This is a genomic window from Paenibacillus sp. Leaf72, from assembly GCF_001422685.1.
Lineage (GTDB): Bacteria > Bacillota > Bacilli > Paenibacillales > Paenibacillaceae > Pristimantibacillus.
This window is the reverse complement of the sequence record NZ_LMLV01000006.1, coordinates 1-57,671: the sequence shown is the minus strand read 5'-3', so window position 1 is coordinate 57,671 and position 57,671 is coordinate 1. Positions and strand designations below refer to the sequence as shown.

Here is a 57,671-nt window from a genome sequence, read left to right as displayed (position 1 = left end):
AGGGGTGGGACAATGAGACGGTCGTGGAAGGTTTGGCTCTTAGGGTTGCTTGTCGTGTCGGTGTTTGTTGTGTCGGGTTGCAGCAGTTCAGAAGGCAAAGCGGAGGAAGGAGGGGGAGGGGAGCCGATTACGATTGCCCTAAGCCCGTGGCCGGGCTGGTATATGTGGTATGTAGCAGAGGAAAAAGGTTTTTTTGAAAAGCATGGCGTTAACGTCAAGCTGGAGTTTTTCCCGGTATACAGCGACTCGCTGCAAGCTTTGGCAACGGGGAGAGTCGATGCGAACAGCCAGACGCTGAGCGATACGCTTGCTCCTTTTTCAAAAGGAATTCCGCTTAAAGCGGTTCTGGTAAATGACAATTCTTTTGGCGGCGATGCTATTGTCAGCAAACCGGAAATTCAGTCGATTCAGGATTTGAAGGGAAAAACGGTTGCGACGGAGCTTGGAACTGTCGATCATTTGCTGCTGCTGACTGCCTTGGCGCAAAATGGCATGAAGGAAGAAGATGTGAACTACGTCAATATGACGGTAAATGATGCGGGACCCGCTTTTATTTCGGGAAAGTCAGATGCTTCTGTGCTGTGGGAGCCGTTTCAGACGATTGCGGTGAAGGAGGGCAAGGGGAAGGTGTTGTTCTCTTCTAAAGATACGCCGGGGCTTATTCCGGATCTGCTTGTGTTCCGTGAAGAGGTCGTGCAGAAGCGTTCCGCTGAAGTGCAGAAGGTGGTGGATGCTTGGTTCGATGCGCTTGCGTATTATGAAGCCAATCAGGAAGAAGTGCTGAAGCTGCTCGCTGCTAAGGCGGAAACGACCCCGGAGGATCTCAAGCTGGGATTTGACGGCATCAAGCTGTTCTCTCAAGCGGATAATGTCCATGCCTTTGAGAAGCGTGATGAATATACCTCGCTTGAGTATACGGCGGGGCAGACGGCGAATTTCTTGCGCGGACTTGATATGGTCGGTGACATAGATGACGTGAGCGGACTATTCGACTCGCAATTCGTCAAAAATACAACAGCAGGGAAGTGATGGCGATGAAAGCAGTTCGGCGGCGGAAGCCGCATCGGATACAGATTTTTAAAGATATCGGCCCCCGGGCGTTTGCGCTTACAGCTAGCTGCTCTTTTCTGCTCCTTCTGCTGCTCTGGTCGCTGCTGAGCTATACGGAGGCAGTGAACCCTGTATTTTTGCCGAAGCCGCATGTCGTTCTGACTACCTTTATAGAGCTGCTCGGCAGCTCTGATTATTGGAATCATATTGGCGTTAGCTTATTTCGCGTAATGTCGGGCTTCCTGTTGGCATGTGTATTGGGCATTCCCATCGGGATATTGGCTGGAACGTTCAAGTTCGGCGAAGCGCTGGTGGAGCCGCCGATGGAATTTATTCGCTATATGCCGGCGGTCGCTTTCATTCCGCTTATTATGGTATGGGCAGGGATTGGGGAGTGGGCCAAGGTGCTGCTTATTTTCATCGGCTGCTTCTTCCAGCTGGTGCTGATGGTAGCTGACAATACGCGCAGGGTGTCGCAAGATTTGCTGCAAGCCTCCTTTACGCTTGGAGCAGGTCGTTGGAAGGCGATTGAGACGGTGCTGATACCGGCGATCCAACCGCAGCTCATGCACACGATGCGGCTTATTCTCGGCTGGGCATGGACGTATCTGGTTGTGGCGGAGTTGGTTGCGGTTAACAGCGGGCTGGGATATGCGATTATGAAGGCGCAGCGATTTTTGAATACGGAGGAAATTTTTGTTGGTATTTTCGTCATTGGATTGCTGGGCTTGATTAGCGACCGCATTTTTGCCTTTTTGAACCGCAGATTATTTCCTTGGGTATAGCGTTCGAGGACTGAGGTTCCGCTATTTTGGCTTTTGATCTGATTTTGGGCCGTAAGCGGACAGGGAATCCGTTATCACCTATATAATCCTGTCAAAATGGTGATGGGGAGTGCGTTAGCTGCTCCTGAGTCCGCTGTCTGGCCGTAACCCTTGATTTTGTTAAAATAGCGGCTGTTGTGTCCGCCAAGTCTACCTTGGTGAAGGGTGTGAACTCCTGAAATGAAGAACGCGAAGCATTCGATCGGGATCGGGATGTTAAAAAAGAATATCAGTACCTGCTATGCGAGGCTTGCAGTCCAATAGGGAGATTTCCCTGAGGATTGTGGGCCTTTTTTAAATTATAGGATAGTATATGATTTTTCCAGCCTTTCTCTATATTTCTGCGCGAAACGACAGCTTTGCCGCCAGAGGACGGCTTCAGCTGTTTGCGCTTGCTTGCATATAAATGTAAAAAGTGATATCATAAATATATCAAATTAATACTAAGGGGTGTTCTGACAGATGAAGGAGTACAAAGCTTGGCATGTGAATGGATTTTTAGCATTGCTCATTGGCATATTGTCACTTGTTGGGGGAGTTATTCTTATTGTGTTTGGCGCATCGGACTCACAGCCGGACTTTCTTTTGATTATTGCAGGTGCTTTGCTGATTCTTGTTTTTATTATCGCCGCTTCCTCGCTGACGATTGTGCAGCCTAATGAAGCGAAGGTCATCACCTTTTTCGGAAAATATATCGGTACGGTAAGGAATGCGGGGCTGTGGATGACGCTTCCGCTGACGAACAAGCAGAAGGTGTCGCTTAAAGTGCGCAACTTTAACAGCCATACGCTGAAAGTCAATGATGCTGACGGCAATCCGATTGAAATTGGAGCGGTTGTTGTATTTAAAGTGACGGATACATCCCGTGCCAGCTTCGATGTCGACAATTATGAGCGTTTCGTGGAAATCCAAAGCGAGACGGCTGTTCGCCACACGGCGGCGCAGCACCCATATGATACGCATACGGATGAGAATGCGATGTCGCTCAGAGGCAATTCGGAGGAAGTGGCTGAAGAGCTGCTCAAGGAGCTGCAAAGCAGGCTTGCTGTTGCGGGAGTTGAAGTGATTGAGACGCGGCTGACGCATCTGGCCTATGCGCCGGAAATTGCTAGCGCGATGCTGCAAAGGCAGCAGGCGACAGCGATTGTGGCGGCTCGCCAGAAAATCGTTGAAGGCGCAGTTGGTATGGTAGATGCGGCGTTGAAGCAATTGGAGGATAGTGGAATTGAGCTGGACGTGGAGCGGCGTGCGGCGATGGTCAACAATCTGATGGTGGCGATCGTATCGGATCGTTCTGCTACTCCGGTCATTAATACCGGGTCTTTGTACACGTAAGGAGCTGTCGATAATGGGAAAAGAAAAGAAAGCTTTTCCGCTCCGACTGAATCCTGACATTCACCGCGCTCTGGAGCAATGGGCTAATGAGGAATTTCGCAGCGTTAATGGACATATTGAGTTTCTGCTGCGCGAGGCGCTTAGCCGCTCTGGCAGGCTGCCAAAGCCAAAACCAGCCGAGCCTCCGGAAATTGCTGGTGAGCCTAAGGAATAGAGAGAAGCAGATAGAGAGCCTGATTATGGGCAAGAGCAAAGCCAAACAGCAGCTGCCGTCTAAGGACGATAAGCTGCTGTTTGGCTTTGTTTGAGGTGGGGGATTCACTGGGTCAGCGGTCATTAAACGAGCGCGGCTGCCTTGTAACTTTTTTATGGAAGGAAGCGTCGTTTACTTTAAAGCTATTAGTATGTATGTTGCAGGCATGAGGGTTAATGGTATAGCAGATGGGGGGATGAAAATGAACAAAAAGCGGCAGAGTTCATCTCTGGTGCTTGTTATTGTGATGGCATTTGTATTTGTCTCGGGAGCAGCGGCTGTTTATTTCTTGAAGGGCAATCATAAGGAGGTTCCTGCCGGTACAGATGCGGCTGATTCGGTTCGCTTGGAAACGGAGAAGGTTGGACCTGAGGTGCTCGTGGTCGAAGGGGCTAACGGCGAGAAGGTGGAATTGGCTATTGGCGATATCCCGCTCTATAAGGAATATTTAGGCTTGCAAGCTCATGCTGCTGATATTGAAAAAGAAGTCAAACGGACTCAATTGGAAATGCTCGATATCGCTGATCAAGAACGTTTTATTTTGCTGAAGTACAATTGTGGCAATAAGCAATGCTCGACTATTTTGGTGAAGGAAAGTAATTCCGGGCTTGTGAGCGTTGGCTTGGCGGACGGCATTTTTCAAGATTATAAGCTTTCTCCAGAGAAAAATAGGCTGTTATTGAGATTTGGCTACAATGAGGGCGGGCAGATTGTCCGGAATGTGTTGTTTGCTGTTGATTTGGTGCAGATGAAGGTTGTTCCATATGAGAGGGCGGAACTGGGCGAGGTGTATATGTACACGCCAACTTGGCCGATTCCTGACTACGAATGGGTAGATAATAATCAATTTTGGATGGCTTCGGCTGATCTGCAATCATCTAAAACGGGGTTTGAAGAAGTTCGAAATTGGCTCGCTTCAAGTGAACGAAAAATCAAGAAGATTACTATTTCGCTAAACCGAGAGGAGCAATTAGACGCATACTCAATGCCGTAGAAGGGTGAGTTGTTTATATAGCGTTATATTTAATGTTACATTATCTAACATAATCGTTGACAAATGATATTCAACGGTCATATAATCTATTTAGTGTTAGGTTATATGACAATTGAATATGGGTTTCCGTTGCAAAATAAACTGGAAACAAACCGCTGTCTAGGGTTCCGTTAGCTGCATATGGGGATTGCCTCCTCTGATGAATGCTAAGCCTGGTCCGAGAGACGGCATACAGTCGAATATAAGTGCTGCTGGCGCGAATCGCTGTATAACACGGAAGGATAAAAGCCTGGGAGATCAATTTCCCAGGCTTTTTTTATTTATATTCACGGGGAGGCGGAGTGGAAATGAGTAAAGGGTGGAGCAAGACAATTGAAGCTGGAGGCAAGTGGTCAGGTGTTATTGGACGGGGGAGGCTCATCCGTTTGACTGCCCTTGAAGGTGGGGCTAATGTGTCTGCCATGCTGTTCAGTGCCGCAGATCTGAATGAACGCTACAATATGCCGGATACCCTTAAGGCGCAGCATACCTCACATCTGACCAAAGGGAATGTGTTGATGAGCGACAACGGACGCGCAATGGTCAGCATTGTAGAAGATGAGCTTGGCTGGCATGATCCGCTTGGCGGCTACACAAGCCGCGAGCTGACGGATGAGCGCTATGGTGCGACGACTTATCAGGAGCTTCGAAACGGCTGGCTGCGAAGCGGGCAGGAAAATTTGGCGGTGGAGCTCGTGCGAAGCGGCATGGGTGTCAGAGATTTAATGCCGGTCGTCAATTGGTTTTCCAAAATCAGCTGCGACGAGCAGGGTGATATGCATTATGCGGAGCATCATTGCCAGGCGGGCAGCGCTGTAACGCTTAGGACGGAAATGGATGTGCTGCTAGTGTTATCGAATACGCCTAATCCGCTCGATGCAAGAAGGGGTTATCCATCGGTTCCTGTGCTGATTGAAGTATTGGCTGCGGAAGCGGTAGACCGGGAGCATGATTACTGTGTGAATTATCGTGCGGAAAATCGCCGTGCGTTTGAAAATACGTGGGAATACGATGCTTTACGAGGAGGCGAATAATAATGGCCGCATTTAATCTGATAGAAAGCCCGCGCAAGGTAGCGGAGGCTGTATACAGTAAAACGATTTTGGCGGGTGATGGCTGGATGCATGATCTGCTGCCTGGCCAAGTGCTCAGAATTGTCGATCTGGAAGGCAATCAGGCGGCGGACACGCTTTTTTACGACGCTGATCAGCCGGAAGATCACTATAGTGCCATCGCGACGATTGCGGGGCAAGCGAACGTATATTTAACGGCGGGGTCGGTGCTGCGGGCGGAATCGGGCAAGCCGCTCGTGACGATCATTGCCGATACATGCGGACGCCACGATACGATTGGCGGCTCCTGCTCTGCCCAGAGCAACACGGTGAGATATGCCCATGAAAAGCTGCATATGCACAACTGCCGCGATACGTTCATGCTCCAGCTGTCGAAGCGGGAGGCGGGTTATACAAAGCGCGATTTGGCGCCGAACGTAAATTTTTTCATGAATGTGCCGGTGACCGCTGAAGGAGGCTTGCAGTTTGCGGACGGCGTATCCGCGCCTGGCTATTACGTAGAGATGCAATCGCACGGCAGGACAACGGTGCTCATCAGCAACTGTCCGCAGCTTAACAATCCTTGCAATGCCTATAACCCAACACCTGTACAGGTGCTGATCTGGAACGAATAAATAAATGCGGGGAGAGGTCGCTATGTTTACAAAGGTACTGATTGCTAATCGTGGCGCAATTGCCGTGAGAATCGAGCGCACGCTGCGCAAGCTGGGCATTCAATCTGTTGCTGTCTACACGCAGGCAGATCAAGACAGCAGGCATGTCGATAACGCCGACGAAGCGGTATGGATTGGGGATGGTCCCGCCAAAGAGAGCTACTTGAATGCGGAGCTCATTCTTCAGACGGCGATCGCAACAGGTGCGGAGGCGATTCATCCGGGCTATGGATTTTTGAGTGAAAATGCAGACTTTGCCCGTGCTTGCGCCGAGCGCGGCATCGTATTCATCGGCCCGACTCCGGAGCAAATGGAGCAGTTTGGGCTGAAGCATTCCGCTCGTGAGCTGGCGTCAAGGGCGGGTGTTCCGATGCTGCCGGGAACCGAGCTGATTGACAGTGTGGAAGAAGCGGTGCTGCGTGCGGAGCAAATCGGATACCCGGTTATTTTGAAAAGCACGGCAGGCGGCGGCGGTATCGGTATGCGGGTGTGTGACGATGAGCAGGCGCTGCTTGCTGCTTATGAGGGGGTTCGTCATCTGGCGGAGACGAATTTCAAGAACGGCGGCATGTTTTTGGAAAAATACATCGCCAAAGCGCGCCATGTCGAGGTGCAGATTTTCGGCAACAGCTATGGCGAGGTTGTTGCGCTCGGTGAGAGGGATTGCTCCGTGCAGCGGCGCAATCAGAAGGTGCTGGAGGAAAGCCCGGCGCCCCATTTGCCGGATAGTGTCCGCGCGGCCATGATGGAGTCGGCAACGAGGCTCGCTGCCGAAGTGGGCTACCGCAGTGCGGGGACGGTGGAGTATTTATATGACCCGGAAACGGCCGCTTTTTATTTTCTGGAAGTGAACACGCGGCTGCAGGTAGAGCATGGTGTTACGGAAGAAGTGCTTGGCCTCGATCTCGTGGAATGGATGGTGCGGGAAGCGGCGGGCGAGCTGCGCGATTTGCATACGCTCGTGAAGAAGCCGCAGGGACATAGCATTCAGGCGCGGATTTACGCCGAGGATTGCCTGCAGGGCTTTCGCCCGAGTGCGGGGCAACTGGATCAAGCGAGATTTTCGGAGCAGGCGCGCAATGAAACATGGGTGAGAGATGGCATGACCATTACGACGCTGTATGACCCGATGCTGGCGAAAATTATCGTGCACGGCACGGATCGCGACGATGCTTTGCGCAAATTGGGCGAGGCGCTGGCCCAGACGCGGATGTACGGACTGACGACGAATTTGCAATATGTGCAGGCGCTGCTTGAGGATGCAGCTTGCAAGGAGGGGCTAGTTTATACGCGGATGCTGGAAGGCTTTGCGCCAGTGGAACAAGCCATTGAGGTGCTGGATGGCGGCGTGCAGACGACGGTGCAGGATTGGCCCGGAAGAGTCGGGCATTGGGATGTCGGTGTGCCGCCATGCGGACCAATGGACCCTTACTCCTTCCGTCTCGGCAACAAGCTGCTCGGCAATTCGGATCAGGTAGCGGGCCTGGAGCTGACATTGCGCGGAGGTTCTTATCGATTCCGCGCTGCTATGCGGTTTTGCCTGACGGGTGCTGATATGCAGGCGAAGCTGGACGGTGAGCTTGTTCCGCTGTATGCGCCTATTCTAGCGAAGGCGGGTCAGGTACTCAGCTTCGGCGAGGCGGCGGCGGGGCTTCGGACGTATTTGCAAATTGCAGGCGGACTGGATATGCCGCTTATTCTGGGCAGTGCTGCAACGTTTACGCTGGGCGGCTTTGGCGGTCATGGCGGCCGGGCGCTGCGAGCTGGGGATGTGCTGAGAGTGCACGGCGCTGGCAGCATGCTATCACATGAAATGGCGTTCTCTGAACATTGCTCGGAGCTGTCGCGAGACTATTTATCCGCACCGTTAGCGGTGGAGTTTGCTCCTGTGTACCGTCCGGCCATTACAGGGCAATGGACAATCGGCGTTATACCGGGACCGCATTGTACAGAGGAATTTTTGCGGCCGGAATATTTGCAGCAGTTAACCGAAACGCAGTGGGAGGTTCACTTTAACAGCTCCCGCACAGGCGTGCGTTTAATCGGCCCAGCGCCGCTTTGGACTAGAGAGGATGGCGGAGAGGCGGGGCTGCATCCTTCTAATATTCACGACAATGCCTATGCTGTGGGAACGCTTGATTTGACGGGCGATATGCCGATCCTGCTGGGGCCAGATGGCCCGAGCCTCGGCGGTTTTGTATGTCCGGTTACGACGGCTTCGGCCGAATTTTGGAAGCTGGGGCAGCTGCATCCCGGCGACAAGGTCTATTTTCAGCTATTGACGCTTGAAGAGGCTGATGTGCTGCGCGAGGCACAGGAAGCTAATCTGCGGGCGCTTGGCGAAGGCGACATGGCGTCACTTCAAGAGCTGAAGCTTCCTGAGCTTAGGGGGCAGCTGCTTTCGCCGTCCTATCCGCTGCTCGTCAGCGAGGAGGAGGGGCGGCGTTTTCCCATCGCTATTCGGTGCAGTGGGGATGAGAATTTGCTCGTGGAATATGGCGAGCTGAAGCTGGACATTTTGCTCCGTTTTCAGGTGCATGTGCTGATGGAGGCCATACGGGCGGATGCTTCGCTTCCGGTGCTTGATCTTACGCCGGGCATTCGCTCGCTGCAGGTGCATATCGATCGCACTCGCATCACGGCCCGCGATGCTTGCCGCCGCTTGCTGGAGCTGGATAGCCTGCTGCCGCCGCTTGAGACCATTGAAGTTCCATCGCGAATTGTGCGGCTTCCGCTATCATGGGACGATCCGTCCACGCAGCTGGCGATAGACCGCTATCAGCAAACGGTGCGTCCGGATGCTCCATGGTGCCCGAGCAATATAGAGTTCATTCGCCGGATCAATGGCTTGGAGGATAGGCAGGATGTGCGGCAAATCGTTTTCGATGCCAGTTATCTGGTGCTAGGTTTGGGCGATGTGTACTTGGGTGCGCCAGTTGCTACGCCCATTGATCCGCGGCATCGTCTGGTGACGACCAAATATAATCCGGCGCGGACGTGGACGCCTGAAAATGCAGTTGGAATTGGCGGAGCCTACATGTGCGTCTATGGCATGGAAGGGCCGGGCGGCTATCAATTTGTTGGGCGCACGATTCAAATGTGGAATAAGCTGCAGGCGACGAAGAGCTTTACGGCGGGCAAGCCGTGGCTGCTGCGGTTTTTTGACCAAATTCAGTTTTATCCGGTTGCTGCGGATGAGCTGCTGAAGATGCGTGAGGACTTCCCGCGTGGGCGCTTTGATGTCGAAATTAAGGAGACGACCTTTCAACTGAATGACTATTTGCTATTTCTTGCTTCTATTGAAGAGGATGCGGCGTCGTTCCGCGACACCCAGCAGGCGGCGTTCAAGGCAGAGCGCGAGAGCTGGAAGGCGCTTGGGCTTGCGGAATATGTGTCTGAGCAGGATGGTGCGGCTCAAGGCGAAGAAAAGGAGCTTCCTGCGGGAGCGGAGGCTATACGCTGCAATATGCCGGGAAGCGTCTGGAAAGTGCTCGTAGGTCCGGGTGATCAGGTGAAAAAGGGCGATACGCTTATCATTGTCGAAAGCATGAAAATGGAGTTTTCCCAGCAGGCATCCTGTGACGGGGTCGTTGCTTCGATCTATGTCAAGCCTGGTGATGAGGTTCATACTGGCCAGCTTGTTGCTGGCATTATGCAAATCCAGAAAGAGGTGTCGCTCGTATGACGGCTGTTACTTTTCCTGAAGTGCTTACGATGCAGTGGCTGCGTGAAAAATATGCCGCCAAGCAGCTTGCTCCTGAGGCGGTTATTGAAGAAATCATCCGCCGTTCCGAGCGGGATGCCGCAATGAACATCTGGATTACACCGCCTGCGCTTGCGCGGCTGCGCCCTTATTTGGAGCGGCTCGCGCTGCTTGATCCGGCAAAAACGCCGCTCTGGGGCATTCCTTTCGCGATCAAGGACAATATCGACGTTGCTGGCTGGCCGACAACGGCAGCTTGTGCGGAATTTGCCTATACGCCAGAAGAAAACGCCACTGTAGTGGAGCGTTTAGTTCGGGCGGGAGCCATTCCGCTGGGCAAAACCAATCTCGACCAATTCGCCACCGGCTTGGTCGGCATGAGAAGCCCTTACGGCGAGGCGCATAATGCTTTGCGCCCCGAGCTGATCAGCGGCGGCTCGAGCTCCGGCTCGGCTGTCGCTGTTGCCCGCGGCCAAGCGGTGTTCTCGCTTGGCACAGACACCGCCGGCTCCGGCCGCGTGCCGGCGGCGCTGAACGGGCTTGTCGGCTATAAGCCGACCCTTGGCGCGTGGCCGACCAAGGGCGTCGTGCCTGCCTGCGCCAGCTTGGACTGTGTGACGGTATTCGCCCCCAGTATAGATGATGCGCTCGCCGTCGATAGCTCCGCTCGCGGCCTCGATCCCGCTGATCCATGGTCAAGGGAGGTTGCGCGCTCTGCGAGCGGCCTGCCGTCCAAGCTGTATTTGCCGCTAGAGCGTCCGGCCTTTTATGGACCGTTTGCGGACGATTACGCTCAGGCATGGGATGCCTCCGTTCGACAGCTGCAACAGCTGGGGATTGCCATAGAAAATGTGGATTGCAGCTTGTTCGCAGAAGCGGCAGCTGAGCTATATGAAGGACCCTGGGTCGCAGAACGCTGGGCTGATCTGGGCAGTTTTATCGAAAGCCATCCCGGAATTGCGGTGCCTGCAACGGAGCAGGTGCTTCGTTCGGGAGCTGCCGAGCGCCATACGGCAGCTTCCGTATTTGCTTCCATGCATCGCTTGCAAGCCTTCAAGCTGGCGGCAAAGAGTCTGCTCGATGATGCGGTGCTGGTTATGCCTACCTGTGGCGGAACGTGGACGCGTGAGCAGGTGCGCGAGCAGCCTATTCAGACGAATACGGCAATGGGCGCTTTTACGAACCACTGCAATTTGCTCGATCTAAGTGCGGTAGCTCTTCCTTCGGGGGAGGCAGCGGAGCGGCTGCCTTTTGGCATCACGCTGTTCGCATTAGCGGATCAAGAGCATCTGCTTGAAGGCTTGGGAAGGCTGTATGCCAACCAGACAATGGAGTCTGGGCAGTCGGGCTGGACGGAGTGCAGTCAAAATAGCGCAGTTGCAGCAGTGCCATCCGAAACCGTCGACGCCGATCAGACGACGCTAGTGGCTGTATGCGGTCTCCATATGCGCGGATTCGCATTAGAGCGGCAAATGCACGCTTTCGGAGCGAGCTTTGTCAGGGAAGCGAGCACGGCGGCTAAATATGAGCTGATTAAGCTTTCTACGACGCCGGCAAAGCCTGGCATGATTAAGCTGGATCGAGGTGGCGTATCGGTCGCGCTGGAGCTTTGGCGAATGCCGCTGGCGCGTTTCGGCGAGTTCGCGGCTCTTATACCGGCGCCACTGGGCATAGGAAAAGTGGAGCTGGAGCATGGAGAAGAGGTGCCGGGCTTTATTTGTGAAGGCTATGCTCTTGAAGGGGCAGAGCGAATTTCGGCTTATGGCGGCTGGCGAAAATATGAGCAGGCTACAAGTATAATGTAAATAAACCTAACATATAAATTGACAAATAGTAAAAATTTGCGGTATTCTAATTAAAATTGTTAGATTACCTGACAAATCGGGCGGCAGTTAGTCAAATCCGATGCCGGTTTGCTTGCTGGAACGCAAGCAGGCTAGGCAGCGCAAATTGAACGCTTATGGAGGCGATCACGTTTGAATATGGCGACGGTAACAGCGAAAGCGAAAGAGAAAGAGCAGCCGAAGGAGAATGTATTGGCGCAACACGCGCCAGCTGCCGTAGCGGCTGCTGGTAGCGGAACGATCGAAATCCGCGATCTCCATAAGGTATACCAAACGAAAAAAAGCAGCTTTGAAGCGCTGCGTGATATTCAGCTCACTATTGGCTCCAATGAGTTTTTGACGATACTGGGCCCGTCTGGCTGCGGCAAATCTACGCTGCTTCGCATGGTCGCCGGACTTGATGAGCCTTCGAGCGGCATGCTTGCTTTGGATGGCGAAGAGATTGTCGGGCCCGGTGCAGAACGGGGCATGGTCTTTCAAGGCTACACGCTGTTTCCGTGGCTGACGGTGCGTGAAAACATCGAATATGGTCTCAAGCTGCAAGGGGTACCCACGCTTGCGCGCCGGGCGATCTCCAATTATTGGCTCAAAATCATCCGCCTTGAGTCGTTCGACAAGTCATATCCGAAGCAGCTTTCAGGGGGAATGAAGCAGCGTGTGGCCATTGCCAGGGCGCTTGCCAATCGCCCGAAGGTGCTGCTGATGGATGAGCCATTTGGCGCGCTGGATGCCCAGACCAAGCTGGAGATGCAGGAGATGCTGCTGGATGTGTGGCAAAAGGAGAAAACCACCGTGCTTTTCATTACGCACGATATTGATGAAGCCATCTTTCTGTCGCAGCGCATTGTCGTAATGGGGGCTGGCCCTGGGCGGATTTTAAAGCAATTTAAAGTGAACTTGCCTGCGGAGCGTTCGCCAGAAGTGCGTGAGCACCAATCATTTTTAGCTTTAAAGCGCGAGCTTGCCGATCTGCTGAAGCATGATTGAGTGATTTTAAAGGAGGAGTTAATAATGGAGAAACTGACTAGGGCTGTGCTGGAAGAGGAACAGAAAGATCAGCGGAATTTTCCTACTGCCGAGGTTCTCAAGGCTCGTCCCAAACTGCTTGCGGCTATGGCTTTGCTTGCTACCGTCATGTTATTCAGGCATCCTGCCGCTCTTAATGGAGCAGCGGGATGTTTTTCTTTTCGGGGAGAAGAAGGGCGAAAAGAGGAGGCCTGCGGAGGGCAAGAACGAAAAGCTTAACCGGATCAGGGTTAAATCAAAATGGTGGAGCTGCTGGCCAAGAGCTGGATGAAGCGACAAATATTTAAAAATTTCGTGAATATTCGCCCGCTGGAACTAGGAAATTAGTCCGGGAACGAGCTGCCTGCCGCCTTTCAGGAGTGCTGAAAGGCGGTGTTAATGAAGGGGATGTAAAGGGTAAAATGATTTGAAGGGTTGCTGTTCAAGGTGCGTGCATAAGAAATTGGGAGCGGATGAATACTATGGTCAGATTCACAGCAAACGAGTTGCCTGGCTTGATCAAGTAAAGAACGGTCATTCGAATGGCGGCCTTCGTCATGCATCGAAAAACGACTGCTTCAGCATTCGAGGCTTCCCGCCTGTTAGCCGTGTTTTTTAAAATATAAGACTTTATAAGTTCCTTGCTTATAACCCGCTTATATTTCAGCGCGAAACGAGCCTTTGCCGCTGCATTTCGGCGATAGCCGTTTACGCTATTAGACAGGTAGTTCGTACCCAGTAGACTTAAAATCCTCTAGGAAAGTGGGGCAACATGAAATGAAAGCAACTGGAATTGTACGCCGCATTGATGATCTTGGGCGTGTAGTTATTCCGAAGGAAATTCGCCGGACACTACGCATTCGGGAAGGTGACCCGCTTGAAATATTTGTGGATCGCGATGGGGAGGTTATTCTCAAGAAGTACTCTCCTATTGGCGAACTCGGGGATTTTGCCAAAGAATACGCAGAATCGCTGTTCGAGAGCACGAATCACGTGGCGCTCATCTCTGACCGGGATACGATTATTGCGGTAGCCGGAGCCTCTAAGAAAGACCTGTTAGACAAGCAGGTTGGGCCGATACTGGAGAGCTGCATGGAGAACCGCAAGGCTGTAGCCGAAACGACTCCTGGCGCTTATGAGATGATTAAAGATATAAGTGACACTTTTTCAGCCTTCGTTATAGCACCTATTATTGCAGGCGGAGATCCGATCGGTACCGTGGTGCTGCTGAGTAAGGATGAAGCTGTGAAAATGTCGATTATGGAGCAAAAAATGGCTGAGACCGCTGCTGGTTTTTTAGCGAAGCAAATGGAGCAGTAGGACAGGCTGTCCCTACAAACGAACAGTCCCGGTGCACACAGCAGGTTAGCTGTTTAAGCACCGGGCTTTTGCGTGTTTATAGCGGCATCATCTTGAACGGCGAGCTCGCCTGCATAAAGCAGCTTGAAATATTTGTAGCCCAATACACAAAAAGCAATTAAAAAAACGAGTTGTTTAATCAGTATAGGCACGGGAATGAAGTCAGCAACGATCCAAACATCCAACAGGACGGTAAACACGATGATTTGGGTCATCATTTTTGTTCGCAGTTCTGTCCTAATCCACTTTTTCACATGTAAAAGAGCGATTCCGCCGCACAGCATCAATATGAGCCAAATAAAAAAAATGTCTTTATTGAGCGAGTAGCCGAATAAGGAGCCATAAAGCAGTGATGAGGCAATGCTGGAGAATTTATGCAATTTTTGCTCGTTGGCATTTAAATTATTATAGGTCCTTTTCATTTAGTTACCATGTGCCTTGCGAGTAATTTGGGAAAAATCCATCCCAGTTTAAGCCGATATAAACGCCATTTTTTTTATTAACCTTGGCTTGGATGATTAAATAACACAGATTAGTCAGTGTGCCGATTCCGATGATTGCCGATGTTGTTATTAAAATTAAGGATTTCTTCAAATTAATTCTCCGCCTTTCTGGTTATAGAGGGTTTATCGAACGGCATCGAACCCTTCGACTAGATAATACCTCAATTTTCCATAAAAGGGAATTGATTAAAATGTGCTTGTCCGCTTTTTTGTAGTAGCAGCGTCTTCTTTAGTATACTAATGGGACAAGCCAATTGTAGGAGAGTGGGAGAATAATGAGTGAACCGCATATTACGGTTGTTGGCCTCGGTTCTGGCGACGCCGATCAAATGACGCTTGGCGTATGGCGCAGACTCCAGCAGGCAGCGCGCGTCTATGTCAGGACGGAGCAGCATCCGGCGATATCGCTGCTCAAGGAGCATGAGCTAGCGTATACCTCGTTTGATTCCGTGTACGAGCAGCATGATACGTTTCCGGAGGTATATGAGGCGATAGCGGCCACGCTGCTGCTGGAGGCTCAATCGCTGCAAGGGGCGCTCGTATACGCCGTACCAGGGCATCCGATGGTCGCAGAGCGCACGGTGCAGCTGCTTCGCGAGCGCTGTGCAGCTGCGGGCGTGCAGCTCGACATTATCGGCGGCGAGAGCTTCTTGGATCAAGCGTTTATCCGGCTCGGCATAGATCCAATTGAGGGTTTTGCACTGCTGGATGCCGCAGAGCTTCAGCCCGCCATGCTTCAACCGCGCGTACATACGATTATTGGGCAAATTTACGATGCGTTTACCGCATCCGACGTGAAGCTGGCTTTAATGGAGCGTTATCCCGACGACTTCGAGGTTGTCATCGGGCATGCACTCGGTGTTGCCGGCGAGGAGCAGATTATTCGCGTGCCGCTCTATGAGCTTGATCGTACACAAGGCTTTGGCAATCTATCGCTGCTGTATGTGCCGCGTACGACGGAGGACGCGGTGCTGAACCGCTCTTTTGATCGGCTTCATGAGATTGTGGCCATTTTGCGCAGCCCTGAAGGCTGTCCATGGGATCGGGAGCAGACGCACTCGTCTATCCGCAAAAACTTTATCGAAGAGCTTTACGAGGCGCTTGAAGCGATAGATAATGATGATCCGGACGGAATGCGCGAGGAGTTCGGCGATGTGATTTTGCAGGTGATGCTGCATAGCCAGATGGAGGAGGAGACGGGCGCGTTTACCGTCTATGATGTCATTGAGACGCTGAACGAGAAGCTGCTGTTCCGTCATCCGCATGTATTTGGCGCAAGCAGCGCTGCGGATGCCGATGAGGCGCTTGGCAATTGGGAGCAGATGAAGGCTGAAGAGAAGGAGCGCAATGGCACAGCTGCCAGCCGGCAGTCGCAGCTAGACGGCATTCCGCAGGACCTTCCGGCGCTGATGAAGGCATACAAGCTTCAGAAGAAAGCGGCGAAGGTCGGCTTTGACTGGGATGATCTTGGGCCTGTGCTCGATAAAATCCAGGAGGAGCTCTCCGAGCTTCGTGAAGCGATTGCCTCGAAGGACGAGCTGGAGCAGGCGGGCGAGCTAGGCGATTTGCTGTTCGCCGTCGTCAATGCAGCGAGATTCATCCATGCGGATCCAGAGGAAGCTTTGACGATGACAAACCGGAAATTCAAGTCTCGTTTTGCTTATATTGAAGAGCAGCTTCGTATAAACAACAAAACATTTGACCAGACTGATTTAACAGAAATGGACCGCTGGTGGGAAGAAGCAAAGCGACAGTAAGGGACGCGGTTCGCTAATAGCAGCAAAGATTCCGCACTTTTCGTGAAAAAAATTTGCGGTCAGCGGCAGGAATTCATGTCGGCAAGCAGAATAAGTTAACTTCGTAAGTGTAACAGTTTCAAACTTTCACGAACGTAGGCCGCACTGCGCGGCTATACCATTAGCTAAGCTTATTATTAGGAGGATTTTAGAATGAACAAAACAGATTTGATTAACAACATTGCAACAAAAAGCGGTTTGACTAAACGTGATGTAGAGGCTGTTCTTAACGGCTTTCTTGGAGAAGTAACAGATGCTCTTGCTGGTGGAGACAAAGTACAATTGATCGGCTTCGGTACTTTCGAAACGCGCACACGCTCCAGCCGTGTTGGCCGCAACCCACAAACAGGCAAAGAGATTAACATTCCAGAATCGAAAGTTCCTGCATTTAAAGCAGGCAACAAGCTGAAAGAAGCTATCCAGTAATTCATGCGTCTGGATAAGTTTCTCAAGGTATCCCGCCTGATCAAGCGGCGTACAGTCGCTAAAGATGTGTCCGAGCAGGGACGCGTCTGGATCAACGGCCGCGAAGCGAAAGCGAGCAGCGCCGTAAAGGTTGGGGATGAGCTTGCTATCCAATACGGGCAGAAGACGGTAACCGTTCGAATTGAGCGAATTGCCGAAACGACCCGCAAGGATGAAGCCGGTGAGCTCTACACGGTGCTGAAGGAAGAACAGCGTCCGCGTGACAATGATCTTGAATGGCAATAAAGATAAAGGGTTGCTCGCGCATGGTAATTATGTGCAGAGCGGCCCTTTTTTTATAAATTTGCGTATATAACCATGGACGGAGCAAATCAAGGAGGGAAAGTGGAGCATGACGAAAATTGGTTGGATTAGACATGGGGTTACGCAATGGAACGTCGAGGGGAGAGCGCAGGGCTCTACGGATATTCCGTTGAATGAGGAAGGCTTGCAGCAAGCGGAGGTATTGGCGGAGCGGCTCAGCAAGGAGGAATGGCATCATATTTACTCCAGTGATCTGCAGCGGGCGCTTGTGACGGCTGAGGCGGTGGCAAAGCGTCTGGGCGGCGGCATGGCGGTCAAGCAGGACGAACGGCTGCGGGAAATGGGAGGCGGCCTGCTGGAGGGCACCACGGAGGCAGAGCGCATCGAGAAGTGGGGAGCCGATTGGCGGGAAATGGACTGGCAGGGTGAAAGCCATGAATCCGTTGTTGGTCGTGGCAGCGAGGTGCTGAGGGAGATTGCCCTTAACCATCCGGGTGAAAATGTACTCATCGTCAGCCATGGTGCGCTCATCGGCCGCTGCTTGAAGGAGCTTGTGCCGGATGCCTATAAGAACGAGCCGCTTCAAAATACGTCCATCTCGACGATTTATGCGAATGCCGCAGGCGGCTGGACATGCGAGAAGTTTAATTGTGCGCTGCATTTGAGCGGCGTGGTTAATGAAGCAGCGGCGAAATGATATTTTTTCTGAAAAAGCTGCTGTTGTTCGGCTACTTGCAGGCACTGAACTGCCTGTTTCCGGTTACAATCTTCGGGGCTATGGCTCTTACGCATTACGTCCATGTGCCGGGTATCGCCCGTTATGATCTTATTTTGCTTATCTGCTTGGCCATGCAGGTTGTTATGGTAGCTACGAAGCTGGAGACGTGGGATGAGCTGAAGGTTATTTGCCTGTTTCACATTATCGGCCTGGCGCTTGAGGTGTATAAGGTGAAAATGGGCTCTTGGACGTATCCGGGCGAAGGCTGGTCGAGAGTATTCGATGTTCCGCTGTACAGCGGCTTCATGTATGCGAGCGTAGCAAGCTATATTTGTCAGTCCTGGCGCAGGCTCCATCTGGAGATGGTGGGCTGGCCCAAAATGGCGTATGCGGTAGCGATCAGCGCAGCGATATATTTGAACTTTTTTACCCATCATTATTTGTGGGATTTCAGATGGGTGCTGATGGCGGGGCTGATTATCGTATTCTGGCGTACCAGCGTCCACTTCAAGCTTGGGGAAGCTGTATATAAGATGCCGCTTACGCTGGCTTTTGTTCTAACCGGATTTTTTATTTGGATTGCGGAAAATATTATGACTTTTTTCGGGGCATGGGCCTATCCGGATCAGGAAAAGCAATGGACGCTCGTTCATGTGAGCAAAATCAGCTCATGGCTGCTGCTCGTCGTGATCAGCATCATTATTGTAGCCCAGCTGAAACGGGTAAAAAGCGCCCGCTGAGCGCAATAGAAGCTTTCTTTTAATAGATAGGAAGGCAAGGCATTCTGCTGTTTCAAAATCATAGAATAGGGTATATATCGGTAGCTGCTCTATTTTCATGAGCCCTTTCATAGATTCCATAGGTTTGTCCCTCTGGACAGGTTCTAAAGTTCGTCCCACTCCCATAAGCTTTAGCATAAGCTACGCTTTTGAAGTGGAGGGACGGGTCAATGGTGGAACAGAATAAAGGACAGAAGCGTCAGGAAGTGAAGATGCTCAATCGAAAGCTTCTGGAGATTACCGGCGTATTAAACGTGGAGAGCTTTGACAGCGAGGAGTTTTTGCTGGAAACCGATCTGGGCTTCCTGACGATTAAAGGGCAGAACCTGCATATTAAGCATCTCAGCCTGGAGCAAGGCTTTGTCGCTATAGAGGGGCTCGTTCATTCACTCGCCTATCTGGACGGCAATGCCCCAAGCAAATCCAAAAGCATATTTGGTAAATTATTTAAGTGACACTGACGATGCAGTGGTACACGCTCGCGATGATGCTTCTGTCAGGAATCGGCATGGGAGTCGCTTTTGACGGCTATCGTGTGGTGTCGAATGAGCTGCGGTTTCCACGGTGGTGGCTGCCGGTTCTGGACATTATTTACTGGCTGGTGGCGTCGATTATCGTGTTTCGTGTGCTGTACGCAAGCAACAATGGCGAGGTGCGGGCGTACGTTTTCCTAGGGCTGGCAATAGGTGTGACCAGCTATTACTTTCTATTTAGCAAGCCAGTCATCAAACTGGTACAGGGCATCATTCGCGCCATCCGCGCACTCATCAGAGGAATTGTCAAAACGGTGGAATTTGTCATTATTAAGCCGATCCTTCTGATATACAAATTAGGTATTGTAGCACTGGGATTTGGGACTGCTTTCACTATTTTTGTTCTAAAAATTATGTTAAAATTGACTCGTCCATTATGGCTATTGCTATGGTGGGTATTAGGTCCTATCATACGACCGTTGAACCGCCTAATTATCAAGTACGCCGATAAGCTTAAGCTTACAGAGCGCTTTAAGGCAGCGGTTGCACGCGTAGTTGCGCTTTGGCGGAAGTTATTCTAAGTTTTCATGGCATGGAGCAGATCGAGTGATGGATGCATCTGGTTCAATTTCTTAAGGGGGTACAAGCAATTGGCGACAGCAGCAGCAAACAAGTTAACCGTTAATCCAGGCTCCAAGCGTCGGATCAAGATGTGGATGATGTTTATTGTCCTCTTCATGGGCTGGGCGGCTTATACCTTCTTTGGACAAATCCAGCAGCAAAACGCTACCGAACTGCGGCTTGCAGCTGTAATGAAACAGAAGGAAGAAGCTACAAATCAGGCGCAGCAGCTGCAACAGGAAATTGAGCGGCTTAACGATCCGGAATATATTGCCCAGCTGGCAACCAAAGGTCAAGGCATGGTTAAAGAGGGCGAACAACAGATACAGGTGGTTAAATAGACGCACAAACGGGTGAACGTCTGTTGACCTTCCTTCTTCCGTTCGGTTATAATCACGTTAATAGTACATTAAGCGAAACTTTTAGGGAGGAACATTTTATTTTATGGCAATTGAAGTAGGCGCGAAGTTAGAGGGCAAAGTGACAGGCATTACGCATTTCGGGGCATTCGTTGATTTGTCTGGAGGTGTCACAGGTCTCGTTCACATCTCGGAAATTGCTGATAATTACGTCAAAGACGTGAAAGATCACCTGAAGATCGAAGACGTGGTCAAGGTCAAAGTGATTAACGTTGACAAAGACGGAAAAATTGGACTTTCCATTAAACAGGCAATTGATCGACCAGAAGGCCAACTGCCTCCTGCACGCGAATCACGTCCAAGCTCTCGTCCAAGTGGCGGGCCTGGTGGCGGCGGCGGAGAACGCTTTAATCGTGGCGGCAGTGGTGGCGGTCAGGATCGTGGCGACCGTGGAGGACACGGTGGCGGCGGTGGTGGACGTCCATTCAAGCAGCAGGCCGGGAGACCAGCTTACGGAAAACCAACTTTTGAGGATAAAGTGTCGCGCTTCCTGAAAGACAGTGAAGAACGCATTTCCTCCCTGAAGAAGAATACCGAAGGCAAACGCGGTGGACGCGGAGCCAAGCGGGTTTAAGTAAGAGCCATATTTTAATGACAAGAGCAGAGCCTTTATGGTTCTGCTTTTTTTGCGTTTATGTGCCGCCTCAAAGTTTTTTCCTCCCCTACTCTTTCAATACCGACACATTCACCTGTATATTCGCCAACAAATGGAAGTACTGATAGACGGTTTTTGTTGAAGCTGTTTGAGGCAATGGCTGCAAAGAGGACGGCATGAGCCCAGTCAGGGCAAGCGGAAATTTGCTTTTGACAAGGACTGCGAGGGCAGTTGATTTTGTCGGAAAAAACTTTTGGGCCGCCTACGTTAAACTGACAAACTTCCTGTGGACGACCTCCTATAATGGGAAACACAATACATTCGGAAATGGTGGTGTCTGCGGATGAACAAGGAAAGTGTGCTCGTATTTCCCAGAGGAAAGAAAGAAGGATGGCTGCAGCCTCGAATCGGTAAAATCAAGGAGCGCGTTGCCTCGCAGCGATTTATTCAGCTGGTGCTGGCGAAAAAATGGACCTTCCTGCTTGTTGCTGTTGGTTTTTTGCTTGGACGAGCCGTCATTTTGGAGTCGCTTATGCCGTTTGCCGCCGCTTATTTCGCCGTCATTTATTTTCTTCGAAAGGATGCGGTTGCTTGGGTTGGGCTGTCAGTGGTGGTGGGGAGCTTCTTTGCGGTTACACCCTCCCCGGTCTGGATTGCGATGGAAATTGCGGCATTATTTCTTTTGTTCAAGGGGCTCGAAGCCTATGAGAAAGCTGAGCTTGCTTCGGCTCCGCTGCTCGTATTTACCGCCACCTTGCTCGTCCAATTGTTTCATGCCTTCACCTTGGACACGCTGACCTGGTACAGCATCATGCTGGTTGTCGTGGAAGCGGCGCTTGGCTTCGTTCTCACACTCGTGTTCATTCAGGCCATACCGGTGCTGACCATGTCTAAGAAAACGGCGGCACTGCGGAGCGAGGAAATTATATGTCTAATGATTTTGCTCGCTTCCGTCATGACGGGGGCAGTTGGTTGGGTGATTTACGGCATGTCGGTGGAGCATATTATGTCGCGGTATATGCTGGTGCTGTTCGCGCTTGCTGGGGGGGCGCCGCTTGGAGCATCGGTTGGAGTCATCGCGGGGCTCATACTCAGCCTTGCGGACTTTAACGCCATTGTGCAGATGAGTCTGCTGGCATTTGCTGGCCTGCTCGCGGGGCTGCTGCGGGATGGAGGGAAGATGGCTGTAGCCTTCGGCATGCTGCTCGGAACGTCCATTCTAGCTGTATATGTAGGCGGTCAAGGCGATGTGATGGCGTCCACTTGGGAATCGGTTACAGCGGCTATTATGCTGATTTTGACGCCGCGGGTCATGATCCGGACGATATCTCGCTATGTGCCGGGAACGAATGAGCATGCCAAATCGCAGCATGAATATGCGAAGCGGGTGCGAGAAGTGACGGCGGAGCGGGTCACGCAATATTCGGAGATGTTCCGGCAGCTCTCGCGAAGCTTCGGACAATTAAATGGCGGTGTCGTGACGATGAACCGCGAAGACGAGATTACTCATTTTATGAATGAGGTGGCGGCTCGAAGCTGTGCTAGCTGCCATCGGCAAAACGCATGCTGGGGAGATAAATTTTATCAAACCTATAAAGTGATGACCGAGATGATGACGACGGTCGAGCAGGAGCGGGCTCCTGGAGCCAAGGATATGCCGCGAACGTGGACTGCCCATTGCTCCAAGTCGACGCAGGTGATGTCTGTCATGAAGCAGCAGTACGAGCTTTATCAAAATAATATGCACTGGAAGAAGCAAATATTCGACTCCCGTCAGCTGGTGGCTGAGCAATTAACCGGCGTGTCCCAGGTTATGGAGGACTTGGCGAAGGAAATTCGCCGCGAGGGACAAACGCTGCATTTGCAGGAGGAGCAAATTAGGGAGGCGCTGGAGGGGCTGGGCCTGTCGATTCGAGAAATTGAAGTGATTAATTTGGAGGAGGGCAATGTTGATATTGAGCTGTACCATACATTTAGCAAGGGATATGATGAGTGTCGCAAAATTATTGCGCCGCTGCTTACGGATATTTTAGGTGAGCATATTGCAGTTAAACTTGAGGAGGAACCGGAGAAAAATGGAGAAGCAACAAGAGTCGTATTTGGCTCCGCCAAAGTATTTGAAATTGAAACGGGCGTTGCTGGTGCGGCCAAAGGGGGCGATCTGCTGTCAGGCGACAGCTTTAGCATGGTGGAGCTTGGCAACGGCAAATTTGCCGTGGCGATTAGCGATGGCATGGGAAATGGAGAGAGGGCGCGCCAGGAAAGCAGCGCAGCGCTGTCGATTTTGCAGCAGCTGCTCAAGTCGGGTATGGACGAGAAGCTCGCGGTCAAATCGGTCAACTCAATCCTGCTCCTGCGTTCCTCAGATGAAGTATTCGCAACCGTGGACCTCGCCATTATCGATCTTTATACCGCCTCAACGATGTTTATGAAAATCGGCTCAACGCCGAGCTTTATTAAGCGCGGCAAGGAAGTGATTCCAGTTACGGCTAACAATTTGCCAATCGGCATTTTACAGGATATTGATGTGGATATGATATCGATGCAGCTACAGCCGGGAGATGCGCTCATTATGATGAGCGATGGCATTTATGATGCGCCGGGCCATGCGGTCAATAAGGAGATGTGGATGAAACGAATTATTCATGAGCTGAAAACGGAGGACCCGCAGGAAATGGCGGATGTGCTGCTCGATACGGTTGTGCGCCATCATAAGGGGGAGATTATCGATGATATGACCGTGCTGGTGGCACGCGTGGACAAGCATTTGCCGGAGTGGGCGGCATTCCGCTGGCCGGGGCTGACGCGGATGGAGCGTCCGCGGACGGTAAGCTAGCTTATGTAAGAATGGGATAGTAAAAAGGAGAAAGGAGAGAAGATCGGGACGATTTGCTAGAAATATAGGAAAGGATATTTCTCGGAATGAAACGCGCCGCGCCGTCAAGGACGGCGACAGCCGTTTCACCTTGGCTCACATATTAAACGGAGGTGAAGTAGCTGGTCGGGAGCTAGGGAGCTTAAACAAAGTGTTTTCTTGGAGGTGATTAGCCGAACTGGCGTTCATTCATAGCGGGCTTCAAAGGGGAGCGGCTATGAATAAACGCTGGTTTTTTTCTGCGCATAGCCGTTTATCTCTCTTAAAATGGGCAAAACTGATAGAATCAGCTCCTTGTCTCCTATGTAGGGTGGGCAGCTGATCCGTGGATGTTTGTGCAAATATAAGAATTTATAAGTTTCACACTTATAAATTCTTATATTTCAACGCGAAACGGAAGCTTGCCGCCAAAGGACGGCTTCAGCCGTTTACGCTTGATTTTATTCGTTTTTTAAAATATAGGAAAGTATATGATATCGCCATACTTTCTCTATATTTCATCGCGAAACGAATGCTTTGCCGCCAGAGGATGGCAAAGCCGTTTACGCTTGTGAAGGGAGATTGATAGGGATGAAACAAATTTTGCTTATTACCGATGGTTGTTCGAATGTAGGGCTTAGTCCGATTGTAGCAGCGGCGCATGCGAAGGCGGAAGGTATTGCGGTCAATGTCGTTGGGGTGCTTGATCATGGTGATGCAGGCGAATCCGGCAGCATGGAGATTGAGGAAATCGCAAGGGCTGGCGGCGGCATCAGCCGAATAGTTCATACGCGGCAGCTGGCGCAGACTGTTCAGATGATGACGCGCAAGACGGTCGTACAGACGATTCAGCTGGCTGTGCAGAAGGAGCTTAAGCATGTGCTAGGCAGCGGGGCGATTGAGGATTTGCCGCCGGAGACACGCAGCGAGGTCGTGAGGGTGATGGATGAGCTTGGGGAAAGCTCAAGTCTGCAGGTGGCGCTGCTTATCGACGCCAGCGCCAGCATGAAGCCAAAGCTCATTGCGGTAGAAGAAGCGATCCGCGACCTAATGCTGAGCCTGCAAGCAAGGCAGGGGAAAAGCGAAATCGCTGTCTTTCATTTTCCAGGCGGAAGGCATGGAGAGGAGTGCAAAATGGATTTGGGCTGGACGGATAATTTGACGGGAGCGCAGTCCATTTTTCCAAAATTGCAAATGAGCGGAACGACGCCAACGGGTCCTGCGCTGATGCAGGTCATTGATTTTTATCGTCAGGGGGATTATGGTAGGAGGAGCAGAGAAGAAACGGATGGGATGATGAGTGACTACGTCGTTTAGAATCAGTCTCCGCCGTGGCACTGTGGTGACTGGAAAATGGAAGCGCCGTAAGTATCGGGTCGAGCGTCTGCTTGGGGAAGGCGCCAATGGCAAAGTGTACTTGGTCCACTCGGACCAGGGCTGGGTCGCGCTTAAGGTAGGCGCTGACGCGGTCGACCTGCAGTCGGAAATTAATGTGCTTCAGACGCTTGCGAAGCAGGGAAGGCGCCAGGCGCCTGCATTCTTGTATGATGTGGATGATCTGCAAGGCTCCGATGGACGAGATTACCCTTTTTATATTATGAAGTATGTGCGCGGAGTGAACTTGTCTGCGTATTTGCTGCAAAACGGCAAGGAATGGTTCCCGCTGGTCAGCCTCAATTTATTGAATAAACTGGCGGAGCTTCACAGCAAGGGCTGGGTATTTTGCGATTTGAAGATGGAAAATGTGATGGTAGCCGATTATGGGCATGTCGAGCTGGTGGATTACGGCGGGGTGACGGCGGTAGGAAAGAGCATTCGCCAGTTTACTGAAATTTATGACCGCGGCTACTGGAATGCAGGGTCTCGGGCAGCCGATTTGAAATACGACTTATTTTCTTTCGCGGTGCTGTGCATCCAGATGCACGACCCGAAGCGGCTGCACCAGCTTACCTTGACGCTGCTCCCGCAAAACCGTTCGACCGAGGATTTGGAGCAGCTCATCGCAACCAATGCTTCACTGAAGCCGATTGCGGGCTGGCTCGCAGAAGCGCTTGCGGGCCGTTTCGCAGATGCTTCTGAAGGCGCGGAGGCATGGCGCTTGCTCATGCACCGAACGAACGGAAAGCAGACTGCTCCGACTCCTTTTTGGCTTAAAGGACTAGTTGCAGGCTCGGCGATTATGCTGGCTGTATCGGTTTATTGGCTGCTTCGCGTGGGTATGTAATGACATAAGATGTTATAGGAAGGCTTCGCTAGCTTTTTTGTTGAAGGCGGCGGCCAGAAGGGAATGAGGGAAGAGGAAATGACGATAGGAATCGATATGCTTCCCGAAGTCCAGAAGCTGGCAGCGGCTGAACGGCTGTGGAGCGAAGGAGACTGCATAGTCGTTGCCGTGTCCGGGGGACCTGACTCCATGGCGCTGCTGCATCTCATGAGCCGCCTGAAGTCAAGCGGGGCCATAAGCGTTGTGGCGGCTCATGTGAATCACGGCTTTCGGCCGGAGGAGTCGGCGCTGGAGGCGGAGGTTGTTCGGCGCTATGCAGGCGAGCTTGGGCTGCCCTTTGAGCTGGCAGAACTCGATTTGCCTGCTTATATAGAAGAAACAAAAATGAACGCACAATCGGCGGCGCGCGCGAAACGCTACGCCTATTTGCATGAGGTTGCAGAGAGGTGGGGCGCGCAGGCGATTGCCCTTGCCCATCATGCCGATGATCAAGCGGAAACGGTGCTCATGCATTTCATTCGTGGGAGCGGCATTTCGGGGCTTTCTGGGATGGCGCTGCGCAGGCGAGAAAAAAACGTGGAACTCATTCGCCCCCTCATGCGTAAGAACAAAACAGACCTTTTACGATACTGCCATCATTATGGCATTCCGTATTGCGAGGACAGCAGCAACGAGAAGCGCCATTACTTTCGCAATGTTGTCCGTCTGGATGTAATTCCGCAGTTATCCAGCTTCAATCCGCAGCTGTCCGAATCGCTTGGCCGCCTTGCTGAAGTGGCGGGGGCCGAGGATGAATGGCTGGATAGCCAGACTAAAGCTTTATTCGAAGAATTAGCCTATACGGAGCCGGAGGAATGTTCTGTAAGCTGCAGTCGTTTGGCAGGCCTTCATGTCGCTTTACAAAGGAGATTGATTAAACTAATATTAGATTATCTTTCGAGGGATGCTGATGTGGTCTCCTTCGAGCATATCGAGTCTATGCGGCTTGCCGCAGCGCCCGAAAGTTCAAGCACCTGGCGTATGGATATTGGTAACGGCTTGCGCTGTTTGCGTGAATACGACCATATGCGTTTTGTCAGATTGCCGAAACAGGTGGACGTGAATACGGACTATGCGCTTGCAGTTGCACCTTTGACCCAGCAATACATAGAGGTAGAGGCGGGCGGCTGGAAGCTCGTATTTGAGCGGCGGACAGCTGATGATCAGGCTGCTGGGAAACTGGCAGGCCGCCATGAAGCGTGCTTCGATATGGAGCAGCTTGCATTTCCGCTGACTGTACGAAATCGGCGCCGTGGTGACCGAATTCAAGTTTTAGGATTAAATGGGTCTAAAAAAGTGCAAGATATGTTCGTTGACGAAAAGCTGCCTCCTTCACAGCGTGAAAGCTATCCCCTGCTATTTGATGCAGACGGGCGGCTGCTGTGGATTCCAGGCATCAGGCGATCAGGCCATGCGCTTATCAGCCCAAGCACGAAGGAACTATTATTCATTCGTCTGACGAAAGAATAAGAAGCACTGTTACACTCATAAACATAAGTACTGTAGGGGGATTAATCCGTTGTTAAACGACATTCAAGAAGTGCTGTACGATGCAGAACAGATTCAGGCCAAGGTGCGTGAGATGGGCGAGAAGCTCAGTCAGGATTTTGAAGGGCGTGACCCTCTCGTTATTTGTATCCTTAAAGGGGCCATTATTTTCATGTCCGACCTGATTAAGGAAATGACAATTCCGCTGGAAATTGATTTTATGGCGGTGTCGAGCTACGGTCAATCGACCAAGTCCTCAGGTGTGGTCAAGATTATTAAGGATCTTGATGTATCGGTTGAAGGCCGTGATGTGCTCATCGTTGAGGACATTATTGACAGCGGCTTGACGCTGAGCTACTTGATTGATGTTTTGGAGCGTCGCAATTCCAAATCGGTTACGGTCGCTACGCTGTTCGATAAGCCAGCGCGCCGTACGGTAGATCTCGAAGCGGACTACACGGGCTTTACGCTGCCGGACGAATTCGTTGTCGGTTATGGCCTTGATTTTGCCGAGCGTTACCGCAACCTGCCGTTCATTGGCGTTTTAAAACCGGAAGTGTACGAGAAGTAATCTTAAATGGGCTTAGCCAGTATGGCTGTCCTCCAAGTGGTTCTATTGTGATGGAAAGTCATGCTATGTTAAAATATGAAAAGCGTCTTGAGAGGAGGTAGGAGATGAATCGGATCATCCGTAACACTGGATTTTATTTGATCATCTTTTTGGTAACCGTCGGGATTATTCAGTTTATCAGCAATCAGAATGATACTACCGTCGAAATACGATATGATCAGCTTCGCGCTGCTATTAATGAGAACAACGTCGCGGAAATGATGATAAAGTACGATGGTCAGTCTTATTATATTTCTGGTAAATACATTAAACAGCCCGAAAGCGCGAAGAGCATACAGTTCACATCGCGTGCAGGGATTGATTCAGGCGAGGTATTGCGTGAAGCCGCAGTGAAAAACGGTTTTGAGTTACAGTATAAACCAATGGATACGCCAAGTGTCTGGCTTACACTCCTTACTTCCATCATTCCGTTTGTGATTATATTCGTTCTGTTCTTCTTCTTAATGAATCAAGCGCAAGGCGGCGGCGGTAAAGTCATGAATTTCGGCAAAAGCCGCGCTAAGCTTTACAATGAAGAGAAGAAGCGCATCACTTTCGAGGATGTGGCTGGGGCGGATGAGGAGAAGCAAGAGCTTGTTGAAGTTGTTGACTTCCTCAAAGATCCGCGTAAGTTTAATCTGGTAGGTGCCCGTATTCCTAAGGGTGTTCTGCTCAATGGTCCTCCGGGAACAGGTAAAACGTTGCTTGCCCGTGCAGTAGCTGGTGAAGCGGGCGTGCCATTCTTCAGTATTTCGGGTTCGGACTTCGTGGAAATGTTCGTCGGTGTCGGCGCATCCCGTGTCCGTGATTTGTTCGAAAATGCGAAGAAAAATGCACCATGTATTATCTTTATTGATGAGATTGACGCCGTTGGCCGTCAACGTGGCGCTGGTCTTGGCGGCGGTCACGATGAGCGTGAGCAAACGCTCAACCAATTGCTCGTCGAGATGGACGGATTTGGAGCGAACGAAGGCATTATTATCGTTGCAGCGACGAACCGCCCTGATATTTTGGACCCTGCGTTGCTGCGTCCGGGACGTTTTGACCGTCAAATTACGGTAGATCGTCCAGATGTGAAAGGCCGTGAAGCGGTGCTTAAAGTGCATTCCCGCAATAAGCCGCTTAACAAGGACGTCAAGCTGGATATTATCGCAAGACGTACAACAGGCTTCTCCGGAGCGGATCTTGAAAACTTGCTGAACGAAGCAGCACTGCTTGCTGCCCGTCGCAACAAGAAAGACATTGCAATGGTTGAGGTTGATGAAGCGATTGACCGCGTTATCGTAGGTACAGAGAAGAAAAGCCGCGTAATCAGCGATCGTGAGAAGCGCATTGTTGCTTTCCATGAAGCTGGACATACGATTATTGGATTCTTCCTGGAGCATGCGGATCTCGTTCATAAAGTGACCATTATTCCTCGTGGTAAAGCTGGCGGTTACGTCATCATGCTGCCGAAGGAAGATCGGATGCTCGTAACGAAGCAGGAACTGCTGGATAAAGTGACAGGCTTGCTTGGCGGACGTGTAGCTGAGGAATTGTTTATCGGCGAAATCGGTACAGGCGCATACAGTGACTTTAAACAAGCAACCAGCATCGTTCGTGCAATGATTATGGAATACGGAATGAGCGACAAGCTTGGTCCATTGCAATTCGGAAGCTCGCAAGGACAGGTGTTCCTTGGACGTGATATCGGCCATGAACAAAATTACTCCGATGCGATCGCTTACGAAATTGACCAAGAAATGCAAGCGATTATTGGAGCTTGTTATGAGCGTGCCAAAAAATTGCTCACCGAGAAATCGAAAGAAGTTCACACCATTGCGGAGACACTTCTATCTGTAGAGACGCTTGAAATGGATCAAATCAAACGTTTGATCGAAACAGGCACGCTTGAATTGGCGGAAGGCGAAGCAGAGAATGTTGCTGTTGAACCAACGACTGAACCAATCGTCGATACGATTGGCGATGTAAAGGTTCGTATTCAATCAAGAGAAGCGGGAGAAATTACTCCGCCTTCATTGGATAAGCCTGATGATAAACCGAACGATGAGGAAGAACCGAAATAAACAGGATAAGGACGTGTTTTAAACCAGGTATAGTCGGTCGTTGAACAATCGTCCTTTCCCGTTGTTTATGGAGACAGCTATTTTCTCAGTAGTGACCGAGAAAATAGCTGTCTTTTTTTGAAATAAAAGCATTTATAAGGTACGTCCTTATAAAGGGCTTATATTTCACCCTCGAAACGGTGCTTTGCCGCCAGAGGACGGCTTCAGCCGTTTACGCCTGATTAATTTTACTTTATTAATGTTCGGGTTTAGCCTATAATAATAGAGGTAAAACGTAGCCATTATTTGGTTTTGTCGGGTGTGTGTGAGGTTTTTAATGGCGTGTTTGGCACAAATGTTAAATAATTGTGAGATATAGACGTGAACAAAATTTCTATGTCATGTTACATGACGTAAAAATGTTGACGTATGTAGATAAGCAATTATAATAAAGAGAATAGCAGCCAAGCACAACAACAATAATAGAAGCAAGCAGGTTGCAGTTACAACACATCTATATTAAGGGGAGAAATCGAAGATGAAAAAACGTTTAGGTTTTATGTTGTCTATTGTTCTTATGTTCGCATTAGTATTGTCTGCTTGTGGCGGTGGCAACAAGGGTACTTCTGGCACAAACGGAGCAGCGTCGCCTGAAGCGTCTGCTGCACCTGAAGAATCGGCAGCAGCAGGTGCTAAGCTCAAAATCGGTATGGTTACAGATACAGGCGGCGTAAATGATAAATCCTTCAACCAAAGCGCTTGGGATGGCTTGCAAAAAGTAACTAAAGATACAGGTTCGGAGACGAAATATCTTGAAAGTAAAGGCGACGCTGATATGGAACCGAATCTGCGCGCATTCATTTCTGAGAAATACGATATGATCTGGGGCGTAGGCTTCCTGTTCCAAGATGCAATGGGTAAAGTAGCGAAAGACAATCCAGACTCCAAGTTCGGCATCATCGACTCCGCTGTTGACGCACCAAACGTTGTTTCTGTTAACTTCGCAGCTAACGAAGGTTCGTTCCTTGTAGGTGTAGTTGCTGGCTTGACAACAAAATCGAATAAAATTGGTTTTGTGGGCGGCATGGAAATCCCAAGCGTAACTGTGTTTGAAGCAGGCTTCAACGCAGGTGTAGCGGCAGTAAATCCTGATGCAAAAATCATTCGCAACTACACGGGTGAATTCAACAAACCAGACTTGGGTAAAGCAGCAGCAGCTGTTATGTACAATGATGGCGTAGATGTTATTTTCCAAGTTGCTGGTGGTACTGGTAACGGCGTATTTAACGAAGCAACAGCTCGTAAAAAAGCAGGCCAAGATGTTTGGGTAATCGGTGTTGATAAGGACCAATCGATCGAATTCGGCAACGAAGTCACGCTTACTTCCATGCTTAAAGGCGTTGAAGCTGCCATTTACCAAGTTTCTAATGACCTGATTAACGGCAAATGGGAAGGCGGCAAATCGCTTGTTCTTGGTTTGAAAGACGGCGCAGTAGGTCTGCCAGAAAACAACCCTAACGTTTCTGAAGAAATTATGAAAAAAGTTGAAGATTACAAACAACAAATTATTAGCGGATCGCTTGTAGTTCCAGCTGATATTAAATAATTTTCAATCAATCTATTTAGATGTCGTTTGTTTATTATGTACAGCCGACAAGACCTGCTATGAGCTGGTCTTGTCCTTTTTTGAGATTGGGAGCTAACAAACCGGGGAGGATAACTGGATGAAACAAAGTGCAGCGGCTGTCACACTTAAGGGGATTACGAAACGCTTTCCCGGTCTTGTAGCCAATGATTCGATTGATTTTGAGCTCAAGAAAGGCGAAATCCATGCATTGCTGGGCGAGAATGGTGCAGGCAAGTCCACATTGATGAACATTTTGTTCGGGCTTTATCAGCCGGATGAAGGAGAAATTTGGGTTAACGGCAATAAAACAGTTATTGAAGGTGCAGGTAAGGCGATTGAACTCGGAATTGGCATGGTGCATCAGCACTTTAAGCTCGTACAGCCATTTACGGTGGCTGAAAATATTGTGCTTGGCAATGAGCCGCGCAAGTTTGGCACATTCGTCAATTATAAGCAAGCAAATGACAAAGTCCGTTCCATCTCGGAGCGTTATGCATTGAAAGTAGATCCGCAGGTGCGGATTAAAGATATTACGGTGGGCATGCAGCAGCGTGTGGAAATTTTGAAAACTTTGTACCGCGGGGCCGAAATTTTGATCTTCGATGAACCGACAGCGGTGCTGACCGTACAGGAAATCGAAGAGCTGATTGGCATTTTGCGCAATTTGGCTGCCGAAGGCAAGTCCATTATTTTGATTACGCATAAGCTCAAAGAGGTTATGGCACTTGCAGATTCCGTTACGGTTATTCGTCGTGGCAAGGTTGTGCGTACCGTCACGACCAAAGAAACGAATGAGCAGCAGCTTGCTGAACTTATGGTAGGCCGCGATGTTAATTTCCAGGCTAGAAAGACTAAGAAAGAGCCTGGAGAGCTTATCGTTTCCGTCGACAATCTTACGATGAAGGGCGAAGAGAAAAAACTTGTTCTGAACGGAGTAGCCTTTGATATCCGTGCGGGCGAAATTTTGGGTATTGCTGGTGTTGATGGAAATGGACAAAGTGAACTCGTACAGGCCATTACAGGAATGCGTAAAGCATCAGGCGGATCTGTAAAGCTTCAGGGTAAGGAAATGATCAATAAAACGCCGCGCCAGTTGTCCGTTGCAGGCGTAAGCCACATTCCAGAGGATCGTCACAAGCATGGTATGGTACTAGATTTCACGCTCAGCGAAAACATGGTGCTGGATACGTATTTTGATCCGCAGTTCGGCAAAAACGGCTTTATCGATTATAAAGCAATAGACTTGCTTGCGAATCAATTAGTAACGGAGTTTGATGTACGTTCGTCAGGTATTGGGGCGAAGGCCCGCTCCTTGTCGGGCGGCAACCAGCAGAAGGCTATTATAGCCCGTGAGCTCTGGAAAAACCCATCATTGCTCATAGCTGTGCAGCCGACTCGTGGCTTGGATATAGGTGCGATTGAATATGTGCATAAGCGGCTGATTGAAGCGCGGGATGCAGGTAAAGCGATTTTGCTTGTATCGTTCGAGCTGGATGAGCTGTACGCGTTGTCTGACCGCATTGCGGTTATGTATGAAGGTAAAATAATGGGCTATGCCGATGCTGATCAGCGTGATGATCAACAGCTGGGTCTAATGATGGCAGGCAATTCGGCGGCGAATCAGCCGAGCAAAGGTGGGAGATAGCAACCATGGATAAAGTCAAAGGAATTGCTGGAAAAACATTCAATAAAACATCTTTCCTCGTCCCCTTGGTGGCTATCATTTTGGGTCTGTTATGCGGGGCGATAGCCATGCTGGCAGGCGGATTCGATCCTATACTGGCTTACCAATCGCTGATCAAAAAGCTATTTGGCAGTCCTTATGATATGGGCGAGGCTATTCGTGCGATTACCCCGCTGATATTCACAGGTACAGCGGTTGCTTTCGCTTTCCGTACGGGCCTGTTCAATATCGGGGTAGAAGGCCAGTTCATGATGGGTATGACTGGTGCAACCGTCATCGGGATTACGCTTGACCTACCGTGGTTTCTGCATGCTCCGCTTGCTATTATTGTCGGAGCGCTGTGCGGAGGCTTATGGGCGGCCTTGACCGGCTATTTGAAGGCTGTTCGCGGCGTTAACGAGGTTATTTCTTCGATTATGTTGAACTGGGTCGCGCTTTATTTGTCCAATTACATTATTCGCGCATTTTTTGTGGCAAAAGGGCAGCAAAAATCAGATCCAATCCAAGAATCTGCACTGGTATCGATTGGCTGGTTGTCCGATGCGATGGATCATGCCCGTATGCATTGGGGCACGGTCATTGCCTTGCTCGGTATTGGTGTATTTTATATTATTCTGTGGAGAACGAAGCAGGGCTATGAGCTCAGAGCAGTGGGTCAAAGCCCTGACGCAGCGCTGTATGCAGGGATCAATGTCAATCGCACCATTGTAAAGTCGATGTTTATTAGCGGCTTGTTTGCGGGGCTGGCAGGCGTGTTTGAGACGCTGGGCGTATTTGGCTATCAGACGATTCTAGCAGCGCCTTGGGGCTATGGCTTTGATGGTATCGCGGTTGCTTTGCTTGGCGGCAATACGCCAATTGGCGTATTGTTCGGTGCTATACTGTTCGGTGGTCTCAGCTATGGCTCTGCGGGTATGAGCTTTGGAGCGGGCGTACCGCCAGAGCTCGTTCGAATCGTTATTGGTTCGATCATCTTCTTTATTGCTTCGCATGGCATAGTAAAGTTTTTCATAAAACCATTCCTTGGACGACGTGCAGACAAGCGTAAGGAGGCGATCTAATATGAATGCACTGGAAATATTGGGTCAGCTTATTAACGTTACGCTTGTATTTTCTACGGCGCTTATTTTTACCGGTCTCGGTGGTCTCTTTTCTGAGCGATCTGGCGTTATTAATATCGGTCTCGAAGGCCTGATGGTGTCAGGCGCGTTCGCGGCAGCAGTCATTACCGACTATGCGATACAAGCTGGTTATGAGGAATCTGCTCCGTGGATAGGCTTAGTGGGGGCAGCTATATATGGGGTGATATTTGCCCTTCTACATGCGGTATCTACCATTACATTTAAGGCGGATCAGACGATAGTCGGTGTCGTTATTAATATTTTGGCAGCGGGCATCGCGATTTATTTGACGAAGAGCTTGTATGAAGGTTCGGGACAGACAACAACGCTGACTCATGTATTCAACAAATGGGAAATCCCTTATTTATCAGATATTCCGTTTTTTGGAGAGGCGTTCTTTAAAGCTTATCCGACGACATATGTTGTTATTTTGCTTGTCATTATCAGCTATATTGTACTGTACAAAACGCACTTCGGCTTGCGCCTTCGCGCAGTCGGAGAATACCCGAGCTCGGCCGACACAGTGGGGATCAGCGTAACAAAATACCGTTATATCGGCGTGCTGCTTAGCGGCGCACTTGCAGGTCTTGGCGGTGCGACCATTACGTTAACAACGACGAGCAACTTTGCCCATAATACCATTTCGGGCCAAGGCTTTATCGCTATCGCGGCTGTAATTTTCGGAAAATGGAATCCGCTTGGCGTTGCGGGAGCTGCTATTTTCTTCGGCTTCGCGCAAGCGATTCGCAACTTTGCCCAACTGTTCGATTGGTCGCAGCAAATTCCGACCGAGTTTTTCTATATGCTGCCATACGTATTGACGTTGGTTGTACTCGTAGGTGCAGTAGGACGTTCTTCTGCTCCAGGCTCGCTTGGCGAACCATACGATCCGGCAAAACGCTAATAGAATCAAAGAGCTCCAAACTTCCCATGGATATCACGTATGTCGTGATCAATCCAAGGGAAGTTTTTTGTATTCTGATTATTTGCGCAAGGTTAGTCACAGAAAATCCACGATTGTGGATAACTTGTTGATAACTATGTGCGTAAATGCTGCATTTATACACAATAGTCGCCAATGATGGAAAGTTCAGCTGCGGCAGGCGCTATTTTTAATGGGAATTCACACTTTTGTCATAAACGCATTGACAGCATGATCTGCCTGGAGTAAATTAAACCTTATCAAATGAATTTACCGTAAAGGTCAAATGAAAGGCGAACGACTTTTTAGGTTTGTGCATCAATTCACAAAGTCGGAAGTAGCCATATCTGGAATGGGCAATCAGCTTGCCCTTCCCTCATAAGAGGAGAGGATTAACTGTGGAAGCACTGGCACTTGAACGCAAGGCGGAGCAGAACCGCGAACTGCGGGAACGGCTAATGCAATTGAAGAAAGAGCGCAACGCCATCATTCTTGCTCATTATTATCAGCGTGATGAAATTCAAGAGGTTGCAGATTTCCGTGGAGATTCTTTTTTGCTAGCACAAAAAGCGGCGCAGACGGACGCGGATGTTATCGTATTTTGCGGCGTGCATTTTATGGGCGAGAGCGCAAAAATTTTGGCACCGAACAAAACGGTTATTATTCCGGACGAGCGTGCAGGCTGCCCGATGGCGGATATGGTCAATGTCGATGGTCTTCGCAAGCTGAAAGCCCAGCATCCGAATGCGACCGTCGTTACGTATATTAACTCATCTGCCGAAATTAAGGCAGAGACTGACATTTGTTGTACATCGGCAAATGCGGTTAACGTTGTAAACTCCGTGGAAGGCCAAGACGTCATTTGGGTACCGGACAAAAACCTGGGGCATTACGTGCAGCAGAAAACCGATAAGAATATGATTATCTGGGAAGGTTACTGCAACACGCACGACATGTTGACGGTCAAGGATGTAGAGGAAATGAAGGCGAAACACCCGAATGCGCAGTTTGTTGTGCATCCTGAGTGCCGCCCTGAAGTGGTGGAGCTGGGTGATTTTGTCGGCAGTACGACAGCGATTATTAAATACTGCAAGGAATCGGATTGCAAGGAGTTCATCGTCGGCACGGAGGATGGCACTGGCTATCAGCTGCGGCTGGACAGCCCGGACAAAACATTCCTTTTTGCATCTAAATATTTGGTCTGCCCGAACATGAAGGTTAATAACCTCAAAAAGCTGGTAAAATGCCTCGAAACGATGCAGCCGCAAATCTATGTACCGCCGCATGTGGCGGATCAAGCACGCTTGTCCTTGGAGCGCATGTTACTCGTGAAATAGGAGCAGCATGCGCTACTCCTATGCCTGGAGGCGCGAAAAATGATTCCCAGATACCTTGTAGACATCAATTTAGACGAACTGCCGGTAATCGAGAAGGATGTTATTGTGATTGGGGCCGGCATTGCCGGTCTTTTTACCGCACTTCGGGCAAGTGATCGGCATTCCGTGCTGATGATTACGAAGAAGTCGCTGCTGGACAGCAATACCCGTTATGCGCAGGGCGGCATTGCCGCGGTCATATCGGAGGATGATTCACCCGCTTATCACAGCGAGGACACGTTGATTGCGGGAGCGGGCTTGTGCTCGGAGGATGCGGTCAATGTGCTTGTGCACGAGGGGCCGGAGGGTGTGAATCAGCTCATTGAAATGGGCACGCAGTTCGATTTGGAAAATGGCGAGTTTGCGCTGACGAAGGAAGGCGCTCACAGCCAGCGCCGTATTTTGCATGCGAATGGGGATGCGACGGGCTACGAAATTGTACGAGCCTTATCGGAGAAAGCGTTGTCTAAGCCGGGTATTGAAGTTTGGGACGACCATTTTGTCATCGATTTGGTGACTAATGATGGGGAATGCGTTGGCGCTGTTGTGCAAAAGCCCGACGGCTCGCGTCTGCTTGTGCGCGGCAAGGCGACCATTTTATGCTCTGGCGGAGCCGGCCAGCTCTATCGTTACACGACGAATCCTGAAGTAGCCACAGGCGATGGGATCGCAATGGCTTACCGGGCAGGAGCTTATATACAGGATGTAGAGTTTGTTCAATTCCATCCGACCTCCCTATGCTACCCAGGGGCGCCGCGGTTTCTGATTTCAGAAGCGGTGCGCGGCGAGGGAGCCGTGCTTCGCAATACGCGGGGCGAGCGTTTTATGGAGCGTTACCATCCTCAGCTGGAGCTGGCGCCGCGTGACGTGGTGGCCCGCGCCATTATTAGCGAGATGGAGGCAACGAAATCAACCTTCGTTTATTTGGATGTGACGCATGAGTCGCCGGATATGGTGAAGTATCGTTTTCCGAATATTTATGAATTCTGCCTGCGCTATGGTTTGGATCTGACGACGGATTGGATTCCGGTTGCCCCTGCTGCACATTATATGATGGGCGGCGTTAAAACCGATCTCGATGGAGAAACCAATATTAAAAGGCTGTTCGCTTGCGGCGAGGTTTCCTCGACAGGCGTTCACGGAGCGAATCGCTTGGCGAGCAATTCGCTTTCAGAAGCGGTCGTTTTCGGCAAGCGGATCGTCGAGGCGATTGATAAACTTGCAGAGCATGCAGAGATTCAGCCTATAATAGAGAGCAGCGTACCGCGCAGCAGCGTGCCGATCCAGGCCGTTGTGGAGCGGAGATTGAAGCTGCAAAAGATTATGGTCAGGTACGCAGGCTTGCAGCGTGATGCCAAGGGTCTGGAGAAGGGGCTGGAGGAGCTGCGGCGCCAGCTTCCGATTTTTCAAGCGATGCTGACCAAGCGGGAAGAATTTGAATTTGCCAATATGTTGACATGTGCCCTGCTGACGGCGGAATCCGCTTTGCAGCGGGAGGAGAGCCGCGGCGCGCATTACCGTGAGGACTTCCCGGAGCGCAATGATCAGGCTTGGCGCAAGCATACTGTAATGCACCGTGTATACGGGAGGACAGAGGAGCGGTTAACCAATGTTTGAGACGACGCTGGACGGCTATAATGAAGCACTGCGCGCACAAATACGCAGCTGGCTTGCGGAAGATATCGGAAGCGGCGATGTAACGACCGCTATGACGATTCCGCGCGGGGCGCAGGCGAAGGCTGTTATTCATGTAAAGGAAAATGGACGGATTGCCGGCATTCCGATTGCTCGCCTTGTGTTTGAAACCGTTGATCGCTCGCTGGTCTTCACGGCGAAGGTTGAGGATGGGCAGTATGTGGAAAAAGGCACCGTGCTCGCGGAAGTAGAGGGCAGCATCCATAGTCTGCTGACAGGGGAGCGCCTTGCGCTTAATTTAATGCAGCGGATGTCCGGCGTTGCGACGAAGACAAGCGAATTTGTAGCGGCTTTGCAGGGCTTGCCGGTTAGGCTGGTCGACACGCGCAAAACGACGCCAGGCCATCGCTTGCTTGAAAAATATGCCGTTCGCGTAGGTGGCGGCTCGAATCACCGGTTTGGCTTGTATGATGCCGTTATGATCAAGGATAATCATATTAAGGGCGCAGGCGGTATTCGGGAAGCGGTGGAAGCAGCGCGAGCAGGCATTCCCCATACGATGAAGATCGAAGTGGAGACGGAATCTTTGGAGCAGGTCGATGAGGCGATTGCATGCGGCGCCGATATTATTATGCTCGACAATATGCCGCAAGACATGATGAAGGCAGCTGTCAAGCAAATCAAGCAGCGCTCGCCACATGTTATTGTAGAAGCTTCGGGCAATGTGCGGCTTGATACGATTCACGGCATAGCCGCTTGCGGTGTAGATGTCATTTCGGTAGGAGGCCTTACCTACTCCTTTCAATCGCTTGATATTAGTCTCGACCTTAATGCGAAGAAGGGAGGGGCAATGTCTTGATTCTCGTCATTGACGTCGGCAATACGAATATAGTGCTGGGCATTTATCAAGGCAAGGAACTGCTCCATCACTGGAGGCTCAGCACGAATCGTTCCGCTACAGTTGATGAATATGGCATCAACTTTCATCATTTGTTTCATTTTGCCGGCATGCGTTTGGAGCAGATGGAAGGCGTCATTATTTCATCCGTCGTTCCGCCGCTGATGCGGACGCTGGAGCAGCTGTGCATGAAGTATTTGCGCAAGAAACCGTATATCGTCGGCCCAGGCGTGAAGACAGGACTCAATATCCGGTATGAAAACCCTCGCGAGGTCGGTGCTGACCGCATCGTGAATTCGGTGGCGGGCATCGTCAAATATGGCAGCCCGCTTATTGTCGTCGACTTTGGCACCGCAACGACGTTTGATTACATTGATGCCGCTGGCAGCTATTTGGGCGGCGCCATTGTGCCGGGCATTGCTATCTCGACAGAGGCGCTTTATCAGCGGGCGGCGAAGCTGCCGCGCATTGAGCTGGTGAAGCCGCCAAGCGTAATCGGCCGCAATCCGGTCACATCTATGCAGGCGGGCATTATATACGGCTATGCTGGACAAGTGGACGGTATCGTGCGCAGAATTCGCAAGGAGTTTAAAGTTTCGCCGCGTGTCATCGCGACGGGCGGCTTGGCTGAGTTAATTAGCTCAGAATCGGAAACGATAGATGAAGTTGATCCGCTTCTGACATTAGAAGGCTTGCGTATTATATATGAACGGAATCAGGAGGGATAGACGATGGAGCAAAGGAAAGATTTTTTGGTGCGCGGCACGGCATGGGAAGGCAAAATTCGTGTTTTCGCTGCCCGTACAACGCAATTGGTCGATGAGCTGCAGCGCCGGCACGGTACACTGCCAACAGCAACGGCGGCGATCGGCAGAACGGCAACAGCCGGAGCTATTATGGGCGCCATGCTGAAGGGCGAAGAAAAGCTGACGATTCAAGTGAAGGGCGATGGCCCAATGGGACAAATTGTTGTTGATGCAAATGCTCATGGAGAAGTGCGAGGCTACACGGACAATCCGCTCGTTCTGCTTCCAAGCAATGCGCAGGGCAAGCTTGATGTTGCAGGTGCAGTAGGCCATAGCGGTTATATTCATATTACAAAGGATCTAGGCCTGAAAGAGCCTTACCGCGGCAGCGTTCCGATTGTTTCCGGCGAGCTGGGCGAAGATTTCACCTATTATTTTGCCGTATCGGAGCAGACGCCTTCCGCAGTTGGGCTAGGCGTGCTGGTCGATGAGGATGGCCGCGTCATCCACGCTGGCGGCTTTATCGTACAGCTGATGCCAGGACTTACGGATGCAGAAATTACAAAGCTGGAGAAAGCGCTCAGTGCGATGCCTCCTGTCACTGCGCTGCTCGATCAGGGCGAGACGCCAGAAGGGCTGCTCAAATGGGTCGTCGGCGACGATGCTGTCATCCATGAGTCGCTGGATTTGCGTTTTCAATGCAAATGCTCGCGCGAGCGCGTAGAGCAGACTCTGATCAGCATGGGCGAATCGGAATTGCAGCAAACGATTGAAGAAGAAGGAAAAGCAGAGGTCGTATGCCACTTCTGTAATGAAGCGTACCAGTTTAACCGTACTGAGCTGGAGCAATTGCTCGACCAAGCCAAACCGAAGCCGATCCATTAAGATGGAGGCTACCGGGCAATGAATAAAATCGGTGTAGTCAGGACGATCGTCGTCATTCAGGCGTTGTGCATGATCGTGCTCAGTGTAGTTGTTGTAGTGAGATTGTCGCCTTTTTCTGAAGGGCTGCCAGAGCATGAGCCGGATTCGGGAACACGTACGGAGACGGGCAATGAGATAGTACCCGGCAGCTCGGAAAACGATAAAATTATTGCCATCATTGGCAATCACAGCATTAGGGTAAGCGAGCTGATGAACAGGCTCAGCGAGCAATATGGCGAAGCCACCCTCAAGCTGATGATGATTCACAGCGCCATTGACCAAGAAGCTGCCTCGCAGCAGCTTGAGGTTACCGCTCAGGAACAGCAGAGAGCTGTGGAGGAGCAGGCAGAAGGGTACGATAGCGAAGAGGATTTTTACCGGGTCATGGATCAGCAGCTTGGCATGTCCAAAGAGGAAGTTTTGAAGGATGTGAAGTACAGGCTGTTGACTGAAAAAATAGCGATCCAAAAAGTGGACGTGCCGGACGCTGAGGTTGAACGCTACATTGCGGATCATGAGGAACAGTACGGCGACAAGCTGCAATATCGCTTATCCTGGATTGTGACGGCGAATAAGGAAGAGGCGAACCGCGTGCTGGACAAACTGTCCCAAGGAGCGGATTTCGCGCAAACCGCGACTGAAAACTCAATAGATGCTTTTACGGCAGAGGCTGGCGGTGATTTAGGCCTTATTGATGCGAATGACCCGTTTCATGAGCTGGCGATTCTTTCAGCAGCAAGCAAGCTGGGTACGGGAGAGATTGCCGGCCCGATAGCCATTGCCGAAGGTTATGCCATTATTCGTTTGATGGAGCGTCACACAACGGATAAGCCACAGGGGCAGCAATTGCATGAACTGGTTCGCAAAGAGCTGGCTTTATCACAGGCTCCTTCGCTAAGCGAAATTGAGCAGCAGCTATTGGACAAATATGACGCGGTCACCTTTCCGTAAATATAAGAAATTTTAGGTTCGTTTATAAGCTTCCATTATATTGGAGCATCATATAGCCGTATTCGCCAGACGATTAGAAAATGGGCGAACAATCCGTCTTTTTCAAAATATAAGCATTTATAAGGCTTCCTCTTATATCAAGCTTATATTTCAACGCAAAACGATACTTTTTCGGTCGGGGATGGCGTTAGCCAGCCGTTTTCGCTTGAAGGAAATGAAGGTATTGACAACGAATACAACTCATTGATAAGATGGAATTAGTTAAAAAACCAACTGAATTAGTCGGAATAAGGAGGAAGTATGACACATGGCAAAAATCGTGCAAAGCATTACTGATCTAATTGGTGATACACCGCTAGTTCGCTTGAATCGTCTTGTTCCTGAGGACAGCGCTGAAATTTATGTGAAGCTTGAATATCAAAACCCAGGTGCGAGCGTAAAAGACCGTATCGCAATCAGCATGATCGAGGTAGCTGAACAGGAAGGCGTCATTAAGCCAGGCGATACAATTGTTGAGCCTACAAGCGGCAACACAGGTATCGGTCTTGCCTTGGTAGCAGCGGCTAAAGGTTATAAAGCTATTCTTGTTATGCCTGAGACGATGAGTATTGAGCGCCGCAACCTGCTTCGTGCCTATGGTGCAGAAGTAGTTCTGACGCCGGGTTCGGAAGGCATGAACGGAGCTGTACGCAAAGCTGAAGAGCTGGCGAAAGAAAACCCGTCCTATTTTATCCCGCAGCAGTTCAATAACCAAGCGAATGTGAAAATCCACCGCGAGACGACAGGCCCAGAAATCGTTGAGGCGATCAACTCCCTGGACGGCAAGCTGGATGCATTCGTAGCGGGCATTGGTACTGGCGGCACAATTACGGGTACTGGCGAAGTGCTGAAGAAGAACTTCAAAGATATTAAAATTTACGCGGTTGAGCCAGCGGCTTCCCCACTGCTTTCGGGCGGACAGCCTGGCCCTCACAAAATCCAAGGTATTGGCGCTAACTTCGTGCCGACGATTTTGGACCGTGAGATCTACGACGAAGTGATTACCGTTGAAAATGATGATGCATTCGACTACGCACGCCGTGCTGCGAAAGAAGAAGGCATCTTGTGCGGAATTTCCTCCGGTGCTGCAATCTATGCTGCTTTGAAAGTAGCGAAAGAACTCGGCAAAGGCAAGCGCGTTATCGCGGTTGTTCCAAGTAACGGTGAGCGTTACCTCAGTACGCCGCTGTTCAACTTCGAGAACTAACACTTATGACCAAGCGGGGCCGTGCCTTAATTGGAGCGGTGTACCGTTTGACTGGCCTTCCATTCATTTGAGTGGAGGGCTTTTTTCAATTATAAGAATGTATAAGTTTCACCCTTATAAACGGCTTAGCATTCACCTTCGACACGGCAGCTTTGCCGCCAGAGGACGGCTGCAGCCGTTTACGCTTGATGGGCGTAATGGGCCGCATGAATATGGTGGCAGCGCTCTTTCCTTTTGGGCGGGTATTCTGTATACTAGGCAAAATAAACATGCTTGTCGATCGGGGGTTGGAAGGTGATGTTCACCGCCTTGGACTATTGGTTAGGGTGGCACGCCGAGCAGAAGTATACGACTTTTCCACTGCTGCGGGAGCTGCCGCTTGGAGAAGAAGGCGTCGCTTCATGGGAAGAGGCATGGCGGGATGCATCGCCTTATGCTTTTGTGCTGGAGAGCGGCAAGGGCGGGCGCTATACGTATCTCGGCTTGCAGCCGGAAAGCGTCATTCGCGGCAAAGGTTTGGAGGCGGAAGCCCGGGCGTTGAGCCCAGATCTCGCCGATGCTTCACAGGCGGCTGATTCAGTCGTACGCTATCAAGGCAAGCCGCTCGAAGTGGTGCGGAGCTGGATGGAGCCTTATCGCGCGCCGAAGCTTGAAGCAGCTGGCATGCCGAAATGGACAGGCGGCTGTGTCGGATTTTGGAGCTATGACGTCATTCGTTCGATTGAGCGGCTGCCGGAGCTGACGGAGGACGACTTGAATTTGCCGGATTATTTATTTCTGCGTTTAAATGAACTGTGGATTGTCGATCATAGCGACAAGAAGCTATATTGCGCGGTGCATACGCTTGTGCCAAGCGATGCGGGTAAAGAGGAGCTGCGGCGTCTTTATGCGCAAGCTTGCTCGCGGGCCGATGAGATGGCCGTTTATTGGGAGAAGCGGTTCGGAAGCGAAGCGAATGGACAGCGGGGCGTGAATCATGCTGCTAGCTCAAGCACAAGCGACAGCCGCCAGCTGCGTCAAGAGCGTCTGCAGCTTGCCACGGACGATTCCCTCCAGAGCAATCTGGATGAGATGGGCGGGATCAGTACGCGTTTTTCGAAGGAAGCCTTTGAGGAGGCTGTTCGGCAAATTCAGCGTTACATCGGGCAAGGCGACGTATTTCAGGTTAATTTATCGGTGAGGCAGAGCCGGGCGCTGGGTGTGCAGCCAGAAGAGCTGTACGAATGGCTTCGTCTCATTAATCCTTCTCCATATATGGGCTTTCTGCGCTGTCCTGACTTTCAGCTCGTTTCGGCTTCCCCGGAGCTGCTCGTTGAGCGCCGCGGCGACTTGCTTGCAGCCCGCCCAATTGCCGGAACGCGCAGACGCGGCCGAACAGAGGTGGAAAACGAGCTCATGGCGGAGGAGCTGCGGACGAGTGAGAAGGAGCGCGCCGAGCATATTATGCTGGTCGATTTGGAGCGCAACGATTTGGGGCGGATTTCGGCTTACGGCACTGTGAAAGTGGAAGAGCTGATGGTCATAGAGCAATATTCGCATGTGATGCATTTGGTATCCCAAGTGGAGGGACGGCTTGCCGAGGGCAAGGATGCTTACGATGTGATTGCGGCTACTTTCCCAGGCGGAACTATAACAGGCGCTCCCAAAATCCGCACGATGGAAATCATTGAAGAGCTGGAGCCTGTAAGGCGTGGTCCTTATACCGGCTCGCTCGGATGGATTGACTATAATGGCGATATGGAATTTAATATTATCATACGAACTATGGTCGTCAAAGATGGCATGGTGCATATTCAGGCCGGAGCAGGCATCGTCATTGATTCCAAGCCGGAGCGCGAATATAAGGAATCATTAAGCAAGGCGAAGGCGCTGTGGAAGGCGATTGAGTATAGTGAACGGTTCAGGCAGGCTGCGCCAAGCGGGCGCAAACATTAGAGGGGGCGCATGCGATGATTCTCGTAATAGATAACTATGATTCGTTTACCTACAACCTGGTGCAATATTTAGGCGAGCTTGGCGAGGACATTGTTGTGAAAAGAAATGATGAGCTGGGGCTGGCGGACATTGAGCAATTGGCACCTGATCATATTTTGATTTCTCCGGGACCTTGCTCTCCGAACGAAGCGGGCATCAGCCTGTCGCTCATTGAGCATTTTAAAGGAAAAATTCCGATTTTCGGCGTGTGCCTTGGCCATCAGGCGATTGGACAAGCTTTTGGCGGCGATGTCATTCGCGCTGAACGTTTGATGCATGGAAAAACATCACAAATGGTGCATGACGGCAAAACGATTTTTGAAGGCATCCCTTCGCCGTTCACCGCAACCCGTTACCATTCCCTTATCGTGAAAAAAGAGACCCTGCCAGACTGTCTTGAAATCAGTGCAGAAACAGCGGAAGGCGAAATTATGGCCCTTCGCCACAAAGAATACCCGATTGAAGGGGTGCAATTCCATCCGGAATCGATTATTTCCGAGCATGGGCTGACGCTGCTGCGCAACTTTTTGAAAATTCGTACAGGCGCGCCGCGATGAAGGTCGCGTTTGGCGGCGTTGTCATGGATGCCGGTCAAGCTGTGATCTCAATATATGATCACGGCTTTTTGTACGGTTTGGGTTTGTTCGAGACGTTCCGGACCTATGGCGGCCGCGCTTATTTGCTGGAACGGCATTTGCGGCGGCTGGAGGCGGGCTGTTTGTCACTGGGCATTCGCTACAAAGCGGATCAAAGTGCGCTTGAGGCGAGGATCGCCGAGCTGCTTCATGCGAATGAGCTGAAGGATGGTTATGTCCGGCTGACCGTTACAGCAGGCGATGGCGGGCTAGGCTTGCCGGTGGGCGATTATGAGCAGCCGCAGGAGCTGATCTTGATGAAGCCGCTGCCGCCTTATCAGGCCGCGCTTTATGAGCATGGCCGCGAGCTTAGGCTGCTGCATACGAAGCGCAATACGCCAGAAGGCGAGATTCGGCTTAAATCACTGCATTATATGAATAATATTATAGCGAAGCGCGAGCTGGCCGCGAGCAATGCCTCGCCGGGAGCAGAAGGAATGATGCTGAGCGATGCTGGCCTGCTGACGGAGGGCATCGTCAGCAATCTTTTTTTTGCCCAGGATGGTGTCATTCGGACGCCCGCGGTTGATACAGGCATTTTGCCTGGCATTACGCGAGAGCGCGTTATGGAACTGGCCCGTGCGGCAGGCTTCCAGGTGGAGGAAGGCTATTACAGCTGGAACCAGCTGCTTGGGGCAGATGAAATTTGGCTGACGGGCTCCGTTCAGGAACTGGTGCCAGTGACGCGGTTATCAGGTCCCGACGGCACTCTGGTGCAGGTTGGCAAAGAGGCGGGTGCAGGAAGCGGCGCGGGCTCCGGAAAGGCCAGAAATGCAGCCATGCTTGAGGCGGAAGCGGAAGCCGGGAAAGCCGGGACTGTGGCCGGCCCGATCACGCGCCAGCTGCTAAAGGCTTACCGCTCCGATACGATGAGAAGCAAGTAAGGTGGAAGCGTCAATCAGCTGCGCATGAAGACTAGAATAGCTAAAGGTGTGAGCGGAACTTATGAATATAACAAGAGAAAGCAAGCTTGAATATTACAGCAGGAGCTATGAGCTGCCTGGAGGGAAGCAGCTGGAGCTGGGCAAGCGCACGCTGATTATGGGCATTTTGAATGCGACACCCGATTCCTTCTCCGATGGCGGGAAGTTTAATGAAGCGGAGGCGGCTGCCAGCCGTGCATTGGAGATGGCGGCAGAAGGCGCTGATATTATCGATATCGGCGGCGAATCCACGCGCCCGGGCTTTGTGCCGGTCGATGCTGAGGAGGAGCTGCGCCGCGTTATTCCGGTCATACAAGCTGTCCGTGCTGCGCTGCCTCACATTGCGATATCGATCGATACGTATAAGGCAAAGACAGCACGTCACGCGCTCGCCGCAGGGGCTACGATTATTAATGATATTTGGGGACTCAAATTTGATGCGGATATGGCGGCAGCCGCAGCGGAATACGGCTGCCCAGTTATTTTAACGCATAATCGGACGAATCCCGTCTACCTGGCAGCCGATTTTGTGGAGGATGTTATTGCCGATTTGAAAGAAAGCATCGAAATCGCAAGAGATGCGGGCGTGAAAGAGGAGCATATCTGGCTAGATCCCGGTCTTGGCTTTGCCAAAACCCATGAGCAAAATATGGAGCTTCTAGGACGGCTCGCCGAGCTGCACGCTCTTGGCTATCCTGTACTGCTGGGCACTTCACGCAAAAGCTTCATTAGGCAGACGCTAGAGTTGCCAAGGGAAGAGCTGGTAGAGGGTACGGCAGCGACGACGGCGCTGGGCATTGCTCAAGGCTGTCAAATCGTCAGGGTGCATGATGTGCGCGCGAATAAAAGAACAGCTATAATGTCGGATGCGATTACCTACCCGCGTTATTCATAGTTTCAGATATAAGTATAAGGGGCGTAAGCTTATGGATAGAATGCTTGTGAAAGGCATGCAGTTTTACGGTTATCACGGTGTTTTTGCGGAAGAGAACAGGCTGGGGCAAAAATTCGGTGTTGATCTGGAACTGCTGATGGATTTGGAGAAAGCGGCAACGATGGATGATTTGGAAGCAACGGTGAATTATGCCGAATTGCATGCGCTAACGAAGAAAATCGTCGAAGGAACGCCGTTTAAATTGATCGAGGCTTTAGCGGGTAGCATTGCAACCCAGTTGCTGGCGGCTTATACTATGATAAATGAAGTAACGGTTCGTGTGACGAAGCCGAACCCGCCGTTCGACATTCATTTTGATGGCGTGACGGTAGAGCTGCGCAGAAAGCGGGATGCTGATGGACGCATTGTCTCCGTTTAATTCGCCCGCAGATGCATATGTGGCTCTCGGTTCAAATGTAGGGGATCGGCAGCAGCTTTTGCTGCAAGCGATCCAGCAGTTAAGCGGCCGCCCAGACATCGAAGTGCTTCGCGTTTCGGGCGTATATGAGACCGATCCGGTCGGCTATACGGATCAGCCCCCTTTTCTGAATATGGCTATCGCCGTACGAACTACGCTGTCCCCGCTTGCTTTACTGCACGTTCTGCTGGATACCGAGCAGCAGCTTGGGCGTGTTAGAGATATACGCTGGGGGCCGCGCACTATAGATCTCGATTTGCTGTTGTATGCTGATGTCGTGATGGATGGCGAGGAGCTGACACTTCCGCATCCGCGAATGATGGAACGTTCTTTCGTGCTCGTTCCGCTTGGTGATGTAATCGAGCAGTCCCATCCGCTTAAGGAACAGGTGGCTGCGGCCGCGGCTTCAGCGCTTCAGGATGGAAAGGAAGGCATCATGTTATGGAAAATCATCAATTGGCACAGCGAGTCCGGGCATTTCGTAAGCTAAAGGGCTATACACAGCAGGAATTAGCAAAAGTACTTGGCGTGTCGGTAGCGGTGTTAGGCTCCCTTGAGCGCGGCACCCGCAAGGCGGACGCGAAGTTATTGATTCATATATCAAACACCCTTGGCGTTAGCTATGAAGAGTTGACGGATTCGGAATCAAATGGAAACGCGTAAGCAAGCGTAAACGGCTGACGCCGTCCTCTGGCGGTATAGCTACCGTTTCGCGGGTGAAGTATAAGCCCGTTATAAGGGTATAACTTATAAATGCTTATATTTGAACAAACCAGAAGGAGCGTGGAGAAGCATGCTGAAAATCGGCGACATCGAGATGAAGAACAGAGTTGTACTCGCGCCGATGGCCGGCGTGTGTAATCCAGCCTTTCGTCTAATTGCGAAAGAGTTTGGAACAGGTCTTGTGTGCGCGGAGATGGTGAGCGACAAGGCGATTTTGCACGGCAATAAGCGGACGAGGGAAATGCTGTTCGTGGACGAGCGTGAGAAGCCGCTTAGCCTGCAGATTGTCGGCGGTGACCGTGAATCGCTGGTCGAGGCGGCGAAGGTCGTGGATAAGCAAACCAATGCTGATATTATTGATATCAATATGGGCTGCCCGGTACCTAAGGTAACGAAATGCGATGCTGGTGCGCGCTGGCTCCTTGACCCGAACAAAATTTACGAGATGGTTTCTGCCGTAGTAGAAGCTGTCGATAAACCGGTAACGGTGAAAATGCGCATCGGCTGGGATGACGAGCATATTTATGCGGTGGAAAATGCGCGCGCCGTTGAGCGTGCTGGCGGCAAAGCGGTCAGCGTACACGGTCGTACGCGCGAGCAGCAGTACACAGGTGTAGCGAATTGGGACATCATTCGCGATGTGAAGCAGGCTGTGTCGATTCCGGTAATCGGCAACGGGGATGTTTTTTCACCTGAAGATGCCAGGCGCTTGCTGGAGCATACAGGCTGCGACGGCGTCATGATCGGCCGTGGTGCGCTTGGAAACCCTTGGATGCTGTATCGGACCATTCAATATTTGACGAATGGCGAGCTGCTGCCCGATCCAATGCCGCGCGAGAAGATGCAGGTTGCTATTCTTCATCTGGATCGTCTCATTGACCTGAAGGGCGAGGCGGTTGCCGTACGGGAAATGCGCAAGCATCTGGCTTGGTATTTGAAAGGCTTGCCGGGCGGTGCCCGCGTCAAGGATGTTATTATGGAAGAAACCGGCCGGGACCGGATGGTGGACATTTTGGATCAGTATCTGGTGTCGCTCGAGGAGCAAGGTCTGGCTGCTGCAAGTTTCTAGCTTGAAATATAGGAAAGGATATCCTAACGCGATCCTTTCTCTATATTTCTCGGAATGAAACGCGTTGCGCCGCCAAAGGAAGGCGCCAGCCGTTTCACCTTGCACGATCAGGCTGTTCAGGAAACGGCTGCTCGGAAATTCGACAATCCCTATACTTGATTTACAAATGAAATAAACGGGCAGGTTATCTGAGAACGTTCAGAGGCCTGCCTTTTTTTAAAATAAAAGGTTGTAAAGGCGAGTCTCCTGCCTATGCTCGTATGACGCCTAACGACAAAACATTTGTTATTTTTTCATAGAACGGCGCGAGCCGTTTCACCTTGGGTAATAGATGAGGAGAGCCATGGCGGCTTATGAGAAAATGGAAAGGTTATGTAAAAAACCTTATATATTTGGAACTTTGTGTTTTTTGTAGACGAGTTAGGAAGGATTGTACGGTTTTGCAACGAATAAAAAAGAAGGGCCGTGTGGCTGTCCTGCCAACTGAAATAAAGGGTTCAAGCACAGGCGCTTTTACAAGCGGCGTGTTCCTTGCAGCCAGGTGTACATATATGGAGGGCAACGCTTTCAAGAGGCCTTATGCGAAAGTCGTTCCAGTCGTTTGGCTTTGATTGACATTCAGGAGAACATTGCATATAATCGTGCAATATAACCTTAATGACTATAGTCAACGCGGCTTATCTGCTCCCTCAGCTGGTCTGAGGCAAGAGGAGCGTAATATATTAATTAACAGTGAATTCATACCTGGTATGAAAATTGGTCACACGACGGGAGAATCGGAAAGATGAGCGATAAAGAGATCATTCTGACTCAGGAAGGTTTGAGAAAGCTTGAGGACGAACTGGAGATGCTGAAATCGGTCAAGCGTCGCGAAGTAGCTGAGCGGATCAAGATCGCGATTGGCTACGGCGATATTAGCGAAAACTCCGAGTATGAAGATGCTAAGAATGAGCAGGCCTTCATCGAAGGTCGTATCATTACGTTGGAAAAAATGCTCCGCAACGCTCGGATCATCAACAGCGATGAGATCGATACAGATGTGGTCAGCATCGGCTCCACGGTAACTGTAGAAGATTTGGAATTTGGCGATAAAATGGAATATGCCATTGTCGGTTCCGCAGAATCGGATCCGCTTAACAATAAGATTTCCAATGAGAGCCCTGTAGGCAGAGCGATTTTGGGTAAAAAGGAAGGCACGGTCGTTGATGTCAGCGTACCTGCCGGTGTTATACAATATAGAATCGTCGATATTAAAAAATAAGGTTTGCACTGTGTCTGATTCAGAAAGCTTCCTTAAGCGGAAGCTTTTTGAACGTTAAAGCGGTGCCTTAGGAGATGAAATCAAGTTGGAACATCAGAACACCGAGACAGGTCATGAACAAGAACAAGAGCTAAGCGAGCTGCTGCAAATCCGCCGTGATAAACTGGACGAGCTGAGAGGACTCGGCATTGATCCATTCGGCAGCAAATTCGAGCGTTCGCATAATGCGAAGGACATCGTGTCCGCTTATGAGTCGTTTACGAAGGAAGAGCTGGAAGAGAAATCCGTCCAAGTCAGCATTGCGGGCCGGATTATGCAGAAGCGCGGCATGGGTAAAGCGAGCTTTGCCCACATTCAGGATCTAAGCGGCAAAATTCAAATTTATGCGCGCAAGGATACGGTTGAGGAAAACCAATTCGCAGCATTCACCCTGCTTGATATCGGCGATATCATCGGCGTGAAGGGAACGGTATTCAAGACGAATACCGGCGAAGTATCGGTAAAAGCGCTGGAAGTGATCGTACTTACGAAATCGCTCCTGCCTTTGCCGGACAAGTTCCATGGACTGAAGGATGTCGAGCTGCGCTACCGCCAGCGTTATGTTGATCTAATTGTGAATCCTGATGTTCAACAAACGTTCATCTCCCGCTCCCGCATTATCCAATCGATGAGACGCTACCTGGATGGCCAGAACTATCTGGAAGTGGAAACGCCGACGCTGCATACGATTCCGGGCGGAGCATCCGCACGTCCTTTCATCACGCATCATAATGCGCTTGATATGCAGCTTTATATGCGTATCGCGATTGAGCTGCATTTGAAACGCCTCATTGTCGGCGGCATGGAGAAGGTTTACGAAATTGGCCGCGTTTATCGGAACGAAGGCATGTCGACGCGCCATAACCCAGAATTTACGATGCTGGAGCTGTATGAGGCTTACGCTGACTACAAGGATATTATGGCATTGACTGAAAACATGATCGCGCATATCGCGCAGGATGTGCTCGGCACTACCAAGATCATGTACCAAGGCCAAGAAGTCGACCTGACGCCGCAATGGCGCCGTATTTCAATGGTTGATCTAGTTAAGGAAATCAAAGGCGTTGACTTCAGCGTTCAAATGACGGATGAAGAAGCGCATGCCATTGCGAAGGAGCATAACGTCAAAGTTGAGCCGCATATGACGTTCGGTCATATTGTGAATGCGTTCTTTGAAGAGTTTTGTGAGCATACGCTCATTCAGCCAACCTTCGTTACGGGCCATCCGGTTGCGATTTCGCCGCTGGCGAAGAAAAGCCCGGTTGATCCGCGCTTCACGGATCGTTTTGAATTGTTTATCGTGGCGCGCGAGCATGCCAATGCGTTTACAGAGCTGAACGATCCGATCGATCAGCGCGAACGTTTTGAGGCGCAGCTGCTGGAGAAGGAGCAGGGCAATGATGAGGCGCATGAGATGGATGACGATTTCATCCGTGCACTGGAGTACGGCTTGCCGCCAACGGGCGGACTAGGAATCGGCATCGACCGTCTGGTCATGCTGTTGACTGATGCGCCTTCCATCCGCGACGTGCTGCTGTTCCCGCATATGCGCAATCTGGCGGGCGAATAGCCGATCATATTTTTCTACTAACCTGTTGAGGCCTGTGGCTTCAGCAGGTTTTTTTCTATAATAGGGCTAGGAAAGCTGTTGAAACGTGCTTTATGTCAGGCAACAAGCTGATGCCGCCTCCGTCCATTGACCCGTGCCGTATTTTCCTTTAAAGTGAATATGTATTTTCAGACAAAAAAAGCTATCTTAGCGAGGTAATGACTATAGAAATCAGAGGTGAACAGACGTTGCTGAAAGGTTCAATGAGAAGTTTGCGGTTGGTCATATGCATGGTAATGCTCTTATTCAGTTTTTTGCCTTATGGCGGCAAGCAGGTGTTCGCGGAGGAATTTAATATTATACATAATGCTGGCTTCGAGGATGCGGAGTCCGGTGTACCTTTGTCATGGACGCAGGATGTGTGGGAGGCTGGGGAGAGCGTATCGCGCTTCACGCTGGAGCAGTCCGATGTTTATTCAGGCACCGGCGCAGCTAAGATTCAGAACTTTCAGCCGAACCATGCCAAATGGATACAGAAGCTGACCGTAAGTCCGGACGCTTATTACCATGTGAGCGGCTGGGTCAAGGTTTCAGATGCAAAGAGCGATGCAATCGGGGCAAATCTGTTCATTGTAGGAGTGGGCGATCCATTTCCACAGTTGACTGATACGGCGGGCGAGTGGAAGCTGCTCGAATTTTACGGCCGGACAGGCCCAGAACAGAAGGAGCTGCAAATGGGCATCAGCCTGGGCGGCTACGGAAGCTTGAACACGGGAACAGCGCTGTTCGACGATTTGAAAATGGAGCAGCTTCCAGCAAAGCCTGAAAACGTTCAAATCATGTCCTTCGAGCCATCGCAGCTGACAGGTGGTGGGGGCGGAGCGACAGATGCTGAAAAGATGGACCCGAAAAAGATATCCGCTTTTCCCGTATTATCAATATCGGCCTTATTCGGCCTCTTGTTTGTTTTTCTCTATCGAAAAATGCTTCGGACGCAGCCGCTTGGCAAATCCAGCACTTCCTATCGTGGCTGGCTGATTGCCGCTATGGCAGCAGCTCTTATTTTCAGGCTATGGGTTGCGATTAAGGTGCCGGGCTACGTCAACGATATTAAGACCTTTATGTACTGGGCGGATCGCGCCTATCAGAATGGCGTACAGCAGTTTTATGAAGAAGGGGTCTTTGCAGACTACCCGCCGGGCTACGTCTATATTTTGTATGTTCTTGCTGCCATCAAGTCATGGTTCAGCATAAATCCGGATACAAGCGGAGCAACGCTGCTCTTCAAGCTCCCGGCCATCGTGGCCGATCTAGTGTCCAGCTGGCTCATTTACCGGTTTGCCAAAACAAAGCTCAATCCGGCAGCAGCGACAGGCCTTGCCCTGCTCTATGTCTTTAACCCGGCGATTTGGATCAATTCAGCAGGCTGGGGACAGGTGGATTCCTTCTTCACCTTGTTTCTCATTATGGCCATTAGCAGCATGGCGGGGGAGCGTCTGGAACGAGGCGGTATCTGGTTCGCGCTTGCTGTGCTCATTAAACCGCAGGCTTTAATTTTCGCCCCGGTTGTCCTGCTCGCTTATTGGCATAAACGCGATTGGAAGCGCGCCTTGATGAGCGTCGCTTATGGCTTGATTGCTTTTCTAGTGCTTGCGGCTCCATTTTTCTTGAATAATGGCGGTTTAATGGGTGTTATTGAGCTTTACAAAGCAACGTTATCCTCCTATCCGTACGCAACATTGAATGCGTTCAACTTATACGCGCTCACGGGAGGGAACTGGGCTTCACTGGACAGCAGCTGGCTGCTGTTGTCTTATAAAACATGGGGCAATATTGCCATAGTACTAGCTGTTGTGGCGGCACTATGGTTCTCCTTTAAGGGCAAGCCAAAGCGCAATCTGGGCATCTCTTATTTTATTGCGATTATTCTCATCACAATCGTGTTTCTATTTGCGACGAAAATGCATGAGCGTTATCTGTTCCCTGTCATCTTGCTGTATGTATTCGCCTATATCGAGTCGCAGGATCGGCGGCTGCTGCATCTCATGATGGGTTTCAGTGTCACGCATTTCATTAATGTCGGGTACGTGCTTGCATTTAGCGAGGCAGGTCAGCATACGGTGACCGACGGCATTGTCATTTTGTGCTCCATTACGAATTTGTGTTTGTTCGCCTATTTGCTTTATGTTGGTTATTCTCTCTATGTGAAAAATGATCCCAAACCAGTTCCACCGCTGACGCAGGAAGAACTTCGGGAAGCGGACCAGCAGGCACTTAAGGAGCTGGAGCCGCAGAGCACTCCTAAGGGCAAGGAACTGCAGGCTTCTACCTCTGATAAGAGCGGCAATAAGCTCACCCGCAAGGACTGGTGGTGGATGGGCGGCATTACTGTTGTCTATGCGATTGTGGCGCTGCTTAATTTGGGCTCGTTCAACAGCCTGAATACAGGCTGGAAGCCGCAGCAGAATGGCCAAAGCTTTTATGTTGATCTTGGCCAGACGCAGCAGCTGGAGCGGGTCAATATGTTTGGAGGTGTGGGAGCCGGCAAGCTCAAGCTGGAGTTCGGAAATTCACCGGATGCGTGGAGCGGCGGTGTAGAAGTCGAGCTGAAAATCGGCGATGATCTAAAATGGGTCGTCCAGCCGCTTAATGTGAGCGCGAGATATGCCAAGGTTACGGTTGCTTCAACTGGTTTCTCGCTGCAGGAAATGGCCTTTTATCCAAGTGGAAGCGATCAGCCGCTGCCTATTGGAGACATTGTTTATATCGGCTCTAATGCGGCAGCGGCCGAGGACCCGCGTTTTGGCCCTGTGGAGCATCTATTTGATGAGCAAAGCTCGGCAGCTTACAAGTCGACCTATTGGAACGGCTCATACTTCGATGAGATTTATCATGCACGTACTGCGTATGAGTTCCTTGAGGATTTGCCCGTATATGAAAATACACATCCGCCATTGGGCAAAATACTCATCGCCATTGGCATCAAGCTGTTCGGGCTCAGCCCCTTCGGCTGGCGGATTATTGGAACGCTGTTCGGCATTGCGATGATTCCTCTTATGTATATATTCGTGCTGCGGCTGTTCCGCTACCGCACGGTTTATGCAGCGGCTGGCGCGATTTTGCTGGCGGCCGATTTCATGCATTTCACACAGACGCGCATTGCGACGATCGATGTGTACGCCGTATTTTTCATTATGCTGATGTTCTACTTCATGTACCGTTACTATAGAATGAACTTCTATTTAGTAGCACTAAGGAAGACGCTCGTTCCGCTATCGCTCGCAGGGGTCGTATTCGGCATCGGTGCCGCGTCCAAATGGATCGTCCTTTACGGCGGGGCAGGGCTTGCCGTTATGTTGGGCCTATCCTTGTTCGAACGCTACAAGCAATATGCAGCTTCCAAGCGTGCGCTTGCATCTAGCACAGGGAATGCTGAGCAGAGGGAAATGTATAAGCGCGTCATTCAGGCTTTCCCGCGCAATACGCTGTTGACGCTCGCGAGCTGTTTGGTTACGTATATCGCCATACCGGCTGTCATTTACAGCCTGTCCTTTATCCCGGTGCTGAACGCAGGCGATGGCAAATATACATTTGAAGGACTTGTAAGTCAGCAGGAGCATATGTATTCTTATCACAGCGAACTGGTTGCCACGCATCCTTATTCCTCGCAGTGGTGGGAATGGCCGTTTATGAAACGCCCGGTGTGGTATTATAGCGGCAAGGATTTAGAAAATGCGAATGATGTATCGTCGATTTCCGTTTTCGGCAATCCACTTATTTGGTGGACGGGGCTATTCGCGGTAATAGGTGCCTTCTATATAAGCCTTAAGCGCAAGGACAAACGAATGTACATTGTCTGGATCGCTTATCTGTCGCAATACTTGCCGTGGATGCTGGTGCCAAGGCTGACGTTTATTTATCATTATTTTGCGATGGTGCCATTCATGGTCATGGCGATTCTCTATATGTTCCAGACGGCTGAGGAGAAAAATCCGAAGTGGAGAAAATATCTAGGCCTATACGTCGCAGCAGCGGTTGTGCTGTTCATTATGTTTTATCCTGTATTATCTGGTTTGCCTTTCAGCAAAACATATGTGGCTCATATATTGCGTTGGTTCCCAAGCTGGGTGCTCTACAGCGGCTAGTGCCAGGAAGCTGAGCCATACAAACATTTGAGTAAAGAAGCTAGGAAGACAAAGGAGCGGCAACATGTCCCAGGGTGCAATGAGGCAAACAATCAGGCAGTTTATAATGTTTAATATGATAGGGCTCGTAAATACGGCTGTCGATTTTATGGTGTTTAGCCTCTTGGTATGGCTGGGTGTGTACTTCGTTGGTGCACAGGTGATTTCTTATGGAGCAGGTATTGTGAACAGCTACGTTATGAATTCCTGGCTGACGTTCGGCAAAGGGCCGGAGCAGCGAAGAGAACGCAAGTTTGATAAAGCACAGGCGATAAGGTTTACTATTTTGAGCTGTACGGTTCTAGGCCTGTCGTTACCCCTATTGTATTTCGTATCTGAAAAGATGCTTGTTAACGAGTGGCTGGCAAAGCTGCTCGTTACAGGGGTGACGACAGTGCTCAATTTTATAGGCAGCAAGAAGTGGGTTTTTCGCGGTAAATAAGGGTTTGAAACGCCGGAAAAAGGCGCTGTAATGCGGGTTTAATAAAAGTTGAAAGTTTTTTTGAAAAAACACTTGCAATCTTCTAGGCACCCGTGATATATTATATGAGTCGCCGCTGAGACATACGGCAGACACGAACGAAACGCAAACAAGAGAAATTGTTCTTTGAAAACTGAACAACGAGTGAAACTGCCACATTAACTTAAGTTAATGTAAAGCGATACAAAAAAGTAATGAGCAAGTCAAACAACACCTAAATGGAGAGTTTGATCCTGGCTCAGGACGAACGCTGGCGGCGTGCCTAATACATGCAAGTCGAGCGGACTTGATGGAGTGCTTGCACTCCTGATAGTTAGCGGCGGACG

52 protein-coding genes, 1 rRNA gene and 1 riboswitch are annotated in these 57,671 nt (G+C 50.7%); of the genes, 51 read left to right on the top strand and 2 right to left on the bottom strand.

Going from position 1 to position 57,671, the window contains the following annotated elements:
• Positions 1 to 12: 12 nt before the first annotated feature.
• The 12 genes from ASF12_RS12570 to spoVT all read left to right on the top strand — a co-directional run bounded on the left by ASF12_RS12570 (position 13) and on the right by spoVT (position 14,093).
• Positions 13 to 1,029, top strand: a complete 1,017-nt coding sequence (locus tag ASF12_RS12570) for an ABC transporter substrate-binding protein (RefSeq protein ID WP_056034852.1) — start codon at positions 13 to 15, stop codon at positions 1,027 to 1,029.
• A gap of 5 nt (positions 1,030 to 1,034) precedes the next feature.
• On the top strand, positions 1,035 to 1,835 hold the full coding sequence (locus ASF12_RS12565) for an ABC transporter permease (RefSeq protein ID WP_056034985.1): 801 nt from the start codon (positions 1,035 to 1,037) through the stop codon (positions 1,833 to 1,835).
• Positions 1,836 to 2,336: 501 nt separating this feature from the next.
• Positions 2,337 to 3,209, top strand: coding sequence for an SPFH domain-containing protein (locus ASF12_RS12560; RefSeq protein WP_056034850.1), 873 nt, complete (start codon positions 2,337 to 2,339; stop codon positions 3,207 to 3,209).
• A gap of 13 nt (positions 3,210 to 3,222) precedes the next feature.
• Positions 3,223 to 3,423: a hypothetical protein gene (locus ASF12_RS12555; RefSeq protein ID WP_056034846.1), complete on the top strand. Its 201-nt coding sequence runs from the start codon at positions 3,223 to 3,225 to the stop codon at positions 3,421 to 3,423.
• A 241-nt stretch (positions 3,424 to 3,664) separates the two neighbouring features.
• The gene (locus tag ASF12_RS12550) at positions 3,665 to 4,456 is read left to right on the top strand and encodes a hypothetical protein (protein ID WP_056034844.1); all 792 of its coding nucleotides are present in this window, start codon (positions 3,665 to 3,667) and stop codon (positions 4,454 to 4,456) included.
• 148 nt (positions 4,457 to 4,604) lie between these two features.
• Positions 4,605 to 4,754, top strand: a riboswitch (guanidine-I (ykkC/yxkD leader).
• 49 nt (positions 4,755 to 4,803) lie between these two features.
• Positions 4,804 to 5,529 carry an urea amidolyase associated protein UAAP1 gene (locus ASF12_RS12545; protein WP_056034840.1) on the top strand — a complete coding sequence of 242 codons (726 nt, stop codon included), beginning with the start codon at positions 4,804 to 4,806 and terminating at the stop codon, positions 5,527 to 5,529.
• Positions 5,530 to 5,531: 2 nt separating this feature from the next.
• Complete coding sequence (locus ASF12_RS12540; RefSeq protein WP_056034837.1) at positions 5,532 to 6,182, top strand: urea amidolyase associated protein UAAP2; 651 nt, start codon at positions 5,532 to 5,534, stop codon at positions 6,180 to 6,182.
• A 22-nt stretch (positions 6,183 to 6,204) separates the two neighbouring features.
• The gene (gene uca, locus ASF12_RS12535) at positions 6,205 to 9,906 is read left to right on the top strand and encodes an urea carboxylase (protein WP_056034835.1); all 3,702 of its coding nucleotides are present in this window, start codon (positions 6,205 to 6,207) and stop codon (positions 9,904 to 9,906) included.
• Positions 9,903 to 11,729, top strand: a complete 1,827-nt coding sequence (gene atzF / locus ASF12_RS12530; protein ID WP_056034831.1) for an allophanate hydrolase — start codon at positions 9,903 to 9,905, stop codon at positions 11,727 to 11,729. The genes uca and atzF overlap by 4 nt, the downstream gene beginning before the upstream one ends.
• A 177-nt stretch (positions 11,730 to 11,906) precedes the next feature.
• Positions 11,907 to 12,755, top strand: coding sequence for an ABC transporter ATP-binding protein (locus tag ASF12_RS12525; RefSeq protein ID WP_081418788.1), 849 nt, complete (start codon positions 11,907 to 11,909; stop codon positions 12,753 to 12,755).
• A gap of 24 nt (positions 12,756 to 12,779) precedes the next feature.
• A complete protein-coding gene (locus tag ASF12_RS12520) occupies positions 12,780 to 13,013 on the top strand; it encodes a hypothetical protein (protein ID WP_056034830.1) in 234 nt (77 codons plus the stop codon).
• Between the two features lie 537 nt (positions 13,014 to 13,550).
• A complete protein-coding gene (gene spoVT, locus ASF12_RS12515; RefSeq protein ID WP_046234419.1) occupies positions 13,551 to 14,093 on the top strand; it encodes a stage V sporulation protein T in 543 nt (180 codons plus the stop codon).
• 53 nt (positions 14,094 to 14,146) lie between these two features.
• Here the strand turns inward: spoVT and ASF12_RS12510 are convergent, their stop codons facing one another.
• Together ASF12_RS12510 and ASF12_RS34475 are read right to left on the bottom strand one after the other, a co-directional pair.
• Positions 14,147 to 14,554, bottom strand: coding sequence for a hypothetical protein (locus ASF12_RS12510; protein ID WP_056034827.1), 408 nt, complete (start codon positions 14,552 to 14,554; stop codon positions 14,147 to 14,149).
• Positions 14,555 to 14,558: 4 nt separating this feature from the next.
• On the bottom strand, positions 14,559 to 14,726 hold the full coding sequence (locus ASF12_RS34475) for a hypothetical protein (RefSeq protein ID WP_155973131.1): 168 nt from the start codon (positions 14,724 to 14,726) through the stop codon (positions 14,559 to 14,561).
• A gap of 184 nt (positions 14,727 to 14,910) precedes the next feature.
• Between ASF12_RS34475 and mazG the strand changes: the two genes are divergently transcribed.
• The 39 genes from mazG to ASF12_RS12305 form a co-directional block, all read left to right on the top strand.
• Positions 14,911 to 16,392 carry a nucleoside triphosphate pyrophosphohydrolase gene (gene mazG / locus ASF12_RS12505; protein ID WP_056034825.1) on the top strand — a complete coding sequence of 494 codons (1,482 nt, stop codon included), beginning with the start codon at positions 14,911 to 14,913 and terminating at the stop codon, positions 16,390 to 16,392.
• Between the two features lie 192 nt (positions 16,393 to 16,584).
• A complete protein-coding gene (locus ASF12_RS12500; protein WP_046234423.1) occupies positions 16,585 to 16,857 on the top strand; it encodes an HU family DNA-binding protein in 273 nt (90 codons plus the stop codon).
• 3 nt (positions 16,858 to 16,860) lie between these two features.
• Complete coding sequence (locus ASF12_RS12495) at positions 16,861 to 17,142, top strand: RNA-binding S4 domain-containing protein (RefSeq protein ID WP_046234424.1); 282 nt, start codon at positions 16,861 to 16,863, stop codon at positions 17,140 to 17,142.
• Positions 17,143 to 17,248: 106 nt separating this feature from the next.
• On the top strand, positions 17,249 to 17,857 hold the full coding sequence (locus ASF12_RS12490; protein WP_056034823.1) for a histidine phosphatase family protein: 609 nt from the start codon (positions 17,249 to 17,251) through the stop codon (positions 17,855 to 17,857).
• Complete coding sequence (locus ASF12_RS12485) at positions 17,857 to 18,618, top strand: DUF817 domain-containing protein (protein ID WP_081418787.1); 762 nt, start codon at positions 17,857 to 17,859, stop codon at positions 18,616 to 18,618. Before ASF12_RS12490 ends, ASF12_RS12485 begins: the two co-directional genes overlap by 1 nt.
• Positions 18,619 to 18,827: 209 nt before the next feature.
• On the top strand, positions 18,828 to 19,112 hold the full coding sequence (gene yabP, locus ASF12_RS12480; RefSeq protein ID WP_056034818.1) for a sporulation protein YabP: 285 nt from the start codon (positions 18,828 to 18,830) through the stop codon (positions 19,110 to 19,112).
• The gene (yabQ, locus tag ASF12_RS12475) at positions 19,109 to 19,711 is read left to right on the top strand and encodes a spore cortex biosynthesis protein YabQ (protein ID WP_063892552.1); all 603 of its coding nucleotides are present in this window, start codon (positions 19,109 to 19,111) and stop codon (positions 19,709 to 19,711) included. Before yabP ends, yabQ begins: the two co-directional genes overlap by 4 nt.
• Positions 19,712 to 19,780: 69 nt before the next feature.
• Positions 19,781 to 20,092, top strand: coding sequence for an FtsB family cell division protein (locus tag ASF12_RS12470; RefSeq protein ID WP_056034815.1), 312 nt, complete (start codon positions 19,781 to 19,783; stop codon positions 20,090 to 20,092).
• A 103-nt stretch (positions 20,093 to 20,195) separates the two neighbouring features.
• Positions 20,196 to 20,744: a S1 domain-containing RNA-binding protein gene (locus ASF12_RS12465; protein WP_056034813.1), complete on the top strand. Its 549-nt coding sequence runs from the start codon at positions 20,196 to 20,198 to the stop codon at positions 20,742 to 20,744.
• 364 nt (positions 20,745 to 21,108) lie between these two features.
• Positions 21,109 to 23,601: a stage II sporulation protein E gene (gene spoIIE / locus ASF12_RS12460; RefSeq protein ID WP_056034810.1), complete on the top strand. Its 2,493-nt coding sequence runs from the start codon at positions 21,109 to 21,111 to the stop codon at positions 23,599 to 23,601.
• 609 nt (positions 23,602 to 24,210) lie between these two features.
• Positions 24,211 to 24,936, top strand: a complete 726-nt coding sequence (locus tag ASF12_RS12450; RefSeq protein ID WP_056034804.1) for a vWA domain-containing protein — start codon at positions 24,211 to 24,213, stop codon at positions 24,934 to 24,936.
• On the top strand, positions 24,920 to 25,843 hold the full coding sequence (locus tag ASF12_RS12445) for a protein kinase domain-containing protein (RefSeq protein WP_056034801.1): 924 nt from the start codon (positions 24,920 to 24,922) through the stop codon (positions 25,841 to 25,843). The genes ASF12_RS12450 and ASF12_RS12445 overlap by 17 nt, the downstream gene beginning before the upstream one ends.
• Positions 25,844 to 25,921: 78 nt before the next feature.
• Positions 25,922 to 27,352 carry a tRNA lysidine(34) synthetase TilS gene (gene tilS, locus ASF12_RS12440; protein WP_056034979.1) on the top strand — a complete coding sequence of 477 codons (1,431 nt, stop codon included), beginning with the start codon at positions 25,922 to 25,924 and terminating at the stop codon, positions 27,350 to 27,352.
• 49 nt (positions 27,353 to 27,401) lie between these two features.
• Entirely contained in the window at positions 27,402 to 27,941 is a 540-nt protein-coding gene (gene hpt / locus ASF12_RS12435) for a hypoxanthine phosphoribosyltransferase (RefSeq protein ID WP_046234433.1), read from the top strand.
• Positions 27,942 to 28,045: 104 nt separating this feature from the next.
• The gene (ftsH, locus tag ASF12_RS12430; protein ID WP_056034799.1) at positions 28,046 to 30,046 is read left to right on the top strand and encodes an ATP-dependent zinc metalloprotease FtsH; all 2,001 of its coding nucleotides are present in this window, start codon (positions 28,046 to 28,048) and stop codon (positions 30,044 to 30,046) included.
• Between the two features lie 517 nt (positions 30,047 to 30,563).
• Entirely contained in the window at positions 30,564 to 31,631 is a 1,068-nt protein-coding gene (locus ASF12_RS12425; protein WP_056034796.1) for a BMP family lipoprotein, read from the top strand.
• Positions 31,632 to 31,749: 118 nt separating this feature from the next.
• The gene (locus tag ASF12_RS12420) at positions 31,750 to 33,297 is read left to right on the top strand and encodes an ABC transporter ATP-binding protein (protein ID WP_056034792.1); all 1,548 of its coding nucleotides are present in this window, start codon (positions 31,750 to 31,752) and stop codon (positions 33,295 to 33,297) included.
• A 5-nt stretch (positions 33,298 to 33,302) separates the two neighbouring features.
• Entirely contained in the window at positions 33,303 to 34,397 is a 1,095-nt protein-coding gene (locus tag ASF12_RS12415; RefSeq protein WP_056034790.1) for an ABC transporter permease, read from the top strand.
• Between the two features lies 1 nt (position 34,398).
• Positions 34,399 to 35,361 carry an ABC transporter permease gene (locus tag ASF12_RS12410; RefSeq protein WP_056034787.1) on the top strand — a complete coding sequence of 321 codons (963 nt, stop codon included), beginning with the start codon at positions 34,399 to 34,401 and terminating at the stop codon, positions 35,359 to 35,361.
• 416 nt (positions 35,362 to 35,777) lie between these two features.
• Positions 35,778 to 36,716, top strand: coding sequence for a quinolinate synthase NadA (gene nadA, locus ASF12_RS12405; RefSeq protein ID WP_046234439.1), 939 nt, complete (start codon positions 35,778 to 35,780; stop codon positions 36,714 to 36,716).
• Positions 36,717 to 36,755: 39 nt separating this feature from the next.
• On the top strand, positions 36,756 to 38,372 hold the full coding sequence (nadB, locus tag ASF12_RS12400) for an L-aspartate oxidase (RefSeq protein WP_056034784.1): 1,617 nt from the start codon (positions 36,756 to 36,758) through the stop codon (positions 38,370 to 38,372).
• Positions 38,365 to 39,249, top strand: a complete 885-nt coding sequence (gene nadC, locus ASF12_RS12395; RefSeq protein WP_056034781.1) for a carboxylating nicotinate-nucleotide diphosphorylase — start codon at positions 38,365 to 38,367, stop codon at positions 39,247 to 39,249. Before nadB ends, nadC begins: the two co-directional genes overlap by 8 nt.
• Positions 39,246 to 40,016: a type III pantothenate kinase gene (locus ASF12_RS12390; protein WP_056034779.1), complete on the top strand. Its 771-nt coding sequence runs from the start codon at positions 39,246 to 39,248 to the stop codon at positions 40,014 to 40,016. Before nadC ends, ASF12_RS12390 begins: the two co-directional genes overlap by 4 nt.
• A 3-nt stretch (positions 40,017 to 40,019) precedes the next feature.
• Positions 40,020 to 40,919, top strand: coding sequence for an Hsp33 family molecular chaperone HslO (gene hslO, locus ASF12_RS12385; protein WP_056034777.1), 900 nt, complete (start codon positions 40,020 to 40,022; stop codon positions 40,917 to 40,919).
• 18 nt (positions 40,920 to 40,937) lie between these two features.
• Positions 40,938 to 41,909, top strand: coding sequence for a peptidylprolyl isomerase (locus ASF12_RS12380; protein WP_056034774.1), 972 nt, complete (start codon positions 40,938 to 40,940; stop codon positions 41,907 to 41,909).
• 307 nt (positions 41,910 to 42,216) lie between these two features.
• The gene (gene cysK / locus ASF12_RS12375) at positions 42,217 to 43,155 is read left to right on the top strand and encodes a cysteine synthase A (RefSeq protein ID WP_056034771.1); all 939 of its coding nucleotides are present in this window, start codon (positions 42,217 to 42,219) and stop codon (positions 43,153 to 43,155) included.
• A 297-nt stretch (positions 43,156 to 43,452) separates the two neighbouring features.
• Positions 43,453 to 45,090, top strand: a complete 1,638-nt coding sequence (locus ASF12_RS12370; RefSeq protein ID WP_155973128.1) for an anthranilate synthase component I family protein — start codon at positions 43,453 to 43,455, stop codon at positions 45,088 to 45,090.
• 14 nt (positions 45,091 to 45,104) lie between these two features.
• On the top strand, positions 45,105 to 45,686 hold the full coding sequence (gene pabA, locus ASF12_RS12365; protein ID WP_046234446.1) for an aminodeoxychorismate/anthranilate synthase component II: 582 nt from the start codon (positions 45,105 to 45,107) through the stop codon (positions 45,684 to 45,686).
• Positions 45,683 to 46,648 (top strand): aminotransferase class IV, encoded by a 966-nt coding sequence (locus tag ASF12_RS12360; RefSeq protein ID WP_056034765.1) that lies wholly within the window; start codon positions 45,683 to 45,685, stop codon positions 46,646 to 46,648. Before pabA ends, ASF12_RS12360 begins: the two co-directional genes overlap by 4 nt.
• Before the next feature lie 61 nt (positions 46,649 to 46,709).
• Positions 46,710 to 47,582, top strand: coding sequence for a dihydropteroate synthase (gene folP, locus ASF12_RS12355; RefSeq protein ID WP_056034762.1), 873 nt, complete (start codon positions 46,710 to 46,712; stop codon positions 47,580 to 47,582).
• A gap of 31 nt (positions 47,583 to 47,613) precedes the next feature.
• A complete protein-coding gene (gene folB, locus ASF12_RS12350) occupies positions 47,614 to 48,000 on the top strand; it encodes a dihydroneopterin aldolase (protein ID WP_056034759.1) in 387 nt (128 codons plus the stop codon).
• Entirely contained in the window at positions 47,978 to 48,529 is a 552-nt protein-coding gene (gene folK, locus ASF12_RS12345) for a 2-amino-4-hydroxy-6-hydroxymethyldihydropteridine diphosphokinase (RefSeq protein ID WP_056034756.1), read from the top strand. The genes folB and folK overlap by 23 nt, the downstream gene beginning before the upstream one ends.
• Positions 48,481 to 48,702: a helix-turn-helix domain-containing protein gene (locus ASF12_RS12340; protein WP_056034753.1), complete on the top strand. Its 222-nt coding sequence runs from the start codon at positions 48,481 to 48,483 to the stop codon at positions 48,700 to 48,702. Before folK ends, ASF12_RS12340 begins: the two co-directional genes overlap by 49 nt.
• Positions 48,703 to 48,832: 130 nt before the next feature.
• Positions 48,833 to 49,831, top strand: coding sequence for a tRNA dihydrouridine synthase DusB (dusB, locus tag ASF12_RS12335; RefSeq protein ID WP_056034751.1), 999 nt, complete (start codon positions 48,833 to 48,835; stop codon positions 49,829 to 49,831).
• 784 nt (positions 49,832 to 50,615) lie between these two features.
• A complete protein-coding gene (gene greA / locus ASF12_RS12325; protein ID WP_056034744.1) occupies positions 50,616 to 51,092 on the top strand; it encodes a transcription elongation factor GreA in 477 nt (158 codons plus the stop codon).
• An 85-nt stretch (positions 51,093 to 51,177) separates the two neighbouring features.
• Positions 51,178 to 52,701, top strand: coding sequence for a lysine--tRNA ligase (gene lysS / locus ASF12_RS12320; RefSeq protein WP_056034742.1), 1,524 nt, complete (start codon positions 51,178 to 51,180; stop codon positions 52,699 to 52,701).
• A 269-nt stretch (positions 52,702 to 52,970) separates the two neighbouring features.
• The gene (locus ASF12_RS12315; RefSeq protein ID WP_235533142.1) at positions 52,971 to 56,825 is read left to right on the top strand and encodes a glycosyltransferase family 39 protein; all 3,855 of its coding nucleotides are present in this window, start codon (positions 52,971 to 52,973) and stop codon (positions 56,823 to 56,825) included.
• A gap of 64 nt (positions 56,826 to 56,889) precedes the next feature.
• On the top strand, positions 56,890 to 57,306 hold the full coding sequence (locus ASF12_RS12310) for a GtrA family protein (protein WP_056034740.1): 417 nt from the start codon (positions 56,890 to 56,892) through the stop codon (positions 57,304 to 57,306).
• 254 nt (positions 57,307 to 57,560) lie between these two features.
• Positions 57,561 to 57,671: ribosomal RNA gene (locus tag ASF12_RS12305) — 16S ribosomal RNA — on the top strand; the annotation flags it as partial.

What these genes read in the sequence shown, in the direction of transcription:
- ASF12_RS12570 (WP_056034852.1), top strand. Translation starts at nt 13, where the DNA reads ATGAGACGGTCGTGGAAGGTTTGGCTCTTAGGGTTGCTTGTCGTGTCG.
- ASF12_RS12565 (WP_056034985.1), top strand. Translation starts at nt 1,035, where the DNA reads ATGAAAGCAGTTCGGCGGCGGAAGCCGCATCGGATACAGATTTTTAAA.
- ASF12_RS12560 (WP_056034850.1), top strand. Translation starts at nt 2,337, where the DNA reads ATGAAGGAGTACAAAGCTTGGCATGTGAATGGATTTTTAGCATTGCTC.
- ASF12_RS12555 (WP_056034846.1), top strand. Translation starts at nt 3,223, where the DNA reads ATGGGAAAAGAAAAGAAAGCTTTTCCGCTCCGACTGAATCCTGACATT.
- ASF12_RS12550 (WP_056034844.1), top strand. Translation starts at nt 3,665, where the DNA reads ATGAACAAAAAGCGGCAGAGTTCATCTCTGGTGCTTGTTATTGTGATG.
- ASF12_RS12545 (WP_056034840.1), top strand. Translation starts at nt 4,804, where the DNA reads ATGAGTAAAGGGTGGAGCAAGACAATTGAAGCTGGAGGCAAGTGGTCA.
- ASF12_RS12540 (WP_056034837.1), top strand. Translation starts at nt 5,532, where the DNA reads ATGGCCGCATTTAATCTGATAGAAAGCCCGCGCAAGGTAGCGGAGGCT.
- uca (WP_056034835.1), top strand. Translation starts at nt 6,205, where the DNA reads ATGTTTACAAAGGTACTGATTGCTAATCGTGGCGCAATTGCCGTGAGA.
- atzF (WP_056034831.1), top strand. Translation starts at nt 9,903, where the DNA reads ATGACGGCTGTTACTTTTCCTGAAGTGCTTACGATGCAGTGGCTGCGT.
- ASF12_RS12525 (WP_081418788.1), top strand. Translation starts at nt 11,907, where the DNA reads ATGGCGACGGTAACAGCGAAAGCGAAAGAGAAAGAGCAGCCGAAGGAG.
- ASF12_RS12520 (WP_056034830.1), top strand. Translation starts at nt 12,780, where the DNA reads ATGGAGAAACTGACTAGGGCTGTGCTGGAAGAGGAACAGAAAGATCAG.
- spoVT (WP_046234419.1), top strand. Translation starts at nt 13,551, where the DNA reads ATGAAAGCAACTGGAATTGTACGCCGCATTGATGATCTTGGGCGTGTA.
- ASF12_RS12510 (WP_056034827.1), bottom strand. Translation starts at nt 14,554, where the DNA reads ATGAAAAGGACCTATAATAATTTAAATGCCAACGAGCAAAAATTGCAT.
- mazG (WP_056034825.1), top strand. Translation starts at nt 14,911, where the DNA reads ATGAGTGAACCGCATATTACGGTTGTTGGCCTCGGTTCTGGCGACGCC.
- ASF12_RS12500 (WP_046234423.1), top strand. Translation starts at nt 16,585, where the DNA reads ATGAACAAAACAGATTTGATTAACAACATTGCAACAAAAAGCGGTTTG.
- ASF12_RS12495 (WP_046234424.1), top strand. Translation starts at nt 16,861, where the DNA reads ATGCGTCTGGATAAGTTTCTCAAGGTATCCCGCCTGATCAAGCGGCGT.
- ASF12_RS12490 (WP_056034823.1), top strand. Translation starts at nt 17,249, where the DNA reads ATGACGAAAATTGGTTGGATTAGACATGGGGTTACGCAATGGAACGTC.
- yabP (WP_056034818.1), top strand. Translation starts at nt 18,828, where the DNA reads ATGGTGGAACAGAATAAAGGACAGAAGCGTCAGGAAGTGAAGATGCTC.
- ASF12_RS12465 (WP_056034813.1), top strand. Translation starts at nt 20,196, where the DNA reads ATGGCAATTGAAGTAGGCGCGAAGTTAGAGGGCAAAGTGACAGGCATT.
- spoIIE (WP_056034810.1), top strand. Translation starts at nt 21,109, where the DNA reads ATGAACAAGGAAAGTGTGCTCGTATTTCCCAGAGGAAAGAAAGAAGGA.
- ASF12_RS12450 (WP_056034804.1), top strand. Translation starts at nt 24,211, where the DNA reads ATGAAACAAATTTTGCTTATTACCGATGGTTGTTCGAATGTAGGGCTT.
- tilS (WP_056034979.1), top strand. Translation starts at nt 25,922, where the DNA reads ATGACGATAGGAATCGATATGCTTCCCGAAGTCCAGAAGCTGGCAGCG.
- ftsH (WP_056034799.1), top strand. Translation starts at nt 28,046, where the DNA reads ATGAATCGGATCATCCGTAACACTGGATTTTATTTGATCATCTTTTTG.
- ASF12_RS12425 (WP_056034796.1), top strand. Translation starts at nt 30,564, where the DNA reads ATGAAAAAACGTTTAGGTTTTATGTTGTCTATTGTTCTTATGTTCGCA.
- ASF12_RS12420 (WP_056034792.1), top strand. Translation starts at nt 31,750, where the DNA reads ATGAAACAAAGTGCAGCGGCTGTCACACTTAAGGGGATTACGAAACGC.
- ASF12_RS12415 (WP_056034790.1), top strand. Translation starts at nt 33,303, where the DNA reads ATGGATAAAGTCAAAGGAATTGCTGGAAAAACATTCAATAAAACATCT.
- ASF12_RS12410 (WP_056034787.1), top strand. Translation starts at nt 34,399, where the DNA reads ATGAATGCACTGGAAATATTGGGTCAGCTTATTAACGTTACGCTTGTA.
- nadB (WP_056034784.1), top strand. Translation starts at nt 36,756, where the DNA reads ATGATTCCCAGATACCTTGTAGACATCAATTTAGACGAACTGCCGGTA.
- nadC (WP_056034781.1), top strand. Translation starts at nt 38,365, where the DNA reads ATGTTTGAGACGACGCTGGACGGCTATAATGAAGCACTGCGCGCACAA.
- hslO (WP_056034777.1), top strand. Translation starts at nt 40,020, where the DNA reads ATGGAGCAAAGGAAAGATTTTTTGGTGCGCGGCACGGCATGGGAAGGC.
- ASF12_RS12380 (WP_056034774.1), top strand. Translation starts at nt 40,938, where the DNA reads ATGAATAAAATCGGTGTAGTCAGGACGATCGTCGTCATTCAGGCGTTG.
- cysK (WP_056034771.1), top strand. Translation starts at nt 42,217, where the DNA reads ATGGCAAAAATCGTGCAAAGCATTACTGATCTAATTGGTGATACACCG.
- ASF12_RS12370 (WP_155973128.1), top strand. Translation starts at nt 43,453, where the DNA reads ATGTTCACCGCCTTGGACTATTGGTTAGGGTGGCACGCCGAGCAGAAG.
- pabA (WP_046234446.1), top strand. Translation starts at nt 45,105, where the DNA reads ATGATTCTCGTAATAGATAACTATGATTCGTTTACCTACAACCTGGTG.
- ASF12_RS12360 (WP_056034765.1), top strand. Translation starts at nt 45,683, where the DNA reads ATGAAGGTCGCGTTTGGCGGCGTTGTCATGGATGCCGGTCAAGCTGTG.
- folP (WP_056034762.1), top strand. Translation starts at nt 46,710, where the DNA reads ATGAATATAACAAGAGAAAGCAAGCTTGAATATTACAGCAGGAGCTAT.
- folB (WP_056034759.1), top strand. Translation starts at nt 47,614, where the DNA reads ATGGATAGAATGCTTGTGAAAGGCATGCAGTTTTACGGTTATCACGGT.
- folK (WP_056034756.1), top strand. Translation starts at nt 47,978, where the DNA reads ATGGACGCATTGTCTCCGTTTAATTCGCCCGCAGATGCATATGTGGCT.
- ASF12_RS12340 (WP_056034753.1), top strand. Translation starts at nt 48,481, where the DNA reads ATGGAAAATCATCAATTGGCACAGCGAGTCCGGGCATTTCGTAAGCTA.
- dusB (WP_056034751.1), top strand. Translation starts at nt 48,833, where the DNA reads ATGCTGAAAATCGGCGACATCGAGATGAAGAACAGAGTTGTACTCGCG.
- greA (WP_056034744.1), top strand. Translation starts at nt 50,616, where the DNA reads ATGAGCGATAAAGAGATCATTCTGACTCAGGAAGGTTTGAGAAAGCTT.
- ASF12_RS12315 (WP_235533142.1), top strand. Translation starts at nt 52,971, where the DNA reads ATGGTAATGCTCTTATTCAGTTTTTTGCCTTATGGCGGCAAGCAGGTG.
- ASF12_RS12310 (WP_056034740.1), top strand. Translation starts at nt 56,890, where the DNA reads ATGTCCCAGGGTGCAATGAGGCAAACAATCAGGCAGTTTATAATGTTT.